Source organism: Aphanothece hegewaldii CCALA 016, from assembly GCF_003007785.1.
In the GTDB taxonomy this organism is placed as follows: Bacteria; Cyanobacteriota; Cyanobacteriia; order Cyanobacteriales; family Microcystaceae; genus Chroococcus; species Chroococcus hegewaldii.
Genome location: NZ_PXOH01000004.1, coordinates 115,343 through 173,013, shown reverse-complemented (window position 1 = coordinate 173,013; position 57,671 = coordinate 115,343). Strand labels below are relative to the sequence as shown.

Here is a 57,671-nt window from a genome sequence, read left to right as displayed (position 1 = left end):
TCGCACTAATCAAAAAAGGCGAAGATATTAACTATCAAGGTGCGAGTGGTAATGTTGATATCGATGAAAATGGCGATGTTTTGGGTAGTTATGATGTTTGGACGGTTCAAGATGATAATTCTTTAAAAATTATTGATAAGGTTACTCCAACTCCGTAATTAAATAAAAAAGGGTTTGGTTTGAGCATCCGTAGGGCTACAGGTTGCCTGTAGGGGCTTGGTTTCCAAGCCCTTTAAACCTAACATTTTAAGCAACATATCCCATCAATTCATCAGAAGTCCATTCTAGGGTATCGCCGATCGCAACTCCGGTATGATAGGCAGCAAGGAGAATTTCACAGGTTTTCCCCCATGCGATCGCACCACTCGCATCAAGAGAAATAGCGGCGAGATCCCGTTTATTTTCTGATGATTCTTTAATCGATCGTTTCATTGCTTCAGGGAGAGAAATACCATCTGTTACCCGTACCACAATACGACTCGCTAAAGCTTCTTCAACAATATCCTCACCGACACCCGTACAGCTTACACCGGCATATTGAGTAGCATAATTTCCCGCAACCGTTGCAGAATCACTCACTCGGCCAATGCGTTCTAAACCTTTGCCACCTGTAGAGGTTCCTGCGGCAATTTTTCCCTCACTATCAAGGGCGACTACCCCAATTGTACCCCGTCTTGCTTCATTAGAACCCGCATACAAACGCGCCATCTTTCGTTGGAAGTTGTCTTTACGTTCTGAGATCCATTCTTCGAGACGAAAATCGATCCGAGGATCATAAATTGGGATTTGGAGTTCTCTAGCGAGTTCTGCTGCACCTAAATCTGATAAAGTGCGATCGTCTTGTTCTTGTAAGAATTTCGTTATGTGGATCGGGTTTTTGATGCGTGAAACATTAATCACCCCGCTAAACCGTTGGCGATCGCCATCCATTAATGAGGCACTCATCCGTACTTGTCCATCAGACTGTAATACTGAACCTGTACCCGCATTAAACTTCGGATCGTCCTCTAATAACTCACAACCTCGGATCACTGCTTCTACGGCACTTTTTCCCCCTTGCAGTAACTCATAGACTTCTTTTACAACACTGTGTAATGATTGACGAACTTGTATTAAACCGCCTTTATCTTCTAAAGAACTGGCCCCACCATGAATAATTAGTTTAGGTGTAGTCATTTTTTTGGTTCAGCTTAAATTATTGCCCAATCTTTCATTATAACACATAACTTTTATTTTAACCATAAACGAATACAGGAACTCGTTTATAAGCTGGTGTACCCGATCGTTTTTCGACTTTGGGGTGGAAAATAGCATTGACTTCAGGATAAAACATCAAGGCGGCTCCTTGTCGGACAGCCCCATAAATTACCTCGACATTTTCCATTTTGCCCGCATTTCCTTGTACAGTAACGTTTTGATGTTCCTTGATGTCCGCACTTTCAGCATCAATACGGTTCATTAAAATACAGTTACGGTGAGGCATTCCCCGATATTGATCGCCAATTTTATAGACGACGGTGTTATGTTGAGAATAACTACGCCCCGTCATTAATGCGAGGACTAAACCTTGTTGGGTTTGGGATACGCCAAATTCTTCTTTTTTGGGTAAAGATAGATTGGGTAAAGGGGTTACAAACATTTTCGCTTTACCAGATGGTGTCGGGAATTTTGGTTCAGTTAAAATGCGACCACCGATAGTAAATTCTTCTTTTGTATCATCGATTACAGCCATTTTTTCAAAACCTGGTATAGTTTCGGCGATTAATTGACGCACATATCGAGTATCTTGTAATTTGCGCCAGTTAACGGGATATTCTCCATGTAGTCGATGGGCGAGTTCTGTTAAAAACACGACTTCTGGAATAAGATCAGAATCTGTGAGATGGGTTTCCCCTTCATCATTGAGGCGAACAAAGTTATTACCAGATTCGACGGTTGTTTTATGAGGATTTTCAAAACGGTTGAGTACAGGAATAATAATCGTATTTTTCTGAGCTAATCCGTGAAAATGCCCTATATTGGGTTTTGTTGCCAGATAAATAATCGTTTCGATATTTCCTAAAGCGCGTTTGGCTCCCTTAGAATCAGGGTTAGCACCGTATAAATTCCCACCCACACAGATTAGAGTATCGACTTTTCCTGCGTCTGCTGCTTCAATTAGAGAACGAGTTTCATAACCTTGTACACGGCTTAAAGAACGTCCTAACAGCTTTTCTAGGGCTTCTTGAATTTCTTTTTTTAGCTTGACGGTGACACCCATCGAACCGAAACCCTGTACGTTAGAATGTCCACGAACGGGCATTACTCCCGCCCCTTCTTTACCAACATTACCGGTTATGAGTGCAGTATTGGCAATACTATAAACATTATCTACACCGTTGTCATGTTGTGTAATTCCCATTGCCCAAGCAAACACAACACATGGAGAAGTACCGATAATAGTTGCAGCAGCTTCTATTTCTGCTTGGGATACACCACAGATACTCGTGATAGTTTCCCAAGAGGTTGATTTTGCTTGTTCTAGGATGGCTTCCCATTCTTCGGTGTATGCTTGTAAATAATCTTGTTTAATTAATCCTTTTTCGCTCAAATATTTTTGGATACCGACAAACAAGGCTGTATCGCTTCCGGGTATCGGTTGTAGGTATAATGAGGCAATATCCGAACCTGGAATCAGTGACTTGACGGGGAATGCTGGAGAACCAAACTTAACTAAGCCAATTTCCATGACTGGATTGATCACAATAATCTTACCACCGCGATCGCGTATTTTGATCAATTCGTTCATGAAGCGCGGATGATTATAAGAAGAATTCGCACCCGCTAAAACCACACAGTCAGCTTTCTTGAGGTTTTCTAGACTCACCACTGAAGTACGAGTACCAAACATTTGATTTAATGCCGTTGTTGATGGCGCATGGCATAAATCCGAACAATCGGCTAAATTATTAGAACCGAGTGTACGCATCATCAGTTGTAATAAAAATGCAGCCTCATTAGAAGAACGTCCCGAACTATAAGAAGCGACTCTCTCCGGTGTTTTGCGGAATGCGTTTTCAGAAATATTATAAATTTCTTCCCAAGAAATACGCTCATAATGTGATTTCCCTTCTCTTAAAATAACTGGATAGCTTAGTCTTCCAAGTCTGTCTGCTTCGAGTGAGGTTAATCTTTGTAGATCGCTTATACTAATTTGCTCAAAAAAATGTTTATTAATAGGGGGTTTTATTTCTGCTGAAATAGCCTCAACACTCTTCATACAGCGTTGTAGTTTTTCCCCTTCTTCGTTGGTAAAACCGCCTTTTTGCCCAGAAGTTCCCCATGAGCAGGAGAGACAAGCACTATGATGTAATAAAGTTTTCCAGAGTTTCGGCCCTTCGGGTGATAGTGTATGTTCAGCCCAATATTCAATTACAGGCAAACCACCCCCGATATCTGGAGTTTCGGCGTTTTTTTCGTTAAATGGTGGGTATTTTTGGACATTTTGCGGTGATTGGGTGTCCATGTAGTTTACCTCTAGTTAATCTTTTGATGATGAAAATTATAAATTGTAGGGGTTTGGTTTCCAAACCCTATTAGTTACAGGATTTGAATTGTAGGATTTTGGTCTTTTTACCCTCTTTTTTACTGGATTTGTCGTGCCATACCCTACATAATTTATGAATTTAAAATTTAGGAAAAATCACCCGCAATACTATTGACAAAAATATCATTATATGCTATGGCGGCACTAGGAGGAAGACTACTAAAAGAACCAACGTAGGTAAATGTACTTGAACTTAAATCAATGCCTGATGTGATGTCGCGGAAAATGGCGATAAGTTCGTCGGGTTCGCTACCCGGTTTGATAAGGTAGAGGTTAGTATCATTACCAGTAATAGCGAGGCTATAAAGGCTACTTGCTCCTCGTAGTTGTATGGTATCTTGTTCTGGGTTAAATCCGAAGATCGTGGCGTAGTCGCTGCTACCGTCGCTGGTAAGATCATCGTCGTCGTAGTAAACATTATACTTATCGGCGAGGATAATTTTATCTTTGCCTAGACCTGAATATAAATAATCTTTTGTGCCTTTGCCAGGGTTTATTGTATTTGAGGAGTTTACACCATCTAAAATGTCGTTTCCTGTACCACCATAAAGAGTATCATTTCCATAACTACCATAAAGACTATCGTTTCCTGCACCACCATTTAAAAGATCGTTACCATCAAACTCATAGTAATAACCACCGGCTAAAATATCGTTTCCTTCACCACCAAAAAGACTATCATTACCAGTTGCACCAAAAAGACTATCATTACCTGATCCTGTAATAATACGATCGTTTCCTTCTCTTCCGTCTATTTGGCTATCACCGATCGTCCCACTTAAATCAATATTATCATTGCCACTACCTGAATACAGTATGACCGATTCGATCTCTTTAAAAGTATCACCAGTGGAGACAGTACCATTATTAATATCGGTGTAGTTTATCGTAATGGGACTGATAATCGAATAGTATTCAATATGAATGGTATCATTACCCAAGCCACCGATCACACTATCAATACCACCACTAGGGTAGAAAATATCATCGCCATCACCACCATCAAGGGTATCATTACCGTCAGGGCTATAGTAGTTATAAAGAGCACTACCATAAAGAGTATCGTTTCCCGATCCTAGAATAATATAATCATTTCCTGCTCTTCCAGAGACTTCACTATCACTGGTTGTTGCACTCAAATTAAGGATATCATTGCCATTACCTGAGTCTAAAACGATCGCTTCGATATTTTTAAAAGTAAGACCTGTGGAGCTAGTCCCATTGCTAGGATTAGTGTATGTTAGGGTAATGGGGTTTGTTATGTAATAAAACTCGTAGTCAATGTATAAAGTATCATCACCAGCGCCACCGTTTACGCTATCATTGCCGATACCTGGACTAAAATTATCATTCCCATCACCGCCATCAAGAGTATCGTTTCCTGAATTATAAACATCACCAATAAGAGTATCGTTTCCTGAACCTGTGATAATGTAATTGTTGCCTCCTCTTCCGTAGACTTGGCTATCACTGGTGGTTGCACTCAAATTGATCGTATCATTTTCATCTCCTAAACCTAAGATAACCGCTTCGATATTTCTAAAAGTAAGACCTGTGGAGCTAGTCCCATTATTAATATTGGTGTATGTTATAGAAATTGGATTGCCTGTATATTCGTAGTCAAGATTTAGAGTATCATTTCCTGCACCACCGTTTACCCGATCAACACCTTTACCTGGATATAAAATATCATTGCCATCACCGCCATCAATGGTATCGTTACCATATGAATAAACATCACCATAAATAGTATCGTTACCTGATCCTGTTATGATGCGATCGTTTCCCAAACCACCATCTATATAACTATCACTGGTGGTTGCACTTAAATTAATCCGATCATTACCTTCGCCTGAATATAATATAACAGCTTCGATATTTTGAAACGTATCGCCTGTGGAGACAGTACCACCATTATTAATATCGGTGTAAGTGATCGTGATGGAACTGGTTAAAATGCTATAGTCAAACTCGATCGTATCATCACCAGCGCCACCGTTGACACTATTAATACCATCACCAGGGTATAAACGATCATTCCCATCACCGCCATCAAGGGTGTCATTTCCATCATTGCTATAGTAATATTCACTACTACCATAAATAGTATCATTACCTGAGCCTGTGGTAATGCGATCGCTTCCTCCACCTCCAGATACTCTACTACCACTACTCGTGATACTCAAATTGATCGTATCATTGCCATTGCCAGATTCTAGGTTAACTGCTTCAATATTTTTAAAAGTATCACCTGTGGAGACGGTGCCATTATTAGTATCAATGTAAGTTATCGTGATAGGTAGGGTTTGGGTGATATAGTCAAGCTCAAGTGTATCATTCCCTGCACCACCGTTTACGCTGTTAATACCTCCACTGGGGTATAAAAGATCATTGCCATCACCACCATCAAGAGTATCATTCCCATAATTGCTATTAAAGTTATAAATATAGTCACCATAAAGGGTATCGTTACCTGATCCTGTGGTGATGTGATCGTTTCCCTCGCCTCCCGATATTGTGCTATTATTGCTTGTCCCACTTAAATTAATCGTATCATCGCCACTGCCTGAGTACAGTGTTACCGCTTCGATTTCTTGAACAGTAATATTGATCGAGTTACTATTATTACTAATAGAATTGATGCTAATGGGTCGGGTATCATAATAATAGCTCAGATACAGATAGTCATTCCCAGAGCCACCGATCACACTGTCATTTCCTTTACCTGAATTAATCGTATCATCGCCATCACCACCAAAAATAGTATCATTGCCATCACTGCTAAATAAAATATCGTTGCCTGAGCCTGATATGATGAGATTATTACCCCCGGCACCCAATATATAGTTACTTCGGCTTGTCGCACTCAAATTAATCGTATCATTGCCACTGCCTGAATACAGTTTAACCGCTTCGATTTCTTTAAAAGTCTCACCATTAGATACAGTACCATTGTTAATATCGGTGTAAGTAATGGCGATAGAATTTGTTTCTGTGCTATAATCGAAGTAGACCCTATCGATCCCTGCACCGCCAATCACGTGATCGATGCCTTCACCAGGATCTAAATAATCATTGCCATCACCGCCATCAAGGGTGTCGTTTCCTGCACCACCATATAAGCCACCTCTTAGACCATAATAACCAATATAATTTCTTCTATCATCTCCTGCGCCGCCCAACAGATAATCGTCACCATCTTCGCCATAAAGTACATCTTGATCTTCACCACCATCAAGGGTATCGTTTCCTGCACCGCCTAAAATAATGTCGTTACCAGCTAATCCATCAATTATATCATCGTTAATTGTTCCAATTAAAGCATCGTTTCCATTAGTCGGACTAGCTAAAATAACAATATCGAAAGCCAATGACTCGGATAAAGTGCGATCGGTTATATTCTGATTAGTATTAGCCATGATGATTTAATTTCCTCAATTTGTTTATGAGTTGGAGTGCTAAGATTAGAAATTTACAAAATTTAATAAAACTTATCTCAACTTAATTTTTACAGAATTTAAAAGTTAGTCAAAAACAATTTAAACCATTAATTTAAAGAAAAATCATCTATTTAACAATTAATCTATTGCTAGATTATCAAAAATATTTAATATCTGTCAAATCAAACATTACAAATTATTAAATAAATTTGTATCGAAATATTAAAATAATAGAAGATTTGTCGTTTTATATCATTTTTCAATCATTCATGCAAGAGATAGAGACGCGCCATGGCGCGTCTCTACTTGCGTTTCCAGTCTTTAATATACCATGTATTGCGTTCCCAGGGAGATAATTCAAACCCTTGTAAACTATTACTAATTGCAGCGACATCCGCACGATGCACCAAAGGAATTACAATAAAGTTATTGACGAGAAGATCATTCATTTTAATAAAAAGTTGTCTTCTTTTTTCTGGATCTAACTCTTGTGTCGATTGTTGCCAAAGTTTGTCGTATTCTGGATTACAATAGCGAGAATAGTTATCACCAGACCAATTATTCGATTTTTGGGGAATGGAAGAACAGGTAAGAGTTTTCATGTAATCTGATGGATCTGGGCTATTATTTCCAGTCGTAAACATTTGTAAATCTGCGTAGAAATGTTCGACTGTATCATTATTAGCAGGATCACTGGAGAAAAAGACACCAGCATCGACACTTTTTAACTCGACTCCAACACCAACTAATTGTAAACCTTGTTTGACAATTTCTTGCGTTTTTTGACGTAATGTGTTAACAGAAGTTTGAAAAACAACTTGCATTTCTACGCCATTTTTATCTCTAATTCCATTTCCATTTGTATCTTTCCATCCAGCATCATCTAAAAGTGTTTTGGCTTTTTCTATATTAAATTCATAACGAGTATTAGGTGAGTAAAATTGTTCTGGTTTGACTAAAAAATTAGCCGTTGCTTTTCCCGTAATACCATACAGTTGTTGAGCAATTGTATCTCGATCTATTGCTAAAGAAAAGGCTTGCCGTACTTTAATATCAGAGAAAAAAGGATGAGGATTTTTTAAGCTAGAACGTTCACCCTCTGTGGTAGTTTTATTGGGATCAGATAAATTAAATAAAACCCGTTCCATCAAAGCACCAAAACTCGAAATTAATTGACCTTTTCCTATTTTTTCTAATTCATTTAAAATAGAAGCTTCTACTTGTAAATTATAAGCGTAATCTGCTTCATTAGTTTGTAAAACAGAGCGTGCGGCTGAAATTGCATCACCACCACCTTTTAATTCAATCCGTTTAAAACCTAATTGATTTATATCTCTAAAATTAGGATTAGCTTCATAAGTAACGGTATCTCCTGGTTTAAACTCAATAACTCGATAGGGGCCAGTTCCAACAGGTAATAAATTAGTTGGTGCTTGTCTAGCTTTTTCGCCATTAAAATCTTGATAAAGATGATTGGGTAAAATTAAACCTTCACTACCAACAAAAATTAATGACCATGCAGGATTAACGGTTTTAAAATTAATTTTTATTGTCTCATTATTAATTGCTTCTACACTTTTAATAATTTCATAGGTTCCCGCATTCGTTGAACCCGTTTTCGGGTTACTAATAAACTGATAAGTAAAAACAACATCTTTTGCTGTAAAAGGCGTTCCATCTGACCATTTAATATTTTTTTTAAGCTGCCAAGTTACTGATTTTCCATCTTTAGCAATTCCACCATTTTCTAAAGTCGGAATTTCTGCGGCTAAAAATGGAATCAATTCTCCTTTTTCATTGTAACTTGCTAAAGGTTCTAGGGTAATTCTACCAGCTTCTGCATCTTTAAAACCTGTCGATAAATGAGGATTTAAAATAGTGGGTGCTTGCCAATATAATAACTTTAAAACTTCCGCGTTATTTGATGAAGTTGTAGAAGTTTGAGTATTATTACACGCACCGACAATAAAAGTTAAACCAATCGATAAAAGAAATAGAAATGACCAAAAATAATATCTAAATGCTTTAATTTTCATTAATCTTTTTTAAAAAATATTGTATTTTTATTAGTATAATCAATGATTCTATAGATTATAGCGTTTTTAAACAAATAATACCAAATCCTTATAAATCATATCGATTTGAGCTTTTGTAATTCGGCTATTTCTTTTTCTAGTGCTTTTTGTTGTAATTTAGACTGTTCTGTAATACTTTTTACTTCTAGCTGTTTTTTGTCTAGTTCAGCTAAATAAACTTTATATTGTTCGTCTACTGTTTCTAAAATTTCTTTGATTTTTCGCTCTTGCTCTTCTAATTTTAGATTAATTTTTTCGATTAAGTTATCAACTAATTTTTTAGAAAATAATTCATAATATTTAATCATTCTCTCTTTTATTTTTTCTGTTTCTTCTTCCAATCTAGTTATTTTATCTTGTTTATAAGCAAAAAAAGTAGCAATAATAATCGGTAAAAGTAAGAGAGGAATTAATTTATTTTTATCAATACTCTTAGGAAGAAAAGCACCCCCAATAATTACAACCATTCCTAATACTGAAATGATTTGACCTCTTAAATTTTTAAACAGATAGCCAATAATATTAGGTTGTTTATATTTCGTTTCTATTTCTTCGATTACTACGGAAGTATGTAAAATAGACTGAAAGTTAATAGATTGGGAAAACTCAAATAAAGATTTATTAAATTTTAGTGATGAAATACCGTTAAGTCTGTCATGAATTGTTTGATGTAAACCTTGTAAACCTCCCTTACCATAATGATAACAAATACCTTCCCATTGAGTAATAGACCATCGCTCTAACTCCTCTCTGCATAAGGAAATCGCAGCCAAAGCAACACTATTTTTTTGGGGATGATTGCTTAATTGTAATTTTAGTTCACAATATCCATCTGCATAAGTTGGTGTCGGTTCCAAGTTAGTCACAAATTGCTTAATTTGAGTAATCAAACTAACTCGATTAAATTCATCTAAAAGAGAAGCTTTTGATTGATTTAGTTCTGTTTTAACCCGTTTAAAAAATTTATCTCTTTCCGTATCTGCGTCTTTACAAGCTTTTTTAAGCCGTTCTTTTAGTTCATCTTTGCTCAATTCTTGAGTGTCGGATTCTGTTGAGCCAATTTCCTTAAAAAATGTCGCTTTTTTCTTTTCTAAAAGTTGTTCGATTTTGGTTAACTGAAACTGAAAACGAGCCGTTAGACGTTGAGTTAGTAGATCTTCGGGTTTACGTTTGACTAAAGTTTCTAAAGATTTAGTCATCTTGTCTAATGACTTTTGGAAATAAGATTCAATTTCCTTAACTTCAGTATTGACTAAAAAAGGTTGTAAGAGCAAAGCTACTATTTCCACAGAAATACCTAAATATTGCTCTTTAAACCATGTTTCTAACTCATTAGCCAAAACTTCTATTTTTTTTGCTACTGCGACATCGGCTGAGGAAATTTCTAAGATAATTATGATGTGAGTAATTTCTGCTTGGGTTGCTGCGGTGAGTAACCATCGCTCATCGTCACTTAAACTCTGTTCTCCTGCGAGTAATAAACAAAAAATATCACAATCACTTAAAGGACTGACTAACTCTTTTTTTAGAGTTACTTGGGAGGAATAATTAAAGGTAAATTGTGCGCTTTTAGGAGTCAGTTTTGCTTCACCGAGAGTAATACGATCGCCATCTTGCAAAATTTGGCATTCATTAAGCCGATTTCCGTTAAGATAAGTCCCATGACGACTCATGTCACAAAGAAGCCATTTAGGGGTATTTTCCTCTTGTATCGGTTCGATTTCAAGATGTCGCCCAGAAACTAAAGTGCGATCGTCTGGAATCAAAATCTTACACTGAGATGGATCTCGCCCGATAATTATTTTTTCATCAACAGAAAGTGTGTAAGAAGTCTGCTGTCTAAGACTATTGCCAAAATCTTCGTTTACAAGAGTAGCTTCTAGTTTAGTTAGATTGCCTATAAGCAGTCTATCAAACCCAGATTATTGGTAGGTGTATCCGCATCGCCACGCGCCAGCACTCCGAATTACGAGCCATAATAAGAGTAAAGCAATTAAACCCCCCTTTTCGGGAGATTTTAGCGATAATATGACTAATATAATGCAGAGAATCTCATTCATAAAAGTAGCCCATATGGGAATCCCGCGTAAACGAAAAAACCAGCCGACTTGGACTAATTGAATCACAAAAGCTAGACTACCGCCGACAATTGCTATAATCCATAGCAGTTGGACAGGAAATTCGATTATATTAGCAATGGTGAGACTCATCAGCGCACCAACCAAAGGACTAAAAATCAATTGAATTAATTGTAAGACTCGTTGTCCTAATAAATTTTTTGAGCCAAAAAGTTCAAATAATGACCAACTAATTAAGATAGCAACTAAAACTTGAGGATCGAAACGAGACAGCAAAGGAACTTTAAACCATAATTCATTCTGACTCATCCCAATCATCAAAAGAGGCAGAGCTATTCTAATTCCAGCAGCCGCAGCAGCCGATAATACTGCTAAAATTCCAGTGACAATGACCATAGAATGTGAAGAGGAAGGGATAAGGTGACAAAATATCGATCGCTATTTTGTTAGTTTACCCAGATTATTCGATTTACACGCCATCTTCTAAAAGAAGTTTTAAGGTTGTTTTAATTTCTGAAACTGAGGTTGTTGCGGTTCCAAATTGACGAATGACGAGACTTGCTGCTAAATTTCCCAGTACGGCGGCTTCCCAAAAAGTCCCCCCACAACACAAGGCGAGGGTTAAAGCGGCAACTACGGTATCACCTGCCCCTGTTACATCATAAACATCAGTCCGATTAAAGGCTGGAATATGCCAAGATTCTACATTATCTCCGACCATTTGAAATAAACTCATTCCTTGTTCGCCACGAGTGATTAACATTTGTTTAGCTTGGGTAAGTTTAAGTAAATCTTTTCCTGCTTGTTGTAGAGTGGTTTCGTCTTTAATGGAATATCCGACAGCTTGTTCAGCTTCTGGTAAATTAGGAGTAAAAAGAGTCGCACCGGCAAAACGGAATAAATCTTTTTGTGTATCGACGATGACTTGTGGGTGTTTTAATGCGGATTGAATCACAGTTTGAGTAAAAACGCCATCCCCATAATCAGAACAAACGACGGCATCTACTGTATTAATTTGCTGTTGGATATAGTCTGCCAATTTTGATTGTAGTTCAGTAGTGGGCAGATCATCGGATTTGCGATCGACTCTTACAATTTGTTGTGTCACCGACTGTCGCGCATGACCTGCAATTCGAGTTTTAGTAACTGTAGGGCGATCGTCGTCTATAATAATCCCATGTGTAATAATTCCCGCATCGGTAAAAATTTGTTTTAATGCGTTTCCTTGAGCATCTGAGCCAATCATCCCCGCAACTTTCACCTTAGCCCCTAATTTTGCCAAATTATAGACCGCATTTGCTCCACCACCCGGAATTTGACGCGTGAATTCATGGCGCAAAATTAATACAGGTGCTTCACGAGAAATGCGTTCGACTTGTCCAGTTAAAAACTCATCTAAGGTTAAGTCACCAATAACTAAAACATTAACGGTTTCAAACTGATTTAATAAATCAAATAGTCGATCCGCATTTGCTAGGAGTTCCAAGAAAAAAGCCGAATGTTTAACCATCATTATTGAATAAGCCCAATACTAGAAAAAGACGTTTTTTTAGGGTCTTTGTTGCCTTAATTATCGGGTTTAAGTGTTTCGGCTAAAGGTGGTTCTGGCTTTTTGCTTGTAGGTGGACTGGGCGGCTCAATATCGGGTTTTTTGCTCGTAGGTGGGCTTGGTGGTTCTACAGATGGTTGAGGTTGCGGAGGGGTTACAGGGAGTTGAATAACGGGTTGTTCTGGTTGATTTTCTGGAGGATTAGCGGGGGCTTGTGGGACGGTATTTTCGGGTTTAGGATTGCCAGAAGGTGTATTAATTAGATTATCTTCTGGGGGTTTAGCGGGAGTTTGTGGAATGATTTCGGGTTTTGGCGGGGCTGGAGGTGCTACACGAACGTTCTCTGGCGTGGGGTTAACAGGCGTTTGAGGAGGTGTTGCAGGGCTTGGGCTTTGATTTTGAGGTTGGGGAGATACTTGCGGTTTAGGAGCTTCTAAAACGGGAGTTTGTGGAGGATTAACACGGGTTTCTACGGGCGGATTTTGCTCGATGGGTTGTCGGTTAGCGGGACAAACGTTAGGGTCATATTTATAGCCGACCGCAACGCGATAAGATTTTATTTGACCGGAGGTATTTTGAAAGCTCATGCCTCTAACGGTTTGAAAGGCTTTTTGATTAAGTAATGGATACCCTGCGCTTTTGAGTAGATAGGGCGTTCCTGTGATGATTCCTTGAGGGTTTACGGATACTCCATAGACACTCGTTCCTTCTATTTTTCTCGAACAAGCTGCCCAAGGATAAGTTCCCGACACATAAAGGGCTTCGGGTTGAGCTTCTTTGACTTTGTTGAGCCAAGTAATATAATTTTTACGGGCTTCTTCATTAGTTGTATTACTTGAATCTGGCTGTACACTCGCTGAACCTTCTAAAACTTCATTGAGTAATCTGCGCCGACGTTCTGCAGCTAGAGCGATTTGATCTGGACTTGTTGCTATAGTAGTATTTTGGGGTAAGGTGGCTGTTTCCCTTTGAGACGATAATCCTTGTTCTTCTTGATTGCGTTCTTGTTGATTGCGAAGTTGTTCTTCAGTTGAAGCGTTAATCGGCGCTCGTCTTATGTTTTCGAGATCTAGTGTATCTCTAAAAGGATCAAATTGAGGTTTTGTAATTGTTCTAGGTTTGGCTACTTCTAAATTAGAATTATCTGGTGGTGGTGGTAAATAAGGGGGAGCAGGTGGAAAATTCGACTGATTTCGGGGTATTCTAATCGAAGGGACTGGCGGCGCATAGACCCCAATAGAAGGCGAAGCAAAAGAAGGAGAATAAGAACCTGAAGAAATGGGCGGTAGTGGGGGTAAGGATGGTAATGAAGGTAAGGAAGGTAATGAAGGGACGGAAGATAAAGGCGGATTGGCTGGATTAAGGGAAGATAAATCAGGAATAGCAGAACTATCAAAAGATTGATTATTCGGATTATTTGGAACGGCGGGCAGTTCTGGTGTAGGGGTAAGATTTGGTAAACGAGATTGTTCGATGGGATTCAAGTCAATTACGCCGACGGTACGCTGCTCGTCAGTAGGCTTTGTATTTGAGGAAATTTGCCATAAACTGGGTAAGATTCCGCCCAAAATCAATAGATGCAGTCCAATAGAGGTCAATATCGAAAAACTATCAGGATTTAAGATTTTTTTTGATATATTCTGTGGCTTAGACTCTAGAGAGAAGGAAGACATAGGCTTTAACGTAATCTGAACATTTACGGCGATAGAAATTGAGCAGGGTTTTAAGTTACTTCCTAATTGTAGAAGTTTAGTTGTTAAAAGTACGATGTTTCGTGACCTTTTCCTTTAAGTCTGTCTTGAAAAATTATTTTTATTTGGTAATATTTTTGTACTATAAAGGATAAAATTAAATGCCATAACTCATTACAATAATAAGGGATTTTTTTAAATTGCCCTAGACGTTTATCATAAAAAATATCCACCACACAGCAAACCCATGACAGCCACACGAATTATCGAAATCTTACGCAACAGTCAACCCGATGAAACCGTGACGATACAAGGTTGGGTGAGAACGACACGGGAACTTAAAGAATTTACTTTTATGGAAGTGAATGACGGGTCTTCTTTGGCTAGTCTACAAGTGATCCTAGAACCCAGTATCCCCAATTATGGCACTCTTGTTAAACAACTGGGTACAGGTGCATCGGTTCAAGTTTCTGGGGTTTTGGTTTCTTCTGTTGGAAAAGGGCAACGCATCGAATTAAAAGCATCAAATGTTACTCTATACGGAGAAGCAGACGCGCAAACTTATCCTTTACAAAAAAAACGTCATTCTTTTGAATTTTTGCGTAATATCGGTCATTTACGCTGTCGAACGAATACACTCGGCGCGGTGATGCGGGTTCGGAATGCTTGCGCTGCGGCAATTCACCAATTTTATCAAGAACGCGGTTTTATCTGGGTTCATACTCCGATTATTACCGCCAATGACTGTGAGGGAGCAGGCGAGTTATTTACGGTCACTAACTTTAATTTAAACAATATTCCCCGCAAAAAAGAAGATCAAACGATCGATTATTCTCAAGATTTTTTTGCCAAACACGCTTATTTAACCGTCAGTGGGCAACTAGAAGCGGAAGTAATGGCGATGGCTTTTCAAAATGTTTATACGTTTGGCCCAACTTTTCGCGCCGAAAACTCGAATACTTCTCGCCATTTGGCAGAGTTTTGGATGGTTGAACCTGAAATGGCATTTTGTGACTTAGAAGGGGATCAGAACCTCGCAGAAGCGTTCCTCAAGCACATTTTTAAGACGGTTCTGGAAAAGTGTCCCGAAGATATGGAATTTTTTAACGATCGCATCGATAATACAGTTTTAGCGACAGCCGAAAATATCATTAATAATGAGTTTGGACGCATTACTTATACAGAAGCGATCGCACTTCTGGAAAAATGCGGCAAGACTTTCGAGTATCCTGTAGAATGGGGCGTTGATCTACAATCGGAACACGAACGCTATTTAGCCGAAGAACATTTTAAAAAACCCCTCATTGTGACTAACTATCCAAAAACCATCAAAGCGTTTTATATGCGTCTCAATGATGATGATAAAACAGTCGCTGCAATGGACGTTTTAGCCCCGAAAATTGGCGAAATTATCGGCGGTTCACAACGGGAAGAACGCTTAGAAGTTTTAGAACGTCGTATCATCGAACAGGGAATGATACCCGATGATTTATGGTGGTATTTAGACTTACGGCGTTTTGGTACGGTTCCTCATGCGGGTTTCGGTTTAGGGTTTGAAAGAGTCGTACAGTTTATGACGGGAATGGGTAATATTCGAGATGTTATTCCTTTTCCTCGTACTCCCCAAAGTGCCGAATTTTAATGGTTTTAATTTCGATCTAATTCAATTTAATAAGAGTACGCTAGTATTAATTTAAACTCTTTTTTCTGTGATGCCATGTCTTTAACTCAAGATTTAGAAATCTCCGAAAGCATCTTAGATGAAGATGTAATTTTTCCACCTAGTGACTTATATAGTGATGAACCACCCTTGGAAACTAAACTACATCTACGGCAAATTATGCTACTGTTGCAATGCTTAGAATGGGTATGGCACGATCGCCAAGACTTCTATGCTTGTGGTAATCTTACTGTTTACTATAGTCCTCGTCAGCGCAAATCCGAGCAATTTCGCGGGCCAGATTTTTTCGTTGTTTTAGGAACCGAACGCAAACCCCGTAAAAGTTGGGTTGTTTGGGAAGAAGAGGGGAAATATCCTAATGTTATTGTTGAAATTCTCTCAGACAAAACAGCTAAAACAGATAGAGGATTAAAAAAAGAAATCTATCAAAATATCTTTCGTACACCCGACTATTTTTGGTTCGATCCCGAAAGTCTCGAATTTCAAGGGTTTCATCTATTAGATGGTCAATATCAGCCCTTACAACCCAATTCTTCTGGCTGGTTATGGAGTCAGCAACTAGAATTATATTTAGGAATTCAAGACGCAAAACTACGCCTATTTACAGCCCAAGGACAGTTAATTCCTACTCCAACTGAAGCCGCCTTACAAGCCCAATCTGAGTTAGAATCCCAAAGAGAGCGATCGCTTCGACTCGCTCAGAAACTACAAGAAATGGGAATTGATTTATCAGATTTTTAAATTCTTGCTTAAATAATCTATGTGGGAACATTAGCGACTAATTTCCATTGATGATCTTGCGCTAAAGTCTGTTGTAATCGCTCAAAAAGTTGACGACAATGATTATTATTTTGTAAAGGAAGTTCATCATTTTTGACGACTAAATTAACTTGAATTCCTTGATTTGTTGCGGTTGTGCTATCAATGAGAACTTCTACAGTGACTAATTTAGAAAATAAAACTTTACCCGGTGTTTCCCTCGCCATTATATAATCAATTGTGTGATAAATAATATCAAAGTTACAAAATTTTAAGACTTCACCCAAGGCGGGTTTTAATTCTTCAAGAGGAGCTTTAGCTAAGTAAGAGCAGATATATCGAGCCATAATTAAAAAGTTTGCTAATAATTCCAAACTATAATTTTATGATAACTAATGTTCCGATCAATTGGTCAGAATTAATTGGACAACCACAAGCAATCGAACTTTTACAACAAGCTATTCAACACGATCGCATTGCTCCAGCTTATTTATTTGTGGGTGCTAGTGGGATAGGACGTTCCATCGCTGCCTTATGTTTCTGTAACGCTTTATTAAGTTTCGGTTTATCAAAAGAAAAATCATCCTTAACTCAACAACGAAAAGCCGCTAGTAACCATCCTGACTTACTTTGGGTGCAACCAACTTATCAACATCAAGGACAACTTTTAACCGCAAAAGAAGCGGAAACCGCCGGTTTAAAACGCAAAGCCCCCCCGCAAATACGGATCGAACAAGTCAGAGAAATTACTTATTTCTTAAGTCGTCCTCCTTTAGAGTCATCGCGTTTAGTAATCATTATTGAAGATGCTCAAACGATGACAGAAGCAGCAGCCAACGCTTTACTAAAAACCCTAGAAGAACCGGGAAAAGCAACACTAATTTTGCTCACTCCAAGTACAGACGCAGTTTTACAGACTTTAGTTTCTCGTTGTCAGAGAATTCCTTTTTATCGGCTTTCATCAGACAATATGAAACAAATTTTAACAAGCAAAAAATATGAAGAAATATTAAATTATCCCGAATTATTAGCACTTGCAGCCGGTAGCCCAGGAGAAGCGATCGCATCTTATCATTATTTACAGTCTATTCCTATTGAGTTACGAGAACAATTAACCCATTTACCAACCTCACCCATTAAAGTTTTAGAACTCGCAAAAAAACTATCTCAAGAATTAGAAAATGAAACCCAATTATGGTTAGTAGACTATTTACAACAATGCTACTGGAACCAATCTCAAAATCAAACTATCCTAGAAACTTTAGAAAAAGCCCGTCAATGTTTATTAAGTTATGTGCAACCGCGCTTAGTTTGGGAATGCACATTATTGAATTTATGTCAAGGTTTTTGAATCGAAAATGGACGGTGATTCTGATCGATTTCGATAACTAAATCAACAAATTTAGGATCTCGAATGAGAGGTTTAATATAAAGTTCAGGGTGTAGCGATCTCCAAAAATAGTAAACAAATTCTTTAAGATCATGATCACTCATTCCCGTTTTTCCCGATGCGATCATTTTATGTTCTGCTTCAGTACGCCAAGTAATACTCCATCGATAATCTTGAGGAGATAATACAATCAAACTATCTAAATTTTTCCAAAGAGGTAAATAGTCCTTTAAACGACGGCGACTATCTCTTGCAAACTGGATATGTTTTAGAGTAATAACCTCGGCAATTTCAGGAGAAAGTGACTGATTAAAAATCTCTTTTTCAACGGGAGTAACTCCAACAAACCAACCTTCAAATAAAACAATATCCACATTATAAACAAATTCTGGAGAGGCGATTCTATCTCCTTCACCATGATGATAAGACTTATTAAAACGTGGAATAGGAATCAGTTCTTTAGGTGATGCTTCTTTTATGTGATTAAATGTTTTAAGAGCTAAATTAATATCATGTGTTCCGGGTGGCCCACGTCGAACCAAACGCGGATCTTTTGCTTTTAATTTTTGGCGTTCTGCATAAGTTTTATAAAAATCATCAATTGAAATACCAATAGCTTGGTAGCCCAAATAACTTAATAAAAGACAAACAATTTGACTTAGTGTTGTTTTTCCTGTGCCTTGTCCTCCCAAAATACCTTGTATAAAAGGTCTTTGTAAATTATTTTTATTTTGAGCTAATTGACAAGCTAAAGGTATCCACAAAATCCATAATGTTTCTAAAATTTCGTCTTCTGATTGAAAACCCAATTCTTGACAAATTGAAATAACTTGCTCACAAGAATAACTAAAAAGCTTGGCTCGTTGCCGTATTTCTCGTTCTCCATTAAATATAGTAATATTAAAAGCTTCGGCTCGTTTTGAAGTGAATTCTAGCCGCAGAAGTTGACGAATGTCTTCTGAAGTAAAACGCTGTTCATTACGCCAACGTTGTAAAATAATCAGAGATTGTTGCTCTAACATTTTTTCTTATGAACCCAGTTTAAAGGCTTCGAGAAATAGACTGTACACCACTCCAATTTTAAAGAACTGCAATAAATCGACCCATATAGTGCGTTGAATTCTACTAAAGAATCTACGAGTATAAAATAAACTGCTAATTATTTCAGAAAATAACACCAGTAAAGCCGCCCCCATCACATCTAAAATTGACCTTTGTCCAGCGATGGTCGAAACAGCAGCCCCAATAAAAAAGCCAAAAAACAAACTAATAATACTTAAAGAAATTCTTCTCCAAGGATTATTTGTAAATTCAGTGATCCTATTTCCAGCCGTATCAACAAGAGTACTAAGGCGTGTGCGCTGCATATATTAAACTGCCCATAAAAGCTAATAATATTTTATTTGGTCAGACGATTAAGAAGCCATAAAGAAATCGCAATCCCAATAAAATGTACGGTAAAAATTGCTGTATTAGCTTGAATATCAAAAATATTAGCAGAATTTAGAATACAACCACCTTGAACTACATTTGAGCCAGTTTGGGAAAATGATTTAATTAAAGCATCACCGACCGAAGATTGAGTACCAATAAGAGATAAAAACATTCCAACAAGGTTAATAATTAAACCTTGTTTAATTAATTGCTGTATTTCTACTCGTTTAGGACGTTCACTAGAATCTTTAATTTTTAATGATTTTCCCAGACTAAAATAACGCCACGCGAAATAAATACTCAGTAGTAAAACGAATAACCCACCGACAGCCCAAAAACTACCTACCCCACCTGTTCTGTTGCGGCTCGTCAGTACACTTGCACCAACGGGAACACAAGAAATAATCCCAAGGACAAATTCTGTCCAAAATTTACCAAGTCCCCAACGTCTTAGCGTGATCGATGCAGCTTGAACCGATGGAGGAATAGAAGGGGAAAGATCAGAATCTCTAGTCATAATAAATTACGGGATACAGTTAAAAAGCAGGTTCTCAATTAAATGACTCTAATGAACTTAGACATCAGCACACTCGACTACTAAAATTATTATGGCAAAACGACGGACTTTCTAGCGCAAAAACTAAACCTGTTCTAGTTGCCAAATCACCCACAAAATGATTATGATAAATTTATCAAAGTATTTTCAATGAACTGGATAGCAGTAGTCTAATTTACCTATTGACATTTCATAATTTTTATGCTTAGTTGTGTTAGGGATAAAAATATATGTAGTCATCAGGAAATTTTTAACTAAAAGCTCACAAAGTCATCGCTTTTCATAATTGTATGTTATCGAGGCAATCCATCGGAGTCGCCATAGATTCGGTCAGAAAAACCGACGCTCAAGATTTTGCAAACTTAATGCCTAGACCTGGTTGGCAAAGTGGTCGAGGTTTATTAAAAGGTGGCCATTTGTAGCGAGCGCCTTCTTAGAGATTCAGGGATAGTAAAAAAGAAAATAGATAAACTGTCACCTAAAGACGGTGAAGCGAGATTTTAGAATCTGGGCTTGTTAATTAAAGTTAGTCAGCGCGGGTTTAATCTCCTAATTTTCTAACTCAAGTCAATTTCACCCAAATAAACACACAATATCTTGAGTCAGTCTAAGCGAGAGCTTAACTGGTTTACCATCCCATCAAGTTTATTGCCAAAAAAGCCAATTATAAACCCTGGAAAAACTTTCCAGAATTATTACCATTTTTATGAGTACCAATGCTCTTTTAAGCCCGAATTATCTTTTACAGTTATACCAACAAGGACAAAGAAGCTTTCAAGAAGCCCAACTCTATCGAGCCAACTTTAAGAAAGTCACTCTAAACCGAATTAATTTTAGTCGTGCCGAGTTACAACAGAGTAACCTGAGTCAAGGAACTTTCATCAGTGCTAATTTTAGTAATGCTAATTTAAAACAAGCTAACTTAAGTAAAGCGATCTTGATTGAAGCAACCTTAACTCATACCAACTTAAATGAAGCAATCTTAGTCAAAGCGAATTTAAGCGGTGCAATTTTAAGTAACACCAATCTAAAAAAAGCTGATCTTAGCCATGCTTGTTTAGTCGGTGCAAGCTTAGTTTTTGCCCAATTATCCAAAGCTATCCTCGAAAAAGCCGATTTAACAGGAGTTAGTTTAACCCATGCGGTACTAACTCAAGCTAACTTACAACAAGGGATTTTAAATCGTGCCATTCTTTCGAGCGCTAATCTTACAGGAGCAAATCTCAAAAAAGCAAGTCTGATCAAAGCTTATCTTTATCGAGCAAATTTACAAGAAACAAATCTTCAAGGGGCTGATCTTAGATATGCAGATTTACGTCAGGTGAATCTTAGAGGAGCTAATCTAAAAGGCGCGAACTTAGAGGGAGCAAACTTGGGGAATGCAGATTTAACCGCCGCCAATCTCAGTGAAACCAACTTAGAAGGCGCGGAATTGAGTAAAGCCAATCTGCAACGCGCTAATTTAACCTTAGCCAATTTGACTGGGTGTAACTTAGTTAATGCTAACTTATCTGAAGCGGACTTATCTGAAGCTAATTTGAGCCAAGCGGGATTATTACTGACTCATTTAACGGGAGCTAATTTAAAAAAGGCAAATCTCAATCAAGCTAACCTAATTGGTGCCATTTTAGCCGAAACTAATCTATTAACTGCTTCTCTAGAAGAAACCATTATGCCCAATGGTAGTCGGGGCTAAATTAATTGCCATTTGTCACAGAAAGTGCGATCAACAGATGACGACTTAAACACAGCTTAATAAATTCTTTACCTTAGCTATTGAGTTGCTAGGTAAATTATGCTATGATTAGAAGTCTTGTGAATAAAATAGCTGTGGAGTAAAAGAGAAAAAATGACCAAACTGGGAACCCATTTGATTGTCGATGCTTGGAACGCCCCTGCTGATCTTTTAAACGATGCAGACCGAATTCGTCAAGCGCTTTTGGAAGGGATTACCGCAGGTGAAGCAACGTTAATCGATTTGTGCGTCCACCAGTTCAGTCCTCACGGAGTGACCGCGACAGCAACATTATCGGAATCTCATATTGCAATTCATACTTGGCCAGAACTGGGCTACTTTGCTGCGGATATCTTTTTCTGTGGTCGTGGAAAACCCGAAGAAGCCATGAAAATTGTCGTTAAAGCGCTTAAAGCTGGAAATCACAGCATGACCGAATTAACAAGAGGATATCCCTCTAGTGTTGATGCTAACGGACATTTAGAGACTTTTTCCGCTAAAGCATTAAAAGAAGTCGCAGGAGTAGCATAAGTATTCTTGATCTTAGCGACAGAAATCGAAGAAAAATCGCTTATTATTGCCCCCAAACAGTGTGATTAGGATAATTATCATCTTTGTCCTAGCTTTAATTCCTTCTCTATTGGGTCTTGAAATAATTCGACAATATAAACGAAGATTTCAAGCGAGAATGAGACGAATTCGGACTGAACCTGTTTACCAAATAGCAATAGTAAGCGATTTTTTAGAAATTCCCCAAGAAAGTAGGTTTTTTATTGGTGAGATAAATTGTCGCTATAATGCGCGATCGCCTCATTTGCGCTGTGCAATTAATCCGAGTGGTCCTTGTGAAGGCTGTTTACATTACGAAGCGAGATAAAAATCCTGATTATCCAAAAGCAAAATCAGTAAATTTGCGCTTATAAGGTGCTTGAAAACCTAAAACAATGTCATGTTTAGGAACACCAGCAGCAACTAATTCATTAGCAATACCTATTTCAGTACCATCTCTTTGAATCCAAATTTTTTCATTTTTAAGATCAACATGAACTATACATCCGTAAACTCTTCGTTGTTCTTGCCATCCTAAATGAATAACTTGATAATGATGATTTTCTTTATCAAAAATTAATTGAACTTCTGTTCCATTATCTAAATCATTATAAGAATGCCGTTTGAGAATTTCTTGTATAATTTCCGAATAATTTACTCTTTCCATAAGACTATCTCTTCTTTCAAAGAATCAAAAATTAAAAGATTAATTTGATATTCTTGTATAGAATTTTGAATAAACTGACGAGAGAAAAAATCTTCATAAGTATCTTTAGTAATAGCTAAATAGAGAATTCGCTCAGGTGCAACTTTTTTTAAAGCTAACCGATAATTTAAAGTTTGGCCAAGTGCTAAATGAAAATCAGTCACTTCAGACGAACCGAGAAAAGACTTAATCTCTATAGCTATTTTTTGCCCGGCTTTTTGAGCAGCTAAAATTCTTTCGGCACCTATATCTATAAAAAACTCTATATCATCAACCTTAATATGAAATGGATCGTGAGTAATACTCCAACCATCTTTTTCTAATGCTAGACGTACAGCTTGATGAAAAATATCTTAGAGAGACACAGTAAAACAGAATTAAAAGGCTGATTTATAGACTAACCCGATATATGACATTATAATTTAAGTTAAGTGAACAGTAAAAATAATTACTGTCCACTACCCAAAAGTATTTAAAGCATATATTTACCTTGACTATCGGGACTATCAATTCGAGGAAGTCCCATACTATAGTTAGTGACTCGACTATCAAGGTTATAACTAATTTCGCCTTTTTGGAGCAAAGACCGGATAAAATGTTCTAAATCAGAACCAATCCGACGTAGATTATATTCGGTTAATTCTTCTCCGCTATAAGATTCGACTAATTCATCGAACTTACGATAAACTTTTTGTAAATCGACTTCATCCCAAATAAATTCGTTATCAGGATCAACATCAAGAGTAAGAACCTTATCACTCTCGACTAATTGATTGCCTTCAACTTCGGCAGTATAAATACGAATATGACGGGTAGTAGACTTTAACAGCATGGATAATTCTTGTTTTGGTCTAAGTTACTCTTCTAGATTTTGACACGCTTTGGTCAGAAAAGGATAATTCAAGTCTATCTATTGTGTTGGTTCATAAATTGCAATTATATTTTGTTCAGGATTATAAACCTCAACTCTTTTGCGTGCATGATCGCTAATAATCTGTAAGCTTTTTTCTAATTTAGCGATATGATTAAGTAAACTAACTTGAGTAGGAACGCTGGTTTGTGCTTTTGCTTGTACGGCGGTGTACCAAACCTGCTTAACGTAAGATTCAGTTAAATTGACTTTAATAATAGCTTGGCTAATTTGATAGTCACAGATTTTATGGGGAATTTTACAAGTTGTTTCTAAATCTTGACGTATATTTTGTAGTTGAACCGCCGAGGTTAAATTTGTTTCAGCTTGTTTAAGAGAAACAAGATAGGATGTAATCAAAGGTAGTGCTTGATTATATTGAGAACTATTAGCGGGAATTTGTTTAAGATTAGTAATAGCATTGCGCCACGCCGTAACCGCAGATGTCCATTGTTGTGATGCTGCCGATTTTTGCGCTAATTCGGCTTGTTGTAGGGATTTTGTGTATAAATTATTAGAATTTGCTTCTTTAGATTTGCGTTCTGTTGCATTAACCAATTGAGTATTATAAATTTTAAGCAAATTTTTCGCTTCTCTTGTCGCAACCGTACTCGACGGAATACTTTGTAAGCTAGAAATTGCAGTTTTCCAAGTAGCTTCGACTAACTTCCAATCATCAAGAGATTGGGCGTTTTTTTGACGAACAAGAGCAATTTGCGCCGTTTCTTGTGCCGATTTGAGGCGATCGCTTGCTTGCGTTTCGGCGTTCATTCGTTGTTCAATCAGGGTTAAATTTCCCTGATACTGTCTAAGTTTGAGTTGAGTATAAAAATAATAAGGACTCGATACGGATAATTTTTTTAAAAACGAGATAGCCTGTTTCCAATGGTTTTGAACGGTTTGCCATTGTGGGATAGAAAGGGGAGGATTAGCCAAAGATACGGCTTTTGTCGCATAATTTAAGGCTTGGGATAAATTTTCTAAATCTTGAGATTGTTGTTGATAAATCTTGATCAGTTGTGACGCTTGCTCATGATATCTCGACCAATAAGGAATATCTTGAAGTAAATTAAGAGATTCGTCTAACTGTTGTTTCGATTGTTGGATATCTGGCAACGAAGCCGATATACTGACAGAATTTACCGCATTTTGGGCATTTGTTTTAGCTTGAGTTAGATTAGCACAACTTGAACCCACAACACAGGGACGAGACAACCCATACAACCCACCTAAAAATAAAAATATTCCTAAACCTATCTTTAAACCTATCCCTAAAGATTTTTGAGATTTAAGCGAGAAAGTGGGAAGATGAGATGAGGCGACAGGTGCAAGTGATCCGCGATCGTTGACCTTTAAATACAACTCCATCGGATAAGATGAGATAGATTCCTCATTAGACAAAATTTGTTTAAGCTGAAAGAGTATATCCTTCGTAGGGAGAGTAACAAGCTCAGGTAAATGAACTAAGATAACAAAGGTTTTTTCCGAGAAAAAACAATTAACCTGTAATGAATCTATCTGGGGAAATTCCACCTGTAAACGTTGCTGTAAACGGCGTTCCAAGTCTTTGAAATCAAATGAATCACGGGTTGTGTCTAACATGAATCATACTCCTCACCTATCAGAACAAGTCATTATAATTACAGGTGCTTCGGCAGGTATTGGAACCGCTTTAGCACAAACATTAGCTACGCGCTTTCCTGGTGTGCGTCTTGCCCTGAGTGCTAGACGAAAAGATAAACTAGAAGAAATAGCCACTGAGTGTCGTACTGCAGGTGCCGATGTTTTAGTTATAACCACAGATATGACTAATGCTGAACAAGTTGCGGCTTTAAGTCGAGGAGTCTTAGAAAAATGGGGCAGAGTCGATGCTGTAGTCAATAACGCTGGTTATGGGCAAATGGGGCCGATCGAACTAACGTCTTTAACGGCAGCAAAAGAACAATTTAATGTTAATTTTTTTGCTCCTTTGATTCTAGCGCAAACCCTAATTCCGATTATGCGTAATCAAGGCGGGGGCAGAATCGTTAATATTAGCTCTCTAGGCGGGCGGATGGCGTTTCCTGCGGGGGGGTTATACAGTTCCTCTAAATTCGCTCTAGAAGCCTTTAGTGATGTGCTGAGGATGGAATTAAAAGGGTTTAATATCAAAGTAAGTGTCGTCGAACCAGGACCAGTCATTACAGAATTTTTTCAGGTAGCAGGTAACAAAATTCAACAAATGATTCCAGACTACGACAGATCGCGGACATTTGATGATTTAGCGTATAAAGATAGACCCGTGTCCTCTATTTATCGCCCCGCTTTTGAAAAATTAGCAGCGATCGATCAACAATTAAAATTAATCGGTTGGACACCCGAAAAAGTTGCAAAAGTGATTATCAAAGCTTTAAATGATCCGCGTCCCCGTCCTCGATATTATGCCGCTACAGGTGCTAGTATATTTGTTCCACTAATGACGAAAGTAATGCCGACCTGGGTAACTGATGCTTTTTGGAAACGTTTTTATGGGATAGATCAAGTCGAAAAAGAGTGGAAAATGTCTACAAATAAGGAATAAGTTAAGTATGGAATTATTGGAGTATCAAGCTAAAGAATTATTTAATCAAGTGGGCATTCCTATTTTACCCTCACAGGCGATCGCTAATCCAAGTCAACTCAAACGTCTACAAATTCCTTATCCAGTTGTCTTAAAATCTCAGGTTCGCGCTGGAGGAAGAGGAAAAGCAGGAGGAGTTAGATTTGCGGAAAATACAATTGATGCGATCGCGGCCGCTCATGCTATTTTTAGTTTACCTATTGGCGGCGAATTTCCTGAAGTTTTGTTAGCCGAAGCGCGATATAGTGCAAAAGAAGAATTTTTTTTGGCAGTGGTTTTAGATTATCAATTGCAAAAACCCGTTTTACTTGGTTCAATTAAAGGGGGCATAGATGTTGAAACCTTGCTGCAAAATACCCACAAAGTGATTATAGATGATCAGTTTTCACCCTTCCACGCCCGAAAACTAGCCGTTAAAATGGGTCTTCAAGGAACATTGTTACAATCCGTCAGTGTCATTTTAGAAAAAATGTATGATTTGTTTGTGACTAAAGATTTAAATGTTATAGAAATTAATCCTTTAGGAATTAGTGCAGATGGTCAAGTTATGGCTTTAGATGGCAAAATTACGATAAATGATCAAGCCCTGAGTCGTCATCCTGATGTATTAAAACTGATTGCAATAAAAGATAATTCATCAACACAAACGTCTGATTTAACTTGGCTTTTTCCTAAACCGAAATCGGGAAATATTGCCATAATTTGTAATAGTTTTGGTTTGGCTTTAAATACTTGGGATCTTTTGATTCAAGAACAGGGTAAACCTTCCTGTTGCCTAATTCTCAATGAAAATAATCTTCATTTTTCTTTTGAAGAACAATTAAAACTGGGTTTAAAGACAATCTTCAAAAATTCAGATATTAAAGTCATTTTAGTTAATATTTTAGGAAGTTCATTTATTGGACAAATTGTCACTCAAACGCTCGCTCATCAATTTTCGGGATTACACAAAGATGAACTACGAAACCCAGGAGAAGATCGAACACTTAGAGGAACTAAAATCGCCGCCTTAACTCAAGAAAGAACATCTAAATCTAATCCCTCTCAAACTAACCGAAATCCTCAGTTAGTTCTCTATTTAATGGACGAAAGTGATCGCACCATTTATCAAGAAAAATTGATGCTTTTGGGCATTCATTGGCAGGAGTCAAGCGATGAAGCCGTTAATCAAGCGATCGCCAATGCGAAAAAATAAAAGGAAAATCAACCAAATTTTATGAAATGGACACCAGAAAGTAAAATTCTTATTCAAGGAATAACCACCCCAATGGGTTCATCTTATGGGACTCGCATGAAAGCCTATGGGACAAATATTATGGCGGGTATTGGTGTAGGAAGTGGTGGACAATTGATCGATGAAATTCCCATTTTTGATTTAGTTGAAGATGCGATCGCACAAGTTGGAGACATTGAAACAACTTTGATTTTTGGTGATCCCTATCAAGTCATCGATGCAGCTTATGAAGCCATTACAGCCAATATTAAACAATTAGTGCTGATTTCTGGTGGTGTTCCCCCATTAGATATGGTGAAGCTACTCAAAAAAGCTCAAGAAACTAATACTTTTATACTAGGTTCAGGCAGTCAAGGTTTAATCGTTCCGGGTAAAGTATGGTTAGGAACAAGTGAACCATTTTGTTATACTCCAGGTCGAGTAGGATTAATTAGTCGTAGCGATCGTCTTACCGATGAAATTGCCTTCCGTTTATCCCAAGCAGGTTTAGGTCAATCGATTTCAGTTAGTTTAGGAACAGATAGTCTCATTGGGTCTACTTTTGAGCAATGGTTACAAATTTTAGAAGAAGATGAAGAAACGGATGTAATTGTATTAGTGGGACATCCATCGGGAAGTGCAGAAATTAGCGCAGCCGAGTATATTGCCTCAACCATCGAAAAACCCGTGATCGTCTATTTGGCAGGACTTCATACACCTATCGACAAAAAATTTGATGATGCAATGAGTATTATGGCCAATCAATTATCTTATATTGATGCTAAACCTAGCCCAGAACAACAAATCTTGAGCCGTTTTCAAGACGCTGAAGTACAAATTGCCGATCGAGTGTGTGAGATTCCAGAATGGGTTAAGCTGGTTTTGCCAAGTTAGTATAATTGATTCACTTTTTGGGTTTTGTCTTTCTACTGTTGGGTTTTGGCCTTTCTACCCAGTAAGGTCTCCCATCCTCTACAATTAATTGGTAGAGACGTGCCATGGCGCGTCTCTACATGGCACTTTGATCTAATAGGAGTTTACCAAAAATGTCAGAAGACAGATTAGAACGACTTGAAAAGATTGTTGAGTCATCTGCTAAATCGATTCAAGCTTTAAGTGATGCTGTAGCGGCTGATCGTCAAGCACGTTCCAAAGAAAAAGAAGAAAAAGCCAGAGAACAAGCACAACTTTATCAGTATTTAGGAAGAATAGCCGCCGCTCAATCTTCTTTTTATGAAGTACAAGCCGATTATTACCATCAATTAGCCGCTTTAGCCGAACGTCAGACAAAAATCGAAGAAAAACAAGCTCAGATGCGTGAGGAGATTTTGGCAATCCTTAACCGATTCACACCACCTTCTGATCTTAAACAAACATAGTCACATTTTCGCTTTGAACTTAATATAATTCTATTTGAGAATCATCTCCAATCATAAACCGAACTGCTTTTGGGTGATGGGGCGTTAAGCTAAGTTTAGCCCGTTGTCCAATGACACTATCAATAATGCGATCGTCAATACCTAAAATTTGAGCTTCTTTTAAAATCACACTATGCTCTACATCAGTTGATTGAAGCGTCACCCGATCAGCGACACTGGTATAAGGGCCGATAAAACAATTTTCAATATGACAATTTTCACCAATGACGACCGGTCCTCTAATCGTGCTATTAATAATTTTAGAACCTTTGCCGATCGCAACTCGTCCGATAATCTGACTTTTCTCGTCTTTTTCTCCATCAATTGTTTTAACTAAACAAGTATCTAAAATAATGCGATTTGCTTCGAGTAAATCGTCTTTTTTCCCTGTATCTAACCACCAACCAAGTAATTGTAAAGCTTCTACAGACTGCTTTTGATTAATTAATTCTTGAATTGCGTCAGTAATTTCTAACTCTCCTCTAGCGGAAGGTTGAATACAAGAAATTGCATGATGAATCGCACTCGAAAAGAAATAAATACCCACCAAAGCTAAATTAGACATTGGATTTTTTGGTTTTTCCACTAACTGTAAAACTCGACCATTTTCATCAACTTGGGCTACTCCAAAAGCGGACGGATTAGACACAGAACGTAATAAAATTAAAGCCTCAAGCTGTTGATTCTTGAATGAGTCTAAAAACGGGTTGAGATCGTCTTGAATGAGGTTATCGCCCAAATACATAACAAACGGAGAATCGCCTAAAAACGGTTGAGCAATTTTCACCGCATGGGCTAAACCGAGTGGCTGATCTTGGAGAATGTAAGTAATATTCGCTCCAAAGCGATCGCCAGTTCCTGTTTTAATTTGAATTTCTGTCCCAGTTTCTGGACTAATAATAATCCCGATATCCCTAATTCCTGCTGCCACTAGAGATTCTATTCCATACCACAAAATGGGTTTATTTGCAACAGGTACTAATTGTTTTGCACCTGTATAAGTGAGAGGACGTAAACGAGTACCTTTACCACCAGAGAGAATCAAAGCTTTCATGATGCTTACCTATAGAGTTGTTTCAGCATTTGTTTAAGAGAGTCTCGCCAATAGGGGGGATATGTTCCTAAAAGCGGCGTAATTTTTTGACCTGATAAAACAGAATATGCCGGGCGTTTTGCTGGTGTGGGATATTGATCAGTCGTAATGGGAAAAACTTCTTTAACACAAAGAGGAAAACCAATTTGTCTAGCTTCCGAGAAGATCGCCTCGGCAAAATCATACCAACTGACGACACCACTATTCGTAAAATGATAAATGCCTGGTGCTGTTTTTGAGGTTAATAATTTTGCGATCGCATCAGCAATATCTTTAGCCCAAGTCGGACTCCCAACCTGATCGACCACTACTTTTAATTGTTCCCTTTCTTTGCCCACTCGTAACATCGTTTTGACAAAATTACCTTTGCCGGATGTGCCATAAACCCAGGCAGTTCTTAAAATAATCGAATTTCCGCCTACTTCTTGAATAGCATTTTCTCCTAATAGTTTAGAACTTCCATAAGCTCCTAATGGATTAGTCGAGTCAGTTTCTAAATAAGGCGTGTTTTTCTGTCCATCAAATACATAATCCGTCGAAATATGCAAGAAAGTAGCACCCATTTTTTTAGCTTCAGTAGCCATAATTTGAGGTGCAATTCCATTGATGGCGTTAGCTAATTCGAGTTCAGATTCAGCTTTATCTACTGCGGTATAAGCAGCAGCATTGACGAGATAATCAGGTTTAGCCTCAATAATAATCTGACGTAGTTTCTCTCCATCAGATAAGTCTAATCGATCGCGTCCAACGCCAATCACTTCTCCTATTTGGGGTAAAATAAGTTGTAATTCTTGTCCGACTTGTCCCTGTGAACCAATTAATAAAATACGCGTCATATATAAACTTCAGCTTTTTCTAACGGTTGACCAATTTTATCTTTTTCTGATAGGATAGCTTCTCCTGTAATTGGCCAATCAATCCCAATAGTCGGGTCATTCCAGAGTAAAGTTCTGTCGTACTCTGGTGCATAATAATTCGTCGTTTTATACAAAAAGTCGGCATAATCGGATAAAACCAAAAAACCATGAGCAAAACCTGGTGGTATCCAAAATTGTCGTTTATTTTCCTCACTTAAGGTACAACAGACCCATTTACCAAAGGTCGCGGAACTTTCCCTAAGATCCACTGCAACATCAAAAACCTCACCCCTGACGACGCGTACTAATTTACCTTGGGGTTGTTGAATTTGATAATGTAAACCTCTGAGGACATTTTGACGAGAACGAGAGTGATTATCTTGTACAAATTCTACATCAAGTCCTGTTTTCTCTCTAAAAGTTTTGACGCTAAAACTTTCAAAAAAGAAACCTCGTTCATCACCGTATACTTGCGGTTCAATAATTAAAACGTCAGGAATATCAGTAGAAATAACCTTCATAAATAATTTTATGGCTCGATCCGATTTTGTATGGTAGTTTATCACAAAGCTACAACCATTCAATCTGTTTCGCTTTTTGGGGAAGTTTAGCCTCTTTTTGTCCAATACTTCTAGCTTGAAACCCAATTAAATCAATGGGTGTCCTGATCAGATCGATCCAATCAGCGCGACCTAAAAGTAATTTTATACTCTTTTTCGGGATATCTTGGACTATCCAACGACTCACACCTAAAACGATATCTTGAGTTGTACATTCTTGCATCAGCTTAACCCCATACAATTCATGTAAATAGCGGTTAGAACAACCATAGCGACGTAGTTGACTTTGAAAACTCTTGAGATGCGATCGATGTCGGTGTTGAATAATCGCTTTTGGGGTGTATTCTATTTTATAGTGAGTTTCTCGTTGAATTCGCCAACAAATATCCGCATCACCTCCAGTGGTTAAATAAGGACGAAAAATACCTACTTTTTTGAATATATCTCGAAGAATAGCGAGATTTGCCGTTTGTCCGTAGGGACAGAAAGGATGTTCGAGAAGAAACTTTTGGGCCATAATTTCTGCCCGTTCTGCATATTTTTCTAGTAAACTATTACCGGGTAAAGCGATTAATTCTCCTGCTACAATACCAATTGATGGATTAGTAAAAGGTTTAACTATTTCTTCGACCCAATTCGGATAAGGACGACAGTCCATATCAGTAAATACTAAAATTTCGCCTTTTGATGCTTTGATTCCTGCATTTCTGGCCGCATAAGAACTTTGTATCTGATTTTCCGTTAGATGATAGAATTTAAGTCCTTCATGGTTGGCTTTTTCGACCGCAATAGCTAAAATATCAGACGTGCGATCGCTTGAATTATTATCGACTAAAAAATACTCTGTCTTTTCTTTGGGGTAAGTTTGTTGGGTTAAACAGTCGAGTAAATCTGGTAAATCTTCCTCACCATTGTAGATCGGAACAATGACCGATACGGTAGGCCAGTAAGATACATCGTTTGGGTTTAGAGAATTCATCCCTTTTGTTGTTGGTTGAATCAATAACATCCTTACTACTATAATCAATCTGACCAAAAATCAAGTCTTTTGTCTCTAATTGGTCTACTTCAAATGAAACAAGGTTTTAGATCCATTCTATTTATTCTCCAAATTCTTTGGGTTTCTCCCCTACTCATTCCCTTTTGGTTAACCACTGAAAAAAAGCTGATTTTAGCCGATGTGTCTAAATGGGTAGAATATCTAGATCACAAAAAAACCGATGATTTAATTCAATTACTCACTTTACTTAAAGAAGCCAAAGAATATCGAAATTTATATTATTTTCGCTTGTTTCACGGGAATCTTGCGGGTCGAATAGCCATGTATATTTTAAAATTAATTTATCGAGAATTCCCCTATTTATTTTTAGATAAATCTTGTACGATCGGTCCTGGATTATTCATTCAGCATGGCTTTAGTACGATTATTATGGCAGATTTAGGGGAAAATTGCTGGATTAATCAACAAGTAACGATCGGATACAAAGATAAATCAGGTCGTCCGAAAATTGGCAATCAGGTTAGAATTACTGCGGGCGCAAAGGTTTTAGGTAATATTAAAATCGGTGATAATGTTACAGTTGGGGCTAATGCAGTGGTTGTAAAAGATGTTCCTGATAACTGTGTTGTCGTGGGAATTCCTGCTTATATTATTAAAAGAGATGGAGTTAAAGTAAAAGAAAAATTATAAACGTTGACGTAAAATATATTCAGCAATAGCAAGATCAACGGGTGTTGTTACCTTTAAATTCGTCTCTTCTCCAGGAACAATTTTTACAGGTAACTCGCATTTTTCAAACAAAGCAGCATCGTCGGTGACTTCCCAACCTAACTGATGACCTTTGTCATGGGATTGTTTTAATAACTTTACATCAAATCCTTGGGGAGTTTGAGCCGCCCATAATTGATTTCTATCGGGAGTATCAATAATAAAACCTTTTTCATCAACAATTTTAATCGTATCTTTGACGGGAATTGCCGCAATTAAACCCTGACAAGTTTTTAAAGCTTCGGCACAACGATCGAATAATTCTGGTGTCGCTAAACATCTTGCCCCATCGTGTATTAAAACGTGTTCTGCTGACGTTGGAAGGGCTTTTAAACCTTTATAAACTGATTCTTGACGTGTGGTGCCACCGAGGATCAATTCAACGGGTTTAGACAGGGACTGCGGAAGGCAGTCGCACGCCGTATCACAGGATTTCAAATCCTGTGAGCGGTGCGATAAATCGGCAATAATTGTTTTAAAATCGGCAAAATCTTCGCTTTGTCCGATGATGCCGATCCATTGTATTTCTTTTGATGTAGCGGCCGCTAATAATGTCCAATATAAAAGCGGTTGATCGAGAAGGGGGAGTAATAGTTTATTTCGATCGCTCCCCATTCGTGTTCCTTTTCCTGCTGCGGGAATCAGTAGATACATTGATTAAGATCCTTTCACTGTCTGGATCTTAGATTATCATACTCTTTTGTAAATCAATTAATCTTTGATTGCATTAAGTAGGACTTCAGCAAGGGTCATATCTTCCATTTCATCAATGGTGATCGTATCTACGATATCGAATTTCGCGCCTGCGGTTTCGAGTTGATCGTCTAATGCGCGTAAAAACTCGGTTGCTTTGCGATCTTTACCTACTTGGATCAAAGAAATGGCTAATTCATCATCTCGCTCGATCTGACGGGATGCTTCTATAATTTGTCGCATGACCGCTTTGCGATCGTCTGGTTCACCATCAGTTATAACTAAGATTGTTTCTCCGTTGGGTTTAGTCAGACCTGCTACTTTGCGTTGAAAATAGTTATCTAGAGCATCTTGTAAAACACTTGCTAGATCGGTTCGTCCCATCGGTTCATTTTCTTGATAGACTTGGGACACTTTATCTGATGTGACATTATCATAACGTCTGAACCGACCCGAAAAAAGATAAACCGTAATGCCATCAGGATCGATTTCTTCACACTTTCTGGCCAAAGCAAGAGTAGATTCTTGGGCGATCTCCCAACGGGTTTTTTCTCCAGGTTGATCGGATGTGGACATACTGCCACTTTTGTCAATGATCAGAGTATAATCTCGATCTTGTGCAATGGAACTTTCCGGCATGATAGACGTTAAACCTCTGTTGTTGTTATTGTCTGTCTATCTATAGGCTAATACGGACAACGGGAAACTATGGCAAAAATCCCGAATTTTCTTACAATTGTTTGAGTACACAGGTACGGGTTAGGATAGTTAAAGGACAATTGATAAGGATGGTTTCCTATTTATACTCCACCGCTTGCCCGTTTAATCGAACAACTACAAAAGTTACCTGGTGTTGGGCCAAAAACTGCACAACGATTAGCTCTACATATCCTAAAGCGATCGGATGCCGATGCACAAGCTTTAGCTAAATCGATTATCGATGCTAAAAAACAAGTTGGGTTCTGTAAGGTTTGTTTCCACCTGTCTGCGGAACCTGTGTGCGAAATTTGTCGTAATCAAAATCGTGAAAATAAAGTTATTTGTGTTGTTGCTGACTCTAGAGATGTGATTGCTCTGGAAAAAACCCGCGAATATAAGGGAAAATATCATGTATTGGGGGGTGTTATTTCGCCAATGGATGGTATCGGGCCAGAACAATTGAACGTACAATCTTTAGTACAGCGCGTCAACCAAGAAAAAACTCAAGAAGTTATTTTAGCCATTAGTCCGAGTGTCGAAGGTGAAACGACTACACTTTATGTTGGAGGGTTATTAAAACCGTTTACGAAAGTGACTCGTATTGCTTTTGGTTTACCGATGGGTGGCGATTTAGAATATGCTGATGAAGTCACTTTAGCACGTGCTTTAGAAGGAAGGCGAGAATTAGATTAATTGAGGATCAATGATTATGACTAACGAACAAATTTTGTTAGAAAAATGGCGAAAGAAATAAGGAATTTTCAAGGGTTTGGAGACCAAACCCCCACAGTTTTCAAGATTTATTAGATGAAAAGGATATTTGAAATTAATGCTATCTAAAAATACTTTATTTGCTCTATCTTTGTTCCCTTATATTGGTTTTTTGTGGTTTATGACAAATTCGGGGAAAACACCTCGTTTAGCATTAGTTGGTTTTTATGTTTTATTAATTTTTGTTGCTGTAACGATTCCTGCGGGCATTTATGCAAAAGTACATTATGGTAAGGATTTAGCAAATGTAGACTGGTTACATGGTAGTGCAGAATTATTTTTAACTCTTTCTAATATTTTGGTGGTTTTGGGGTTTAGACAAGGAATTATAGCTAAACAAAAAAGTTAGATTTTTCCAACAAAGCGGTTAGGACTAAATAGATGATTGGGATCAAATTTTTGTTTAAGTTTTTGCATCATGTCTAAGGCATTGCCATTATATCCCCAAGGATCGATCGTTTGCTTGATTGATTTTGGGGATTCTAAAATACTGAGGTATCCTTGATGATTTTGGCAAAGCGATCGCATTTTTTCAATCCCTTCTTTCCTAATTATTAATTTTCCTATCCCACTGCCAAGATTAACCATTCCTAACCCGAATGGCTCTAATTTCGTTAATAATTCAATGGATGAACTGGGCAAAATTCCAACTTTACAAACAATTTTTGCGTCAGCATTAGAAGTATTAAAACTTTTTTGGAGTTGTGACCAAATTGAAATTTCATCTAAATCCGCATAAATTGTACTTTTAAAATCTAACGGTTGCGCTATTTTCTTAACTTGTCTAATTTGTTCGGTAATACTTTCGGGTATACTCTGAAAACGAAGCATTAATCCCATTCCATCTTCACCTAAAGACTGTACCAAAGAAGATGATAAAATTTCGGCTGCGGTTGGGGTTATTCCAGACTGACGTAGGGTTTGGGCAAGAATAGAGATATCATCTGGTTTTCCAGTCATCAAGAGAGTTTGAGACGCTTCATGTATCGGATAGAGTCTAAAGGTTATTTGAGTAATAATACCTAATGTTCCGTATGAACCTGTAAATAATCGCATCATGTCGTAGCCAGCGACGTTTTTAACGACTCTTCCACCGCCTTTAGCGATTTTGCCATCAAATCGTATAAAAGATAGTCCTAAGACCATATCTCTAACCCCTCCGTAGCGTTGTCGCCAACTTCCTGTATCTCCTGTAGCCATGATTCCCCCTAATGTTGCCGTGTCGGGATAAGCTGGATCTAAGGGTAGAAATTGTGAGTGGGGTTGTAAGAGGGTTTGTAGTTGTTGAAGGGTTACACCTGCTTCGACGGTAACGGTTAAATCACCTACGGCATGATCGATAATACGATTGAGATGTTGGGTACTAATTACTAATTGTGGATTTTTGACTAATCCTCCCCAATTTAGTTTACTACCATTGCCACAGGGAAGAATCGACCATTGAAGTTTGTTAGCATACTCGACAACTTTGGCTAAAGCGTCTTGTGTTTGCGGATAAATTAAATAACTGGGGGGCGTATCCGATAAGGTTGCTTGTTCAACGATGTCTATCCAGCTATAATCGACTTTTTCCCAAGGTATAATTTCTGCATCAGTGTCAAGAAGTGAAGATAGTTGAATAGTCATGGGATTTTGTCGGATAGGTTCACTGTACTCTCAGCTTACTATTTTTTCTTAAACGTTTGGAGAATTTGCAATGACTCAACAACTGGATGAAAATCAACTCCTAGAACTCCTAGAACTTGCTAAGATTGCTGAACAAAAGATGAGAGAAAGTAGTAAGAACTTGACCACATTAGCCGAAAAATGGCAAGAAAAAAGCAAATATTCACCAGAAAAAACGCTAAAAAGGTCATAAAGCTACTTTTACTGTTCTAAACGACGTGCGATCGCATTTGTCCAGTTATCTTGCATTTGTGTCACACTGAGATCGATTAATGTTTGCTCTGATGATATTTTTAAGGTACTGTTTAACGTAACCTGACCGATTTTCTTCCAGTTTTGCCCTAGATTTTCCGTAAGGTAATTTTCCCACACTGACTGTAATTCGGGATTAACCGATACTATAATCCGACTTGCAGACTCACCAAAAAGTAAGGTATCTAAACGAGTCTTTAGATCTAATTCTACAGATGCGCCCAGATGACTACCGATACAACATTCGGCTAAAGTAACAGCAATTCCACCTTCAGCGCAATCATGGGCTGATTTAATCCATCCTTGACGAATGCCTTCACGACAGGCTTTTTGTACTAAACGTTCTATCTCAAAATCGACAATCGGGGGTTTTCCCGCAATCGTACTATGAATCGTATTAATATATTCTGAACCGCCCAAAGTCGGAATAACTGAAGAACCGAGTAGATAAATTAAATCTCCTTCATTTTGCCACGCTTGACCGCATACTTTAGTAATATCTGGAATTAATCCTACCATTCCGATCACTGGAGTCGGATAAATGGGTTGTGGGTTGCCATTAGAATCTACAGTTTCATTGTAGAGAGAAACATTACCACCAGTTACAGGTGTAGACATTTCTCGACACCCATCGGCAATACCCCGACAAGCTGATGCAAGTTGCCAGTATCCAACTGGGTTTTCTGGGCTACCGAAATTAAGATTATCAGTAACAGCTAAAGGTTCTGCCCCCACACAGCTTAGGTTTCTTGCGGCTTCGGCGACGGCGGCTTTTGCCCCTTCATAAGGATCTAAATAAACATAGCGTCCATTACAATCGGTTGTAGCAGCGACACCAATGGTAGCAGTACGGGGATCGGCATCAATAGGACGAACGCGAATTACTGCCGCATCTGCTCCACCTGGTAATATAACTGTATTATTTTGAACCTGATGATCGTACTGTCGATAAACCCAGCGTTTCGATGCGATCGTTGGTGTGTCTAATATTTGTAGTAAAATATCATTCCAAGTCTTAGAATCAATCCCCTGAACCGTACAAGCTGGTAAATTTTCTTCTGTCCACTTCCCCGCCTCTATAGCATATGTTGGGGATTCTGTCAATAGTTCTCGATGATAAATTGGAGTATTATCGGCTAAAGCGGTTGCTGGAATATTCGCGGCAATTTCGCCTTTAAATAAAATTCGGACGATCGGTTCTTCGATCACAGTTCCCGCGATCACCGCTTGCAGTCCCCAACGATGGAAAATCTCGATTAATTCCTGTTCTCTGCCTTTTTCGGCAACAAAAAGCATTCTTTCTTGAGATTCTGAAAGTAAGTATTCATAGGGGATCATGCCCGTTTCCCGTACTGGAATTTTATCTAGATCCAGTTCTATTCCGACACCCCCTTTAGCTGCCATTTCCGAGGTAGAACAAGTAATGCCCGCCGCCCCCATATCCTGCGCTGCTACCACTGCACCTGTTTTAAACGCTTCTAAACAGGCTTCAATTAAGGATTTTTCGAGGAATGGATCGCCAACTTGAACCGCTGGGCGATCATCCATAGATTGATCGGTTAATTCTGCACTGGCGAAGCTGGCACCACCCATGCCATCGCGTCCCGTCGTGGAACCGACATATAATACTGGGTTTCCGATGCCTTTTGCCCCAGATTTAACTATTTCGGTGGTTTCCATCAATCCTAACGCCATCGCATTCACTAAAGGATTTCCGCTATAAGCAGGATCGAAATAAACTTCACCTCCGACAGTTGGAACCCCAACACAATTACCATAGTGTGAAATACCTTCGACTACACCTGTAAATATTCGGCGATTTCTGGCATCATCTAGGTTTCCAAATCGCAAAGAATTTAGAATAGCAATAGGACGCGCCCCCATCGTAAAGATATCTCTTAAGATCCCTCCTACGCCCGTCGCTGCGCCTTGAAACGGTTCTACTGCCGACGGATGGTTATGAGATTCGATTTTAAAAGCGAGTCTGAGTCCGTTTCCTAAGTCCACTACACCGGCATTTTCTCCAGGTCCGACAAGAATGCGTTCACCTGTTATGGGAAACTGTTTTAGTAGAGGTCGAGAATTTTTATAACAGCAGTGTTCTGACCACATTACACCAAACATTCCGAGTTCTGCTTTGTTTGGATGACGACCTAAACGACTCACAATTTCTTCGTATTCTTCGGGTTTAATTCCTTCCGAGGCGATTTCTTGCGGGGAAAAAGGAGCAGACATAAAATAACTCTATTGTGGAGACACCGTAAATTATTGTATCTGATTCTCTACTAAAGCCGAGCTAAATAAATACTGCTGGTGAGACGTGAAAAAATTCTCCCAACGCTTTAGCTTGAGATTTACTTATTGATCGTTTTCCATGAACTATTTCTGAAACTACTCCTTTTGAGCCAATTTTCCCAACTAAATCAACTTGTTTTATTTTGTTTTCTTCCATTAGATGCAGTAAAACTTCATAAGGTGTTGCTTGCTCTGGTTTTTCTTGTTTTTCATCGTATTCTTTAATCAATGTACCTATAAGTTTGATTAATGCTATTTCTTCAGGATTTCGGTCTTTTTGCTTCATTAGCTCCAATAAAATACGACGAGCATCATCATACTCTTTCTCATTGTCGATAACTTTGGGTTGATACTTTACTAAAAGCTCACCATAAATCGCTTTATCAATTACAATCATTTTTCCTCTAGACTGAGTTAATGTGTAGTGAGTACAAAGGGGAATAATCCCCTAATAAAATATTTATTCAGTTGTTGGCTGTTTTTTAAAATTGATATTTGTCATAGTCGGCGTGAGTGAGAAAAGTCTCATAAACGATAAATTTTAGGGAATAATCAATTACAGTAATCAACCGATAGGAATTTCCTTTAATGTTAAACACGGTTTTTCCTTTTACAAAGTCTGCCGATGGGTAGGTTTTCCTTACTTGCGTTATGTTACTCCATTCTGCTGCCTCAACCACTTTAATCCAAGCTTCAATCGTTCTCTGTGTATCACCATATTTTGCTGCATCCTTTCTCAGTTGATACTTACCAATTAGCTCCATTAAGACCCCATTGGAGATGACTATCTCATGTTCTCATAATGAGAACTTTATGTCAACTCATTAACTTCACTCTTCTTTTCAGCATCAAGATAGATCAGCCACTTCAAGGCTTTAAGCTAGAATGATTATCTATGAAGCGATCGCATTTCTCCTTATTTCTAACATTTCTTTTACTGAACGGTTGTCGCTCAGAACAATTAACCATTCCTTCTGACACCAAATCTCTTGCAGCAAACCCGACACAAATTCAAACCCAAACTTTAAACCCCAATCGTATTAAAATCTCTTTAGAAAAACTGCCCCCACCTTTTGCCTCAGAAAGTGCGTCTAAATCTCCACAAATATTACCCATTCCAGCACAACCTAAATTAAATGTTCCTCAAGGATTTCAGGTTAATGTATTTGCGGAAAATCTAGATAATCCGCGATGGTTAGCGTTAACCCCAAACGGAGAAGTATTAGTGACCGAAACTCGTCAAAATCGGATACGTTTGCTCAAAGATACCGATAAAAACGGCGTAGCAGATAGTTACTCAACCTTTGCCACTGCCGAAAATGGCTTAGATTTACCGTTTGGTATGGCTTTTGTTAAAGATTCTTTCTTTTTGGGGAATCAAAATGGGGTGTTACGTTTTCCTTTCTCTAAAGGACAAGAAAACTTAAAGGGAAAAGGTCAAAAAGTTGCAGATTTACCAGGGGGAGGTTATCGTCAACATTGGACGCGAAATGTTATCGCTTCACCTGATGGACAGAAATTATATATTTCTATTGGTTCTCGTTCTAATGTCGATATCGAAGAATTGCCCCGCGCTTCGGTACAAGAAATGAACTTAAAAGATAATCGTCTAAGTACTTTTGCGTCTGGTTTGCGTAATCCTGTAGGTTTAGATTTTCATCCCGTGACAGGGGAATTATATACCAGCGTCAATGAAAGGGATGGCTTAGGAGATGATTTAGTTCCCGATTATTTAACCCGTATCCGTCGGGGCGAGTTTTATGGTTGGCCATTTGCTTATCTATTACCAAAATTCCTTGATCCTCGTCAAGTCGAAAATAACCGCAGTCGTAACCCACAATTAGCCGCTAAGACGAAAACGCCAGATGTCTTGTTCCAAGCTCATTCCGCCGCTTTAGGATTGCAATTTTATGACCAGAAAACCTTTCCAACAAAATATCATAATGGTGCATTTGTAGCGTTTCGCGGATCGTGGAATCGCGGTCAGGGAACGGGTTATAAGGTTGTTTTCGTGCCTTTTGGTCAAGATAATCGACCGTTAGGATATTATGAAGATTTCTTGACAGGATTTCTAATTGATGCTAAGGTTCCGAGTACTTGGGGTAGACCTGTAGGTTTATTGGTTTTGCCCGATGGTAGTCTATTAGTGACTGAAGAAATGAATGGACGGATTTATCGTATACAATACAAATAAAAATACACCTTGACACGTTTTTCTAAAATGTTGGTGTTTTTTCCTGACTTTTCCTTAACTTTTTCCAGACTTTTCCAGACTGCTGAAAGCGACTGTCTACGATATATTGTTTTCATCCCTGAAAAAAGGAGTGTGTATCGTGGCAAAGCTAACTAACGGAAATATTTCTTACTGGCGTATGTCATGCCGATTTTTACAGAATAGCTTTTTACACAATAGCACCGACAGCAATCAAGAAAAAAGCGAGATCGAAAAAATTTGGCTATCACGTTTATCTGAAGACTATCTCGAACAAAGTCAGCAAGAAAAAGATAGTATTATTCAATGGTTGTTAGGTGAAGAACAAGAAGTTTGGAATAGTTTAACCAGAGAACAACAAAAAATTAATCAGCAAAGTTTAAATAATCGCTATCAAATTTTAAAACTGCGTTATCTTAATGTCACAGCCACTCAAGCTTATCGTAACTTGATCAATCGTTTGGGTTCTGTGGTGGTTGAACAGCAAAATTTAAAAAACTGGATTACTGCTAATCGTAATGGACAACGCGCCCTCTTAGAAGTTGTGCAAGAAGTTATTCAAGAAATGTTAAAAAGCGATCGCTATCTTTTACAACAAATGTCTTGGATTGCACAATGTACTTGTAATGAAATGTTACGCGATCGTCTCCTTTTAGCGAGTGTTGAAGAATATTGTCTCAAATCTATACAAAATCAATCTTTATTCATCGATCGTTTATTTAACTATATTCATCGTAACCCGAATAATAAAAGTGTTTTGTTACTCCTTGAACCAATGAACTTAGATGATTACAATATCGCTATGGTAAAGACTAAAAATCAAAATTTAGAGCAATTTACTAAAGTGATGCTTGAGGTTAGATATCCCATATCAGCATAATAAATAATCTCAAATTATTCAAAATTGTAGGGGTTTGGTCTCCAAACCCAACTTAGGACTAGATTTAAAGACCAAAATCCTACATCAATTTAAACGACCTGAGCGCATAATACTAATAATTAATCCTAATCCTAAAAAACTCGCAACTGTAAACAAAATATCACTAATAATAACTAAATGAGTCGTTGAAGTTTTAGTGGAAATAATAGCGGCACCTATCGTTAATGAGCCAATTACGATACTAAAAGCTAAACGATTAACAGATTTTTCTAAAGTCCGACGTAGGGGATCTAAATCTTGTAATCTGACATTCCATTGTAAAGTATCTGAAGTTAAACGGTCTAAAAATACATCGATTTGTCGCGGAGATTTAAGGGAAATTGATTTTAAATCTAAAATAGTTCTCAGAGAAGATTGTAAAGGAGTAATTCCAATAAGTTGACGTTCAAATAAATCCGTCATTAATGGCTTAACTTCTTCTAAAAGATTAATTTTGGGATTAAATTTTCGTCCTGCACCTTCCAAATTAGCTAAACTTTTAGCATATAAACCTAAATTCCCTGGAAGTGTCAACTTATTATTTCTAGCAATTTGCAACATCTCATAAACAACCTCACTAAAATTAATTTGAGCTAAATTCAAATTGTAATATTTCCGTAGCATTCGCTCAAAATCCATTTCTAATTGAGGAGTACTAGCGGGTTGGGCTGAGTCTGATAATTTTACCGTCAATTGGCTACATCTTTGGGCATCTAAATCGACAATTGCTAAAAGCATTTCTGTCAAAATCTGTTGAGTTCGAGGATCTAAACGTCCAATCATGCCACAATCTAGAATAGCAACTCGTCCATCTTTTAAATAAAAAATATTACCAGGATGAGGATCAGCATGAAAGAAACCATCAATATAGTATTGCTGAAAAAATGCTCTTAATAAAAGACTCGTGATTTCTTGACGGCGTTCTTCAATGGTTTTTAGGGTTTTAGGTTCACTAAGATCAGCATCTAATAATTGTTCACCATACAACCATTCTAAAACCAAAATTTTTGAGCTACTAAGTTCCCAATACACTTTAGGAATGACCAATTGTTGAGGATCAAACCAGCGTGTTTTCGCTAAGTTTTTCCCTAATTCTTCGGTAAATAAGCCTTCTTGTCTAAAATCTAATTCGGCTTTAACTGCTTTCGTAAAATCGTCGGCTAAATTAACAATATTATAAGTCCGACCAAACTCTGTCATCGCTACAAGTTCAGCAATTCCTCTAATTAATGCGCTATCTTGAGCAACAATTTTATCAATGCCAGGACGCAAAACTTTAATCGCTACTTCTTCTCCATTCAATAATGTAGCACGATGAATCTGACCAATTGAACCCGCCGCAACAGGTTCAGGGTTAATCACTTGAAAAACGTCCTCAATAGGATAGTGTAATTCTTCTTTAATAACCGTTTCAATGGCAGCCCAAGAAACGGGCGGAACTTGAGCTTGTAGAGCGGATAATGCTTCAATATACTGGGGTGGCAATAAATCAGGTCGAGTGCTTAAAAGTTGTCCCAATTTCACATAAAATGGCCCCAGTTCTACTAAAATTTTGCGTAAAGCTTCTGGTGTCGGAATTTGAGGCTCATCGGCTGATCCTCCGGTGAGAAGTCCCCGCATATAGTCCCATCCATTGCGAAGAACAACATCAATAATTTCTTTTTGGCGAGTCGCGTAAGTAAGTGCAAACACAGGCTTAATAATTGAAGCGTATATTTAAGAAAAAGTTAATAAGAAATCATCTTATTAACCCTTTCCCTTTAATCATTATAGTAATTGTTCTAATTGAGGGTTGTCTTGCAGTAATTTCAGTACCTTTTTGATATCTTGGGTTCGCTCCTTATGAACGACTAAGGTCGCTTTGCCATTTCGGACAATTACGACATCCTCTAAACCTATGGTAACAATAACTTCATCGGGATCACCAGCATATAAAATCGAGCCTTGGGTGTCTAAACCAACATGAGTGGCTAACTCGACATTTTTTTGACCTTCTTTTTGTAAAAGTCGTTCTAAGGCGTTCCAGTCTCCTAAGTCATCCCAACCAAAGTCAGCCGGTAAGACATATGCTAACTGGGTTTGTTCCATCAAAGCATAGTCAATACTTTTTTTCTCCAATGTGGCATAAGCGGCGGTTCCTTGTTCTGCTAGAGGACGAATAATATTTGGGGCATATGTATACAGTTCATTCAAGACAACTTCTGCCCTAAAGATAAACATTCCGCTATTCCAACTAAAACGCCCCGTTTCTATAAAGGTTTTGGCGGTGTCTTGGTCTGGTTTTTCTGTAAAACGACTGACGCGGTAAACGGGCAAACCTTCGTATTCTCCCTCATTTTCTCCTTGTTCGATATAGCCATATCCAGTGGAGGGAAAATTAGGCTGAATTCCCAGAGTGACGATCGCCTTTTTGCTTTGTGCGACGGCTGTAGCGGCTTTGAGGGTATTCTGATACGCGGCTTGATCCCCTATCCAGTGATCGGCTGGAAAGAAGCCTACAACGGCATTTTCGCCATAGCGTTTGGCTACTTCTAGGGTTGCCCAAGTCACAGCCGGGGCGGTATCTCGTCCTTCGGGTTCAATGAGTAAGTTAGCTTCTGGTAAATTTGGTAGTTGTTCCCTAACGACATCGGCAACCAACGCAGATGTTATGACCCACAGATTTTCCCATCCTTGCGCTAATGGTAACAAGCGATCGGCGGTAGATTGTAGTAGACTGCTACCAGTTCCATCGAGAGATAAAAATTGTTTGGGTTTTTGACGACGACTCAACGGCCAAAAACGTTCACCTTTTCCACCGGCTAGTATGACGGGAATAAGCACTTTATTCATTGATTCCTCACAGAAAGCGATAGCCCTTATTTTCTGTCGATTTTTTTCAAAGGTCAATCTTGTCGATCGTTTGGGCAGGGATTTCGTTAAATCTTAAATAATCTTTAAGATAAAGATTGTTAAACACAACATTAAGGGTCACTAATATGTTAAATTAGATACAGAATTGAATTCCGTGACAGCACTGGAGGAGCCTGAGCCGCTTACTCCAGTTTTTTTAATTTTCAGAAAGTCCCTTGTGTTAGGTGTGCTACAAGGTGATGACACTTTCTTTAAGTATAATTAGCAATGATCTGTGTAAGAATAGCTATTAAATCTTTGTTCGAGGAAAAAGCTGATGAGTAACGTTACAAGATTTAACCGCAAAAATATAATTTTTACAACGGTTAGTTTATTAATGTCCTATTTTAGTCTTTTTTCTCAAACTCAAGCAGCGACTCTCTATTCTTTAACAACTTTGGACTCTAACTCATCAACTGAAGGTTTTGCCCAAATTAATCAAAATTTTCTCGCATCTAATTTAGTGTCCCTTGAATCTCTTGATACTCAATTGTTTTCTTTAAACACATCTTCTGAAGAAACTAATAAACTTTTGGCAATGACACTAGCTCTCAGTAAAGCTGATACGGTAACTCGTTCAGCATTATCTTTCTCTAAAGTCGTTAATAGCTTAAAACAATTAGAATTTACATTTAATAAAGAGCGAGAACTAGAAGTTAAAACTTTGCCTCAAGTCGGTTTTTCAGATGTTTATGAAGGAATTTACGAGTTTAAAAATTTATATGGTCGCCGCCCAGGTCCTGTAGAAAGATTGGTGGGTGATTATTTAGCTTTCGATCCAAGCGCAGTACCAGCCACTGAACTACCTAAAGCTTATTTTTATAGTAGCAATTCCGTCACAATTGGTATAGCTCAACCAGTTTTATTAAATCAACCTAATGAAGTTTCAGTTGATAATTATATTGCTCAAGGAACGGATCTAAATAATTTCCCCAGAGTGCAAGAAGGTTTAAAACTCAACCGAGTTAAACCCGAAGAACAAAAATTAGATTCAACGCTACAATTATGGCCAAGAAATCCTTTTGCTACAGAAGTTGGGGTTTATGGAGCCAACACGAACAGTAATTTACAACAACTTGAACAGTTTGGCAATCTAGCAGTTGCAGTTAATTTTAGGCTTATACCAAGAGATATTTTACTCAATCAATTAGATTTAGAAGTAGATTGGGTAAATGAGGGTGAATATTCCAATAATTTAAGAGAAAGTGTTGAACGAATTACAGAACAAAATCGACTCAGCCAAGAAAACTTTCAAAATCGAGTAGAATCAAAACAAAAAATCATTTCTCAAAGTCAGCAACAATATCAACGTGCTATTCAAAATAGAATGAGTCAAAATTTCCAAAATTCATCTTATGAAAAACAAAGAAATCAGCAAATACCAGGTTTATCTCGCTATCAAGCACCAAAAATCAATTTAAACCAAACTCCGAAAAATCTCCCCCTCGTTCCGAAAGCGCCTCCATATTCTAATTCCGTACCTAAAACAAATTACACTCAACCCATAGGAGGGAATAACAATTCACGTTAAGATAAACTGTCTATCCCCACAGACGTAAAATAAGCTAAAGATCACCAAATCCTTTTTTCTTCTTAACTTTTTTGGTCTTTTTCTGCGAAGGAGCAGAATAGCCTCTAAAGCCTGGTTGAGGAGCTTGTCCCCCAAACATTCCCCCACCGCCCATACCAGGCATCCCAGCCATGCTGGGCATCCGTCCTTGTCCCATTTGCTGCATCATCGATCGCATTCTGGTAAAATTAGCAATTAGTTTGGTTACTTCCGACTCATCATGTCCAGAACCTTTGGCAATACGACGACGACGACTCGGAGACTTCGCCAATAAATCAGGGTTAGACCGTTCTTCAGATGTCATCGAGCCAATCATCGCTTCAGTTCGTTTAAGTTCGGTTTCGCCTCGTTCAATATCCGCCCCACTTAATTTACCCATTCCCGGAATCAGTTTTAATATCCCGCCCAAAGATCCCATATTCTTGAGCAGTTTCATTTGTTTGAGAAAGTCATTAAAATCGAACTGAGCCTGAAGAATTTTATTTTGCATTTTCTCGACATCGGCTAAGTCGAGTTCTTCTTGTGCTTTCTCAACAAGGGTTAATACGTCTCCCATATTCAGAATGCGAGAAGCCATGCGATCGGGATAAAATGGCTGTAGGGCTTCGACTTTTTCCCCAACTCCCACAAATTTAATCGGTTGTCCCGAAATTTGACGCACCGAAAGAGCCGCCCCACCGCGTGTATCGCCGTCTAATTTGCTGAGAATTGCGCCAGTTATCCCGATTTGTTCATGAAAAGTACGGGTTAGGTTCGCCGCTTCTTGCCCAGTCATCGCATCAACGACTAATAATGTATCATCGGGCTTGACTTTTTGCTTAATTTGTGCTAATTCTGCCATCATGCTTTCGTCAATTTGGAGACGACCCGCAGTATCGATGATGACGGTATCAATATTTAATTCTTTGGCTTTTTCGACCCCTTTTTGGGCAATTTCGACCGGGTTGGCTTCGGTTCCCAGTTCAAAAACAGGTATATTAATCTGTTGTCCGAGGGTGATTAACTGATTAATTGCCGCCGGGCGATAGACATCAGTGGCAACCATCAAACAACTACGCTTTTCTTTGCGGAGGTAAAGAGCGAGTTTGGCTGTAGCGGTGGTTTTACCTGCCCCTTGTAATCCTGCCATTAAAATAACGGTGGGTGCTTTGTCAGCAAGGGCTAGAGGGACATTACTTTCCCCCATCACCTTAACTAATTCGTCGTAAACAATTTTAATAAACTGTTGGCCTGGATTGACACCCGAAATAACTTCAGCACCTAAAGCGGCTTTTTCAACTTCGCTAATAAAAGATTTAACAACTTGTAAATTTACATCAGCTTCTAAAAGTGCGCGGCGAACTTCTTTAAGGGCTTCAGTAATGTTCGATTGGGAAATTTTATCTTGACCGCGTATTTTTTTCCAGGCATCCTCTAAGCGTTCAGCAAGGGCATCAAACATAAAGCGTGTTTTAGATGTATGTTAGTCTAGATTAATATTCATAATGTTTATTCATCCTATCATAGTCGCCCTAAGTTACGGGGCTTATTTCAGGCTCTTAGAATAGAACCAATATTTAAACAGTGTATGGCTAAAGCTGAACGTCGTCCCTTTTTACTCGATTTTGAAAAACCACTTTGTGAGCTAGAATCTCGCATTGAACAAATCCGAAAACTGGCTGATGAGAATCGTGTTGATGTCTCAAAGGAAATCGATCAGTTAGAAGCAAGAGCCGAGCAACTCCGAAAAGAGATTTTTAGTAATCTAACACCGTCGCAACGTCTCCAACTCGCACGTCATCCGAAACGTCCTAGTACGCTAGATTATATTCAAGCAATTACAGAGGAATGGTTTGAACTACATGGCGATCGCAGAGGTGATGATGATCTCGCTCTCATTAGTGGTGTAGCCCGTTTGAATGGTCGTCCAGTGGTGATTATTGGTCATCAAAAAGGACGAGATACTAAAGATAATGTGGCGCGTAATTTTGGCATGGCATCCCCAGGAGGCTATCGGAAAGCGTTACGTTTGATGGATCACGCTAACCAATTTAGTATCCCGATTTTAACTTTTATTGATACACCAGGGGCATTACCCAATATCGAAGCGGAAAAACTCGGACAGGGGGAAGCGATCGCCTATAATTTACGTCAGATGTTTCGCTATGATGTGCCGATTATTTCGACCGTTATTGGTGAAGGCGGTTCAGGTGGTGCTTTAGGAATTGGTGTCGCGGATCGATTATTAATGTTAGAACACTCGGTTTACAGTGTGGCATCACCCGAAGCTTGTGCGGCTATTCTCTGGAAAGATGCCAAAAAATCGGATCAAGCTGCTGTAGCTCTAAAGATGACTTCTCGTGATTTAATGGAATTAGGGCTAATTGATCAAATTGTCACTGAACCATCAGGAGCCGCTCATAATAATCCGCTTCAAACTGCCGCTTTGCTTAAGCAAACTTTAATTGATAATTTAGAGGAGTTGACGGCAATGACTCCGCAACAACGCAAAGATTTAAGGTATCAAAAATTCCGTCAGATGGGTGTATTTTTGGAAGTCGCCGCTTAATTTTTGTTCTTTTTATCAACAAGGATAGGTAATTTATGGGTCTGATCAAATTTTTGCTTTTAGGAATCTATATCTATGGAGCTTGGAAATTTTGGACTGGTTATCGCTCGACTAATTTTAATACCAGTCTACCTAACCGCGCCGTATTAACTCTTTTATGGCCAGTTTTACTTGCCGTTAATCCTGCTTACCGTCAGAATTTTAGAAAAGCTCTTAAAAGCCGAAATTAATGTCAAAATAATTAACGTTTTGGCTCTTTTTTCTATTTGATGATGTTGGCAATTTGTGAATAGCCCTCAAATTGCCTCTCCATATTTAGAGCAATTGATAAATAGCTGAAAGTGTGTCTAAAAAAAATCTTCTACTTAAAAAAAAGCAGAAGAAAAAAAATATTTAAGTTAATTAACCAGCAATTTTCAAAATATCTTCGGCGTGAGTAGAAGTATTAACTTTTTCATCGACATAGCTAATTTTTCCTTCAGCATCAATGATATAAGTTACCCGTTTAGCATAACCGCCACCTGATACATCGTAAGCTGTGGTAATTTTGCCGTTTTTATCAACTAATAATTGAAATGGTAAACCATACTTTTCTTTAAAAGCTTTGTGAGAGGCTTCATCATCCATGCTAACCCCTAAAACCACCATTTCTTTATCTTGATACTGTTGATAGTTGTCTCTAAAGCTTTGGGCTTGTTTGGTACAACCTGGTGTATCATCTTTAGGATAAAAATACATAACGACCACTTTTCCTTTTAAATCAGATAAGGAAACGGTTTTCCCTTCATCATCAATGGTTGTAAAATTAGGTGCGACGGTTCCAACGGTTAAGGTCATAGCTTCTTATTTGTTGTGAAATTGAATAAAGGTTGCTCAAGATAGATCATAAACTTTAAAATAGTTCATAACAAGCAGAAAATCTGATAAAAACCGAATAATGATCACCACATCGACTCAAAAAGAACAATCTGTTAATTATTCTGACGCAACCCGAAAACGCGCTGAACGGGCTTTGTCTTGTTCTCCCTTCCTCCTTCCTCTATTTGCCGCGATGCGAAACGAAAGTATTCCCCTACCGATGATGACGGGACAATCTGGAGTAGACAAGGGTTATACCAAAACACCATTAGCCGAACTGTGGACAGAACGACATTTATTATGGTTAATTAAAGTAGGTTTATTACGGCGAGAAGTCGATGGACAGGGAATTACAGATAGTTTTCGTCTTACGCCACTCGGACGACAACTGGTAGCAAAATGGGAAAATCTAGGGGGAAATTTCCCTAAACCTTCTTTTTGGGATTCTATAATTAATAGTATAAATCGCTGGTTATCTTTATCTTTCTAATATAAATTTGGGAAATCTTAGAGAAGAACACTTTAAAAAATTGAAATATTAATGAAAGGAATAATGGTAGTGGGAACGACTTCTCACGCCGGTAAATCATTTTTGACAACTGCTATATGTCGTATTCTTTCCCGTCGCGGCTGGCAAGTTACCCCCTTCAAAGGGCAGAATATGGCTTTAAATGCCTATGTAACGCCATCTGGGGGAGAAATGGGCTATGCTCAAGCGGTTCAAGCATGGGCGGCAGGAATTACGCCGAGAGTGGAAATGAATCCTATTTTGCTGAAACCTCAAGGAAATATGACCTCTCAGGTGATTATTAAAGGAAAAGCTGAAGGAATTACTAACGCATCTGATTATTATGAAAAATACTTTGATTTAGGTTGGAAAGCTATCGCCACTTCGTTACACCGTTTAGGAATGGAGTTTGATTTGGTCGTTTGTGAGGGGGCAGGTAGTCCGGCTGAAATTAACCTCAAACACCGAGATTTGACCAATATGCGGGTTGCTAAGTATTTAAATGCCTCTACCCTCTTGGTGGTTGATATCGACAGAGGTGGGGCTTTTGCTCACGTTGTCGGAACTCTTGCTTTACTCGAACCTGACGAACGATCGTTGATTAAGGGGATTATAATTAATAAGTTTAGAGGACAGCGATCGCTTTTAGATTCTGGTATTTCTTGGCTAGAAAATTATACGGGTATTCCTGTTGTTGGGGTGATTCCTTGGACAGATATTATCCTACCAGCAGAAGATTCTTTATCTTTGCTCGAACATAATTCTAAAAAAACTCAAAGTGAAACTAAAATAAGTATCATCCGTCTGCCTCGTATTTCTAACTTTACAGATTTTGATCCTTTGGACGCAGAACCATCGGTGGCGATGAAATACGTTGATTTAAAAGATAATTTGGGTTATCCTGATGCGGTAATTTTGCCAGGGACTAAAACAACAATTGCCGACCTCAAGGCTTTACACGATAGCGGGATGGCGGCACAATTAAAAGAATATGCGGCAGCCGGTGGCGTGATTTTGGGTATTTGTGGTGGCTATCAAATTTTAGGTCAGAAGGTCTGTGATCCCCTGCAACTTGAAGGATCAGAAGCCGAATATCAGGGTTTAAATATACTACCTTTGTTCACGACCATTACAACCGAAAAGGTGACTCGTCAGCGTCAAGTAAATTCTACTTATCCTCAAAAAGGTTTACCCATAACGGGTTATGAGATTCATCAAGGAGTCAGCAAAATGCTCGATTTTCCCACAGAATCTTATTTATCTTTGTTTGATGATCCTAGTTTAGGATTAGTCAGTGAGTCTCTATCTATTTGGGGTTGTTATCTTCATGGTGTATTTGATAATAGTCCTTGGCGACGTATTTGGTTAAATCATTTGCGACACAGACGCGGGTTAGGTTCCTTACCCACAGGAATTGCTAATTATCGAGAACAACGAGAAATAATGCTTAATTCTGTAGCTGATTTAGTCGAACAATATGTTAATTTAAGTTCAGTTTTACCAAAGTCGTAAAATCCTAACTATTATGAGTGTACAGGTTCATTTTTTACCCGATGATATTACAATTGAGGCGCAATCTGGAGAACCTTTATTAGAGGTAGCTTCAAAAGCGGGTGTTTTTATTCCGACAGGATGTTTAATGGGTTCTTGTCATGCGTGTGAGGTTGAATTAGAGGATGGAACTCCTATCTGTTGTTGTATTAGTTCGGTTCCTAATGATACATCATCACTCACGATACATCTTTATTCTGACCCAGTTTGGTAACGGTTTTGTCGAGCTACTTCTAGATACAGTCGGTATTCAGTTCGTGCGATCGCTTGATATACTGTAGAAACGGATTCGGGTTCAACGGAAATACTGGTAATTCCCCATTCCACCAAAGATTCGATTAATTCAGGATATTGTACCGAAGCTTGACCACAAATTGAGCAAGGAATTCCTAATGTTTTTGCTTGTTGAATTAATTGTTTAAAAGCCATTCGCATTGCTGGATGATAGGCGTTATACTGTTGACTTAATTGGGTATCTTCTCGATCTATTCCAAGTAATAATTGAGTTAAATCATTACTACCAATAGCAAGTCCTTGAACCCCCGCTTTGACGTATTCTGGAAGTAAAAAAAGAACCGATGGAACTTCGGCCATTATCCAAACTTGAAATAAGGGAAACTGAGTTAATCCTGCTTGAATAATACGTTGCTGACAAAAACGAAATTCTTCTACACTTCGCACAAAAGGTAAAATTAATTTGATATTATAATAGCCTTGTTTTTGCAGTTGATGAATGGCTTGCAGTTCAAGGTCAAATAATACGGAATTTTGTAAATAACTATAGGTTCCTCGTTTTCCGATCATCGATTGCTCTAAACTATCAAAAGTACGGTAAAAGACGGGTTTTGGATGAAAGGCTTGGACAAATGGATAAATTAGCTCGAACAATTCTTTAATAAATTCTTTTTTTTCTGATAATTCTAATCCCCTTTCAATAGGATATTTTAATAATAATTCTGCTAAAATCCATTCAGAGCGAAGTAAGCCAATTCCATCAACAGATAATGAAATTGCTTTTTCTAGAGAACTGGGTTGACTAATATTAACCATTAACTGAGTGACCATTGGAAAATTAGTCGATTTAAGATTAGTTTTTGGGTTCTTAAAATGAGTCATGGTTAGGGAGTTATTGTCTTGATTGCGATAAATTTTTCCTGTATTTCCATCTAAAACAACCGTCTCACCCGATGTAAATAATTCAGTGGCTTTGGGTACGCCTATGACTGCGGGAATTCCTAACTCTCTAGCTAAAATCGCTCCATGACTCGTCATTCCTCCTTGTTCAAGAATTAACCCCGATGCTTTTTTTAATAATGGTAGCCATGCTGAAGTAATGTCATGTGTAATAATAATTGATCCAGCAATATTTAATTTTGTAAGTTTTGTAAATTTGGGAATAATTTGAATCGGTGCAGTAACAATTCCTGATGAAGCTGCTAAACCTTGTATACTCGTAGAAATGGATTTAATTGTATTATTCGATAAAACAGAAGAAGATGAAGCCATCTCACCTTGCAACACGTAAAATTGAGCAGAAGGATTCATGATTAAACACCATTCTATTATAATAAGTGATGGTTCGTCTGATAACAAATTTTGAGTGAGCCGAAATAACTGTTCTACTAAAGTATTATCTAAACAGTAACTTTCTTGTTTTTTCAAATCTAATAATTTTAGATTTAAACAATTAGAGTCATTATCATCATATTTATTTTTTATTTGATAAGCACAAGATTTACTTCCTAATTGTTTATTTATAAGTTGCCCCGTCCGAGAATCAAGATCATAAATATCGGGTGAAACATCTCCTTTTAATAAACTATATCCTAGTCCCCAAGTAGCTTGAATTTGTATTTTTTGAGGCTGAATAAAAACTTGTCCTGTAGCTGTAACTTTTTCTAAAGGTTGAACTAAAATAGCTAAATTGACTTTTTCTAAAGGAATTCCTAAACGTTTCCAATAAAATAAACTTTTGGCGGTAAATAATTCTGACCATGCTTTTTTTAAAGCTAATTCGATAAATTCGGGTTGATTCCAACAAACTTGAGATGAGAGTAAACCAAATGAACGTTGTAAAGTAAAAGAGGGTAGGGAAAGAGAAGGACGAAAAATTAAAGCAGTAGAGTTTAACTGTGCTGCTGCATCTACAATAGAAGTTTTCCAGTCATCAGGTAATGGAGTTTGTAGAATAGCGTGACGACTATTTTGAGCAACAACTTGCAATGCTTTTGGGTTATAAATATCAAGATATAAGGAAGACTGAGGAAAATCGGCTAGTAATGATTTAAAGTCTTCTAAATTTTCTAAAAATGACCCAAATGTAGTTGTATTGACGACAAAGCCAGAAAAAATCGGATAGCCTTTGGAGATGAGACGACTAAGCAGAAACGCTTTTTCTCCTACTATAATCCGTTCTGATGCTTGAATTTGCTCTAGCCAATAAAGAATATCCAACTGTATAGTTAAGACAACATGGTCTAACAAGAAAAGTCAATAGGTAGGACAGCGATCATCTAAGTATTTTCTTTCTTTATTTTGCATGGTTTATTCATTGGAGCTAAGAAATCTTAAGACATTTCTTAGGGTTTTCGATAATAATTATGCTTTTTATCCAAAGAGAGTCTGTTACAATAACAAACTGATCTCTATGCTGGATTTGGGCTATGACGACACTCAATAAAGATATTGCTCAATTTTATGACTCCTCTAGTCAACTTTGGGAACAGGTTTGGGGAGAACATATGCACCACGGGTATTATGGTAGGGGAGGCAATCATAAATTAAATCGCCGTCAAGCTCAAATTAATCTCATTGAAGAGTTACTCAGCTTTTCTAACACTACATCTGCTAGTCATATTCTTGATGTCGGTTGTGGGATTGGAGGAAGTACCCTCTATCTAGCGGAAAAATTTAATGCCACTGCTAAGGGAATTACTCTATCTCCAGTACAAGCCGCTAGAGCCGCCCAAAGAGCTAATTTGGTGTTTTTGCAAGACCAAGTATCTTTTGAGGTGGCTGATGCTCTAAATATGCCTTTTCCAGACAATTCTTATGATCTGGTGTGGTCGTTAGAAAGTGGGGAACACATGGCCGATAAGACTCGGTTTTTACAAGAATGTTACCGCGTTTTAAAACCAGGCGGTACTTTAATCTTTGCTACTTGGTGTCATCGCCCGACTAACTCTTTAGCAGGGGAATTAACCCCAGATGAGAAACGACATTTAGAAGAAATTTATCGAGTGTATTATTTGCCTTATGTAATTTCTTTACCAGAGTATGAAGCGATCGCACACCATTGCGGTTTCAAAAATATAATTGCTGATGATTGGTCAACCGCCGTCGCTCCTTTTTGGGATATTGTTATTGAATCTGCTTTCGATCCTAAAGTGATTACTGGTTTACTTAATAGTGGTTGGACAACTATTCAAGGTGCTTTAGCATTAGGATTAATGAGTCGAGGCTATGAGCGGGGTTTAGTTCGCTTTGGCGTTTTGTCTGGGACTAAAAAAAATCTTAATTAATTTAAAAGCGACCACTGGTGCATTAACACATAAGTCAGTCGCTTTCAATGTATAATAAGAAGGATTATTGGTATGTAGGTAGAACAATGTTTTAAAATGTTCAACTTTAAAATGTTCAACTTTAAAATGTTCACTTTAAAATGTTCACTTTAAAATGTTTACAATAGAGGCAACGGATTTGTCAAAAAATCTTTTTAAAAAAATTTTTAACCGTAAGCCGTACCTCGTTACCGGTTTGCTTGTGTACTCTACTCTACTAAATGGTTCAAAAGTAAAGAGAGTTAAGAATTTACTTTTCTTGATGTAGTTTTGTTTTTTTAGAATCTTGTTGCTCAAGTCTTCAAAGATTCAAAAATTTAATCAGCTTATTTTTTGACGTAGCTAGAGCGATTTTTTCTAACTTCGTTGCCGAGAAAAGCTAAACCTAAGAAGATTAGAGGTACGGCTGTTTGGCTTTCTGGTACTGCTTTAGGAGCCGCCTCAAATCGATCACGATCAAAAGTAACTGCAGTATCAACACTTTGTACTGTAGAAGTGCTTACTGCTGCTGTTACTGCACCGCCAACACCATTACTAGCATCGTAGGTAATACCGAAAAAGCTGTCGTCACCATCGCTTCCCGATATGTTGATCGAACCAACGCCGTCTAAAGGAAGTCTTAGCAAACCGGGAGCTAGAGTATTAAAAATGACGGAGGTATCTCCAGAATAAGACCCCATCAAATTTGATAAGTTAATAACTTCATCAGGATCGTTTGGATTTATATCGCCATCAACCATACCTGAAAATGTTTCGCCATCAGCAAACATATAGGAAAAATTAAAAGAAGCTGCTTGAGCTACATCGGGTGTTAAAAATCCTAATCCCAATGCTAAAGATGCACCAGTAAGCGCAGCTTGTACATTTAGAGTTTTCATTGGTTTATCTCTCCTGTAGAGAAGTTTAAGGAATTTGCTTCTATATCTATGTCAAGGGTTTACTTACCGAGTAAGTTACGGGTTTTTTTGCAATCAGCCTAAAAATCCATGTCAACCATATCATGAAAAATTTAGAAAAGCAACAATTTTATT

Annotated in this window: 56 protein-coding genes (1 of these 56 cut by a window edge); 24 read left to right on the top strand and 32 right to left on the bottom strand. The window is 38.0% G+C overall.

Annotated features, from left to right (window positions below):
- A protein-coding gene (locus C7H19_RS05460; RefSeq protein ID WP_106455876.1) for an ABC transporter substrate-binding protein crosses the window boundary here: on the top strand, positions 1–158 show its final stretch. Its footprint begins 1,153 nt before the window's first position; only the last 158 of its 1,311 coding nucleotides appear in the window; its start codon lies off the left edge, out of view; its stop codon occupies positions 156–158.
- 88 nt (positions 159–246) lie between these two features.
- Here C7H19_RS05460 and C7H19_RS05455 read toward each other — a convergent pair whose 3' ends face one another.
- The 8 genes from C7H19_RS05455 to C7H19_RS05420 all read right to left on the bottom strand — a co-directional run bounded on the left by C7H19_RS05455 (position 247) and on the right by C7H19_RS05420 (position 14,326).
- A complete protein-coding gene (locus C7H19_RS05455) occupies positions 247–1,176 on the bottom strand; it encodes an isoaspartyl peptidase/L-asparaginase (RefSeq protein ID WP_106455875.1) in 930 nt (309 codons plus the stop codon).
- Positions 1,177–1,234: 58 nt separating this feature from the next.
- Positions 1,235–3,505: an FdhF/YdeP family oxidoreductase gene (locus C7H19_RS05450; protein WP_106455874.1), complete on the bottom strand. Its 2,271-nt coding sequence runs from the start codon at positions 3,503–3,505 to the stop codon at positions 1,235–1,237.
- A 167-nt stretch (positions 3,506–3,672) separates the two neighbouring features.
- Positions 3,673–7,005: a beta strand repeat-containing protein gene (locus C7H19_RS05445; protein WP_106455873.1), complete on the bottom strand. Its 3,333-nt coding sequence runs from the start codon at positions 7,003–7,005 to the stop codon at positions 3,673–3,675.
- A 323-nt stretch (positions 7,006–7,328) separates the two neighbouring features.
- Entirely contained in the window at positions 7,329–9,062 is a 1,734-nt protein-coding gene (locus C7H19_RS05440; protein WP_106455872.1) for a peptide ABC transporter substrate-binding protein, read from the bottom strand.
- Positions 9,063–9,157: 95 nt separating this feature from the next.
- A complete protein-coding gene (locus C7H19_RS05435; RefSeq protein ID WP_281261715.1) occupies positions 9,158–10,897 on the bottom strand; it encodes an FHA domain-containing protein in 1,740 nt (579 codons plus the stop codon).
- Between the two features lie 126 nt (positions 10,898–11,023).
- Complete coding sequence (locus C7H19_RS05430) at positions 11,024–11,569, bottom strand: DUF4126 domain-containing protein (protein WP_219907595.1); 546 nt, start codon at positions 11,567–11,569, stop codon at positions 11,024–11,026.
- Between the two features lie 79 nt (positions 11,570–11,648).
- A complete protein-coding gene (locus C7H19_RS05425; RefSeq protein ID WP_245927323.1) occupies positions 11,649–12,692 on the bottom strand; it encodes a bifunctional heptose 7-phosphate kinase/heptose 1-phosphate adenyltransferase in 1,044 nt (347 codons plus the stop codon).
- 53 nt (positions 12,693–12,745) lie between these two features.
- The gene (locus C7H19_RS05420) at positions 12,746–14,326 is read right to left on the bottom strand and encodes a TonB family protein (protein WP_181280537.1); all 1,581 of its coding nucleotides are present in this window, start codon (positions 14,324–14,326) and stop codon (positions 12,746–12,748) included.
- A gap of 340 nt (positions 14,327–14,666) precedes the next feature.
- On the opposite strand from C7H19_RS05420, the gene asnS reads away from it, so the two are divergent.
- Complete coding sequence (gene asnS / locus C7H19_RS05415) at positions 14,667–16,061, top strand: asparagine--tRNA ligase (RefSeq protein WP_106455867.1); 1,395 nt, start codon at positions 14,667–14,669, stop codon at positions 16,059–16,061.
- A 75-nt stretch (positions 16,062–16,136) separates the two neighbouring features.
- A complete protein-coding gene (locus C7H19_RS05410; RefSeq protein ID WP_106455866.1) occupies positions 16,137–16,841 on the top strand; it encodes a Uma2 family endonuclease in 705 nt (234 codons plus the stop codon).
- A gap of 17 nt (positions 16,842–16,858) precedes the next feature.
- On the opposite strand, the gene C7H19_RS05405 is transcribed toward C7H19_RS05410, so the two are convergent.
- A complete protein-coding gene (locus C7H19_RS05405; RefSeq protein ID WP_106455865.1) occupies positions 16,859–17,206 on the bottom strand; it encodes a hypothetical protein in 348 nt (115 codons plus the stop codon).
- Positions 17,207–17,244: 38 nt separating this feature from the next.
- On the opposite strand from C7H19_RS05405, the gene C7H19_RS05400 reads away from it, so the two are divergent.
- The gene (locus C7H19_RS05400) at positions 17,245–18,210 is read left to right on the top strand and encodes a DNA polymerase III subunit delta' (protein WP_106455864.1); all 966 of its coding nucleotides are present in this window, start codon (positions 17,245–17,247) and stop codon (positions 18,208–18,210) included.
- Here C7H19_RS05400 and C7H19_RS05395 read toward each other — a convergent pair.
- The 3 genes from C7H19_RS05395 to C7H19_RS05385 are packed head-to-tail and all read right to left on the bottom strand — an operon-like array spanning position 18,198 to position 20,200.
- A complete protein-coding gene (locus C7H19_RS05395) occupies positions 18,198–19,271 on the bottom strand; it encodes a glycerate kinase (RefSeq protein ID WP_219907588.1) in 1,074 nt (357 codons plus the stop codon). The genes C7H19_RS05400 and C7H19_RS05395 overlap by 13 nt on opposite strands.
- Positions 19,272–19,277: 6 nt before the next feature.
- Complete coding sequence (locus C7H19_RS05390; RefSeq protein WP_106455863.1) at positions 19,278–19,616, bottom strand: DUF565 domain-containing protein; 339 nt, start codon at positions 19,614–19,616, stop codon at positions 19,278–19,280.
- A gap of 32 nt (positions 19,617–19,648) precedes the next feature.
- Positions 19,649–20,200: a DUF3611 family protein gene (locus tag C7H19_RS05385; protein ID WP_106455862.1), complete on the bottom strand. Its 552-nt coding sequence runs from the start codon at positions 20,198–20,200 to the stop codon at positions 19,649–19,651.
- A 745-nt stretch (positions 20,201–20,945) separates the two neighbouring features.
- Between C7H19_RS05385 and C7H19_RS05380 the strand changes: the two genes are divergently transcribed.
- The 3 genes from C7H19_RS05380 (at position 20,946) to C7H19_RS05370 (ending at position 22,851) form a co-directional block, all read left to right on the top strand.
- Positions 20,946–21,935, top strand: coding sequence for a pentapeptide repeat-containing protein (locus C7H19_RS05380; protein WP_106455861.1), 990 nt, complete (start codon positions 20,946–20,948; stop codon positions 21,933–21,935).
- 153 nt (positions 21,936–22,088) lie between these two features.
- A complete protein-coding gene (speD, locus tag C7H19_RS05375; RefSeq protein WP_106455860.1) occupies positions 22,089–22,505 on the top strand; it encodes an adenosylmethionine decarboxylase in 417 nt (138 codons plus the stop codon).
- 61 nt (positions 22,506–22,566) lie between these two features.
- Positions 22,567–22,851, top strand: coding sequence for a DUF6464 family protein (locus C7H19_RS05370; RefSeq protein ID WP_106455859.1), 285 nt, complete (start codon positions 22,567–22,569; stop codon positions 22,849–22,851).
- 9 nt (positions 22,852–22,860) lie between these two features.
- Here the strand turns inward: C7H19_RS05370 and C7H19_RS05365 are convergent, their stop codons facing one another.
- From C7H19_RS05365 to C7H19_RS05350, 4 genes are all read right to left on the bottom strand, one after another.
- The gene (locus tag C7H19_RS05365) at positions 22,861–23,190 is read right to left on the bottom strand and encodes a XisI protein (RefSeq protein ID WP_106455858.1); all 330 of its coding nucleotides are present in this window, start codon (positions 23,188–23,190) and stop codon (positions 22,861–22,863) included.
- A complete protein-coding gene (locus tag C7H19_RS05360; protein ID WP_245927333.1) occupies positions 23,178–23,579 on the bottom strand; it encodes an element excision factor XisH family protein in 402 nt (133 codons plus the stop codon). Before C7H19_RS05360 ends, C7H19_RS05365 begins: the two co-directional genes overlap by 13 nt.
- Before the next feature lie 122 nt (positions 23,580–23,701).
- The gene (gene ndhM, locus C7H19_RS05355; RefSeq protein ID WP_106455857.1) at positions 23,702–24,061 is read right to left on the bottom strand and encodes an NAD(P)H-quinone oxidoreductase subunit M; all 360 of its coding nucleotides are present in this window, start codon (positions 24,059–24,061) and stop codon (positions 23,702–23,704) included.
- Positions 24,062–24,139: 78 nt separating this feature from the next.
- Positions 24,140–25,741, bottom strand: coding sequence for a hypothetical protein (locus C7H19_RS05350; RefSeq protein WP_106455856.1), 1,602 nt, complete (start codon positions 25,739–25,741; stop codon positions 24,140–24,142).
- Here C7H19_RS05350 and C7H19_RS05345 point away from each other — a divergent pair.
- The 4 genes from C7H19_RS05345 (at position 25,740) to C7H19_RS26655 (ending at position 29,330) form a co-directional block, all read left to right on the top strand.
- Entirely contained in the window at positions 25,740–26,699 is a 960-nt protein-coding gene (locus tag C7H19_RS05345; protein ID WP_106455855.1) for an SDR family NAD(P)-dependent oxidoreductase, read from the top strand. The two genes, C7H19_RS05350 and C7H19_RS05345, sit on opposite strands and share 2 nt — an antisense overlap.
- 7 nt (positions 26,700–26,706) lie before the next feature.
- Entirely contained in the window at positions 26,707–27,933 is a 1,227-nt protein-coding gene (locus C7H19_RS05340; protein ID WP_106455854.1) for an ATP-grasp domain-containing protein, read from the top strand.
- Positions 27,934–27,954: 21 nt separating this feature from the next.
- Positions 27,955–28,845: a succinate--CoA ligase subunit alpha gene (locus C7H19_RS05335; protein ID WP_106455853.1), complete on the top strand. Its 891-nt coding sequence runs from the start codon at positions 27,955–27,957 to the stop codon at positions 28,843–28,845.
- A gap of 152 nt (positions 28,846–28,997) precedes the next feature.
- Complete coding sequence (locus tag C7H19_RS26655) at positions 28,998–29,330, top strand: hypothetical protein (RefSeq protein ID WP_245927321.1); 333 nt, start codon at positions 28,998–29,000, stop codon at positions 29,328–29,330.
- Positions 29,331–29,349: 19 nt separating this feature from the next.
- On the opposite strand, the gene C7H19_RS05325 is transcribed toward C7H19_RS26655, so the two are convergent.
- From C7H19_RS05325 to C7H19_RS05310, 4 genes are read right to left on the bottom strand one after another with little or no spacing between them, the layout of a single operon-like run.
- Complete coding sequence (locus C7H19_RS05325) at positions 29,350–30,423, bottom strand: glucose-1-phosphate thymidylyltransferase (RefSeq protein ID WP_106455852.1); 1,074 nt, start codon at positions 30,421–30,423, stop codon at positions 29,350–29,352.
- Positions 30,424–30,428: 5 nt separating this feature from the next.
- On the bottom strand, positions 30,429–31,298 hold the full coding sequence (gene rfbD / locus C7H19_RS05320) for a dTDP-4-dehydrorhamnose reductase (RefSeq protein ID WP_106455851.1): 870 nt from the start codon (positions 31,296–31,298) through the stop codon (positions 30,429–30,431).
- Positions 31,295–31,840, bottom strand: coding sequence for a dTDP-4-dehydrorhamnose 3,5-epimerase (gene rfbC / locus C7H19_RS05315; protein ID WP_106455850.1), 546 nt, complete (start codon positions 31,838–31,840; stop codon positions 31,295–31,297). The genes rfbD and rfbC overlap by 4 nt, the downstream gene beginning before the upstream one ends.
- A 49-nt stretch (positions 31,841–31,889) precedes the next feature.
- Complete coding sequence (locus tag C7H19_RS05310; RefSeq protein WP_245927319.1) at positions 31,890–32,888, bottom strand: glycosyltransferase family 2 protein; 999 nt, start codon at positions 32,886–32,888, stop codon at positions 31,890–31,892.
- A 63-nt stretch (positions 32,889–32,951) separates the two neighbouring features.
- Between C7H19_RS05310 and C7H19_RS05305 the strand changes: the two genes are divergently transcribed.
- A complete protein-coding gene (locus tag C7H19_RS05305) occupies positions 32,952–33,569 on the top strand; it encodes a serine O-acetyltransferase (protein WP_106455849.1) in 618 nt (205 codons plus the stop codon).
- Here C7H19_RS05305 and ispD read toward each other — a convergent pair.
- Together ispD and C7H19_RS05295 are read right to left on the bottom strand one after the other, a co-directional pair.
- The gene (gene ispD / locus C7H19_RS05300; RefSeq protein ID WP_106455848.1) at positions 33,564–34,301 is read right to left on the bottom strand and encodes a 2-C-methyl-D-erythritol 4-phosphate cytidylyltransferase; all 738 of its coding nucleotides are present in this window, start codon (positions 34,299–34,301) and stop codon (positions 33,564–33,566) included. The two genes, C7H19_RS05305 and ispD, sit on opposite strands and share 6 nt — an antisense overlap.
- A gap of 57 nt (positions 34,302–34,358) precedes the next feature.
- On the bottom strand, positions 34,359–34,964 hold the full coding sequence (locus C7H19_RS05295) for a vWA domain-containing protein (RefSeq protein ID WP_106455979.1): 606 nt from the start codon (positions 34,962–34,964) through the stop codon (positions 34,359–34,361).
- Positions 34,965–35,138: 174 nt separating this feature from the next.
- On the opposite strand from C7H19_RS05295, the gene recR reads away from it, so the two are divergent.
- Both recR and C7H19_RS05285 read left to right on the top strand, forming a co-directional pair.
- On the top strand, positions 35,139–35,732 hold the full coding sequence (gene recR / locus C7H19_RS05290) for a recombination mediator RecR (RefSeq protein ID WP_106455847.1): 594 nt from the start codon (positions 35,139–35,141) through the stop codon (positions 35,730–35,732).
- A 136-nt stretch (positions 35,733–35,868) separates the two neighbouring features.
- Positions 35,869–36,159, top strand: coding sequence for a DUF3593 domain-containing protein (locus tag C7H19_RS05285; protein ID WP_106455846.1), 291 nt, complete (start codon positions 35,869–35,871; stop codon positions 36,157–36,159).
- Here the strand turns inward: C7H19_RS05285 and C7H19_RS05280 are convergent.
- Complete coding sequence (locus tag C7H19_RS05280; RefSeq protein ID WP_106455845.1) at positions 36,156–37,436, bottom strand: FAD-binding oxidoreductase; 1,281 nt, start codon at positions 37,434–37,436, stop codon at positions 36,156–36,158. The two genes, C7H19_RS05285 and C7H19_RS05280, sit on opposite strands and share 4 nt — an antisense overlap.
- A gap of 70 nt (positions 37,437–37,506) precedes the next feature.
- On the opposite strand from C7H19_RS05280, the gene C7H19_RS25520 reads away from it, so the two are divergent.
- Complete coding sequence (locus C7H19_RS25520; protein WP_181280535.1) at positions 37,507–37,668, top strand: hypothetical protein; 162 nt, start codon at positions 37,507–37,509, stop codon at positions 37,666–37,668.
- Between the two features lie 8 nt (positions 37,669–37,676).
- Here C7H19_RS25520 and purL read toward each other — a convergent pair whose 3' ends face one another.
- From purL to C7H19_RS05265, 3 genes are all read right to left on the bottom strand, one after another.
- Positions 37,677–39,962, bottom strand: coding sequence for a phosphoribosylformylglycinamidine synthase subunit PurL (gene purL / locus C7H19_RS05275; protein WP_106455844.1), 2,286 nt, complete (start codon positions 39,960–39,962; stop codon positions 37,677–37,679).
- A 61-nt stretch (positions 39,963–40,023) separates the two neighbouring features.
- A complete protein-coding gene (locus C7H19_RS05270; RefSeq protein WP_106455843.1) occupies positions 40,024–40,419 on the bottom strand; it encodes a helix-turn-helix domain-containing protein in 396 nt (131 codons plus the stop codon).
- 85 nt (positions 40,420–40,504) lie between these two features.
- Positions 40,505–40,786 carry a type II toxin-antitoxin system HigB family toxin gene (locus C7H19_RS05265; RefSeq protein WP_106455842.1) on the bottom strand — a complete coding sequence of 94 codons (282 nt, stop codon included), beginning with the start codon at positions 40,784–40,786 and terminating at the stop codon, positions 40,505–40,507.
- 131 nt (positions 40,787–40,917) lie between these two features.
- Here C7H19_RS05265 and C7H19_RS05260 point away from each other — a divergent pair, with 131 nt between their 5' ends.
- On the top strand, positions 40,918–42,216 hold the full coding sequence (locus C7H19_RS05260) for a PQQ-dependent sugar dehydrogenase (protein WP_106455841.1): 1,299 nt from the start codon (positions 40,918–40,920) through the stop codon (positions 42,214–42,216).
- A gap of 139 nt (positions 42,217–42,355) precedes the next feature.
- A complete protein-coding gene (locus C7H19_RS05255; RefSeq protein WP_146136491.1) occupies positions 42,356–43,114 on the top strand; it encodes a hypothetical protein in 759 nt (252 codons plus the stop codon).
- A gap of 84 nt (positions 43,115–43,198) precedes the next feature.
- On the opposite strand, the gene C7H19_RS05250 is transcribed toward C7H19_RS05255, so the two are convergent.
- Both C7H19_RS05250 and C7H19_RS05245 read right to left on the bottom strand, forming a co-directional pair.
- Entirely contained in the window at positions 43,199–44,845 is a 1,647-nt protein-coding gene (locus tag C7H19_RS05250; RefSeq protein ID WP_106455839.1) for an ABC1 kinase family protein, read from the bottom strand.
- Positions 44,846–44,920: 75 nt separating this feature from the next.
- Positions 44,921–45,985 (bottom strand): mannose-1-phosphate guanylyltransferase, encoded by a 1,065-nt coding sequence (locus C7H19_RS05245; RefSeq protein WP_106455838.1) that lies wholly within the window; start codon positions 45,983–45,985, stop codon positions 44,921–44,923.
- 337 nt (positions 45,986–46,322) lie between these two features.
- Between C7H19_RS05245 and C7H19_RS05240 the strand changes: the two genes are divergently transcribed.
- Positions 46,323–47,576, top strand: coding sequence for a hypothetical protein (locus C7H19_RS05240; RefSeq protein ID WP_106455837.1), 1,254 nt, complete (start codon positions 46,323–46,325; stop codon positions 47,574–47,576).
- A 34-nt stretch (positions 47,577–47,610) separates the two neighbouring features.
- Here C7H19_RS05240 and ffh read toward each other — a convergent pair whose 3' ends face one another.
- Positions 47,611–49,056: a signal recognition particle protein gene (ffh, locus tag C7H19_RS05235; protein ID WP_106455836.1), complete on the bottom strand. Its 1,446-nt coding sequence runs from the start codon at positions 49,054–49,056 to the stop codon at positions 47,611–47,613.
- A gap of 126 nt (positions 49,057–49,182) precedes the next feature.
- Between ffh and accA the strand changes: the two genes are divergently transcribed.
- Positions 49,183–50,163 carry an acetyl-CoA carboxylase carboxyl transferase subunit alpha gene (gene accA, locus C7H19_RS05230; RefSeq protein WP_106455835.1) on the top strand — a complete coding sequence of 327 codons (981 nt, stop codon included), beginning with the start codon at positions 49,183–49,185 and terminating at the stop codon, positions 50,161–50,163.
- A gap of 35 nt (positions 50,164–50,198) precedes the next feature.
- On the top strand, positions 50,199–50,393 hold the full coding sequence (locus C7H19_RS05225; protein WP_106455834.1) for a hypothetical protein: 195 nt from the start codon (positions 50,199–50,201) through the stop codon (positions 50,391–50,393).
- Between the two features lie 172 nt (positions 50,394–50,565).
- On the opposite strand, the gene C7H19_RS05220 is transcribed toward C7H19_RS05225, so the two are convergent.
- Entirely contained in the window at positions 50,566–51,000 is a 435-nt protein-coding gene (locus C7H19_RS05220; RefSeq protein WP_106455833.1) for a peroxiredoxin, read from the bottom strand.
- 103 nt (positions 51,001–51,103) lie between these two features.
- Here C7H19_RS05220 and C7H19_RS05215 point away from each other — a divergent pair, with 103 nt between their 5' ends.
- Genes C7H19_RS05215 through C7H19_RS05205 form a run of 3 tightly spaced genes read left to right on the top strand, consistent with a single transcriptional unit; the run spans position 51,104 to position 53,294 of the window.
- Positions 51,104–51,511, top strand: coding sequence for an Npun_F0494 family protein (locus tag C7H19_RS05215; RefSeq protein ID WP_425428864.1), 408 nt, complete (start codon positions 51,104–51,106; stop codon positions 51,509–51,511).
- 51 nt (positions 51,512–51,562) lie between these two features.
- Positions 51,563–53,041 (top strand): cobyric acid synthase CobQ, encoded by a 1,479-nt coding sequence (gene cobQ, locus C7H19_RS05210; RefSeq protein WP_106455831.1) that lies wholly within the window; start codon positions 51,563–51,565, stop codon positions 53,039–53,041.
- Positions 53,042–53,054: 13 nt separating this feature from the next.
- Positions 53,055–53,294, top strand: a complete 240-nt coding sequence (locus tag C7H19_RS05205; RefSeq protein ID WP_106455830.1) for a 2Fe-2S iron-sulfur cluster-binding protein — start codon at positions 53,055–53,057, stop codon at positions 53,292–53,294.
- Here the strand turns inward: C7H19_RS05205 and C7H19_RS05200 are convergent.
- Complete coding sequence (locus C7H19_RS05200; RefSeq protein WP_245927317.1) at positions 53,273–55,564, bottom strand: putative PEP-binding protein; 2,292 nt, start codon at positions 55,562–55,564, stop codon at positions 53,273–53,275. The genes C7H19_RS05205 and C7H19_RS05200 overlap by 22 nt on opposite strands.
- A 179-nt stretch (positions 55,565–55,743) precedes the next feature.
- Here C7H19_RS05200 and C7H19_RS05195 point away from each other — a divergent pair, with 179 nt between their 5' ends.
- Positions 55,744–56,601, top strand: a complete 858-nt coding sequence (locus C7H19_RS05195) for a methyltransferase domain-containing protein (RefSeq protein ID WP_106455829.1) — start codon at positions 55,744–55,746, stop codon at positions 56,599–56,601.
- 365 nt (positions 56,602–56,966) lie between these two features.
- Here C7H19_RS05195 and C7H19_RS05190 read toward each other — a convergent pair whose 3' ends face one another.
- Positions 56,967–57,518 carry a hypothetical protein gene (locus C7H19_RS05190; RefSeq protein ID WP_106455828.1) on the bottom strand — a complete coding sequence of 184 codons (552 nt, stop codon included), beginning with the start codon at positions 57,516–57,518 and terminating at the stop codon, positions 56,967–56,969.
- Positions 57,519–57,671 lie beyond the last annotated feature (153 nt).

Bases quoted from the DNA above. Each gene is read 5' to 3' on its own strand.
- cobQ (WP_106455831.1), top strand. From the start codon at position 51,563: ATGAAAGGAATAATGGTAGTGGGAACGACTTCTCACGCCGGTAAATCA.
- C7H19_RS05265 (WP_106455842.1), bottom strand. From the start codon at position 40,786: ATGGAGCTAATTGGTAAGTATCAACTGAGAAAGGATGCAGCAAAATAT.
- ffh (WP_106455836.1), bottom strand. From the start codon at position 49,056: ATGTTTGATGCCCTTGCTGAACGCTTAGAGGATGCCTGGAAAAAAATA.
- C7H19_RS05305 (WP_106455849.1), top strand. From the start codon at position 32,952: ATGAAACAAGGTTTTAGATCCATTCTATTTATTCTCCAAATTCTTTGG.
- C7H19_RS05405 (WP_106455865.1), bottom strand. From the start codon at position 17,206: ATGGCTCGATATATCTGCTCTTACTTAGCTAAAGCTCCTCTTGAAGAA.
- C7H19_RS05245 (WP_106455838.1), bottom strand. From the start codon at position 45,985: ATGAATAAAGTGCTTATTCCCGTCATACTAGCCGGTGGAAAAGGTGAA.
- C7H19_RS05365 (WP_106455858.1), bottom strand. From the start codon at position 23,190: ATGGAAAGAGTAAATTATTCGGAAATTATACAAGAAATTCTCAAACGG.
- rfbC (WP_106455850.1), bottom strand. From the start codon at position 31,840: ATGAAGGTTATTTCTACTGATATTCCTGACGTTTTAATTATTGAACCG.
- C7H19_RS05205 (WP_106455830.1), top strand. From the start codon at position 53,055: ATGAGTGTACAGGTTCATTTTTTACCCGATGATATTACAATTGAGGCG.
- C7H19_RS05425 (WP_245927323.1), bottom strand. From the start codon at position 12,692: ATGATGGTTAAACATTCGGCTTTTTTCTTGGAACTCCTAGCAAATGCG.
- C7H19_RS05195 (WP_106455829.1), top strand. From the start codon at position 55,744: ATGACGACACTCAATAAAGATATTGCTCAATTTTATGACTCCTCTAGT.
- C7H19_RS05450 (WP_106455874.1), bottom strand. From the start codon at position 3,505: ATGGACACCCAATCACCGCAAAATGTCCAAAAATACCCACCATTTAAC.
- C7H19_RS05350 (WP_106455856.1), bottom strand. From the start codon at position 25,741: ATGTTAGACACAACCCGTGATTCATTTGATTTCAAAGACTTGGAACGC.
- C7H19_RS05225 (WP_106455834.1), top strand. From the start codon at position 50,199: ATGGGTCTGATCAAATTTTTGCTTTTAGGAATCTATATCTATGGAGCT.
- C7H19_RS05325 (WP_106455852.1), bottom strand. From the start codon at position 30,423: ATGAAAGCTTTGATTCTCTCTGGTGGTAAAGGTACTCGTTTACGTCCT.
- C7H19_RS25520 (WP_181280535.1), top strand. From the start codon at position 37,507: ATGACTCAACAACTGGATGAAAATCAACTCCTAGAACTCCTAGAACTT.
- C7H19_RS05400 (WP_106455864.1), top strand. From the start codon at position 17,245: ATGATAACTAATGTTCCGATCAATTGGTCAGAATTAATTGGACAACCA.
- rfbD (WP_106455851.1), bottom strand. From the start codon at position 31,298: ATGACGCGTATTTTATTAATTGGTTCACAGGGACAAGTCGGACAAGAA.
- asnS (WP_106455867.1), top strand. From the start codon at position 14,667: ATGACAGCCACACGAATTATCGAAATCTTACGCAACAGTCAACCCGAT.
- C7H19_RS26655 (WP_245927321.1), top strand. From the start codon at position 28,998: ATGTCAGAAGACAGATTAGAACGACTTGAAAAGATTGTTGAGTCATCT.
- C7H19_RS05380 (WP_106455861.1), top strand. From the start codon at position 20,946: ATGAGTACCAATGCTCTTTTAAGCCCGAATTATCTTTTACAGTTATAC.
- C7H19_RS05410 (WP_106455866.1), top strand. From the start codon at position 16,137: ATGTCTTTAACTCAAGATTTAGAAATCTCCGAAAGCATCTTAGATGAA.
- C7H19_RS05280 (WP_106455845.1), bottom strand. From the start codon at position 37,436: ATGACTATTCAACTATCTTCACTTCTTGACACTGATGCAGAAATTATA.
- C7H19_RS05285 (WP_106455846.1), top strand. From the start codon at position 35,869: ATGCTATCTAAAAATACTTTATTTGCTCTATCTTTGTTCCCTTATATT.
- C7H19_RS05190 (WP_106455828.1), bottom strand. From the start codon at position 57,518: ATGAAAACTCTAAATGTACAAGCTGCGCTTACTGGTGCATCTTTAGCA.
- C7H19_RS05345 (WP_106455855.1), top strand. From the start codon at position 25,740: ATGAATCATACTCCTCACCTATCAGAACAAGTCATTATAATTACAGGT.
- C7H19_RS05335 (WP_106455853.1), top strand. From the start codon at position 27,955: ATGAAATGGACACCAGAAAGTAAAATTCTTATTCAAGGAATAACCACC.
- C7H19_RS05310 (WP_245927319.1), bottom strand. From the start codon at position 32,888: ATGTTATTGATTCAACCAACAACAAAAGGGATGAATTCTCTAAACCCA.
- C7H19_RS05440 (WP_106455872.1), bottom strand. From the start codon at position 9,062: ATGAAAATTAAAGCATTTAGATATTATTTTTGGTCATTTCTATTTCTT.
- C7H19_RS05260 (WP_106455841.1), top strand. From the start codon at position 40,918: ATGAAGCGATCGCATTTCTCCTTATTTCTAACATTTCTTTTACTGAAC.
- ispD (WP_106455848.1), bottom strand. From the start codon at position 34,301: ATGTATCTACTGATTCCCGCAGCAGGAAAAGGAACACGAATGGGGAGC.
- C7H19_RS05385 (WP_106455862.1), bottom strand. From the start codon at position 20,200: ATGACTAGAGATTCTGATCTTTCCCCTTCTATTCCTCCATCGGTTCAA.
- C7H19_RS05240 (WP_106455837.1), top strand. From the start codon at position 46,323: ATGAGTAACGTTACAAGATTTAACCGCAAAAATATAATTTTTACAACG.
- C7H19_RS05270 (WP_106455843.1), bottom strand. From the start codon at position 40,419: ATGATTGTAATTGATAAAGCGATTTATGGTGAGCTTTTAGTAAAGTAT.
- speD (WP_106455860.1), top strand. From the start codon at position 22,089: ATGACCAAACTGGGAACCCATTTGATTGTCGATGCTTGGAACGCCCCT.
- purL (WP_106455844.1), bottom strand. From the start codon at position 39,962: ATGTCTGCTCCTTTTTCCCCGCAAGAAATCGCCTCGGAAGGAATTAAA.
- ndhM (WP_106455857.1), bottom strand. From the start codon at position 24,061: ATGCTGTTAAAGTCTACTACCCGTCATATTCGTATTTATACTGCCGAA.
- C7H19_RS05395 (WP_219907588.1), bottom strand. From the start codon at position 19,271: ATGTTAGAGCAACAATCTCTGATTATTTTACAACGTTGGCGTAATGAA.
- C7H19_RS05340 (WP_106455854.1), top strand. From the start codon at position 26,707: ATGGAATTATTGGAGTATCAAGCTAAAGAATTATTTAATCAAGTGGGC.
- C7H19_RS05445 (WP_106455873.1), bottom strand. From the start codon at position 7,005: ATGGCTAATACTAATCAGAATATAACCGATCGCACTTTATCCGAGTCA.
- C7H19_RS05455 (WP_106455875.1), bottom strand. From the start codon at position 1,176: ATGACTACACCTAAACTAATTATTCATGGTGGGGCCAGTTCTTTAGAA.
- accA (WP_106455835.1), top strand. From the start codon at position 49,183: ATGGCTAAAGCTGAACGTCGTCCCTTTTTACTCGATTTTGAAAAACCA.
- C7H19_RS05220 (WP_106455833.1), bottom strand. From the start codon at position 51,000: ATGACCTTAACCGTTGGAACCGTCGCACCTAATTTTACAACCATTGAT.
- C7H19_RS05390 (WP_106455863.1), bottom strand. From the start codon at position 19,616: ATGCAGCGCACACGCCTTAGTACTCTTGTTGATACGGCTGGAAATAGG.